This window comes from Allobosea sp. 117 (assembly GCF_000702305.1).
GTDB lineage: Bacteria > Pseudomonadota > Alphaproteobacteria > Rhizobiales > Xanthobacteraceae > Ancylobacter.
The window spans coordinates 169,138-226,808 of sequence record NZ_JNLC01000001.1; the positions used below are offsets into that span (position 1 = coordinate 169,138).

The 57,671-nt window shown below is 68.8% G+C and carries 46 protein-coding genes (2 of these 46 only partly in view); 31 read left to right on the forward strand and 15 right to left on the reverse strand.

Going from position 1 to position 57,671, the window contains the following annotated elements:
- Positions 1 to 948: the 3' portion of a DegT/DnrJ/EryC1/StrS family aminotransferase gene (locus U742_RS0100765; protein WP_029349055.1), read on the forward strand. The gene continues 177 nt to the left of window position 1, outside the view; 948 of the gene's 1,125 nt are visible here — the last part of the coding sequence; its start codon lies off the left edge, out of view; the stop codon is at positions 946 to 948.
- 102 nt (positions 949 to 1,050) lie between these two features.
- Here U742_RS0100765 and U742_RS0100770 read toward each other — a convergent pair whose 3' ends face one another.
- Entirely contained in the window at positions 1,051 to 2,046 is a 996-nt protein-coding gene (locus U742_RS0100770; protein ID WP_197028135.1) for a glycosyltransferase, read from the reverse strand.
- A 397-nt stretch (positions 2,047 to 2,443) separates the two neighbouring features.
- On the opposite strand from U742_RS0100770, the gene U742_RS0100775 reads away from it, so the two are divergent.
- From U742_RS0100775 to U742_RS0100805, 7 genes are all read left to right on the forward strand, one after another.
- A complete protein-coding gene (locus tag U742_RS0100775; protein ID WP_029349059.1) occupies positions 2,444 to 3,913 on the forward strand; it encodes a DUF6212 domain-containing protein in 1,470 nt (489 codons plus the stop codon).
- Positions 3,910 to 6,549, forward strand: a complete 2,640-nt coding sequence (locus U742_RS0100780) for a glycosyltransferase (protein WP_051660747.1) — start codon at positions 3,910 to 3,912, stop codon at positions 6,547 to 6,549. The genes U742_RS0100775 and U742_RS0100780 overlap by 4 nt, the downstream gene beginning before the upstream one ends.
- 249 nt (positions 6,550 to 6,798) lie before the next feature.
- The gene (locus tag U742_RS0100785) at positions 6,799 to 7,554 is read left to right on the forward strand and encodes a GntR family transcriptional regulator (RefSeq protein WP_029349063.1); all 756 of its coding nucleotides are present in this window, start codon (positions 6,799 to 6,801) and stop codon (positions 7,552 to 7,554) included.
- A 3-nt stretch (positions 7,555 to 7,557) separates the two neighbouring features.
- Complete coding sequence (locus U742_RS0100790; RefSeq protein ID WP_029349065.1) at positions 7,558 to 8,349, forward strand: transporter substrate-binding domain-containing protein; 792 nt, start codon at positions 7,558 to 7,560, stop codon at positions 8,347 to 8,349.
- Between the two features lie 81 nt (positions 8,350 to 8,430).
- The gene (locus U742_RS0100795) at positions 8,431 to 9,108 is read left to right on the forward strand and encodes an amino acid ABC transporter permease (RefSeq protein WP_029349067.1); all 678 of its coding nucleotides are present in this window, start codon (positions 8,431 to 8,433) and stop codon (positions 9,106 to 9,108) included.
- Positions 9,105 to 9,764: an amino acid ABC transporter permease gene (locus U742_RS0100800; protein WP_029349069.1), complete on the forward strand. Its 660-nt coding sequence runs from the start codon at positions 9,105 to 9,107 to the stop codon at positions 9,762 to 9,764. The genes U742_RS0100795 and U742_RS0100800 overlap by 4 nt, the downstream gene beginning before the upstream one ends.
- Positions 9,742 to 10,467, forward strand: a complete 726-nt coding sequence (locus U742_RS0100805) for an amino acid ABC transporter ATP-binding protein (RefSeq protein WP_029349071.1) — start codon at positions 9,742 to 9,744, stop codon at positions 10,465 to 10,467. Before U742_RS0100800 ends, U742_RS0100805 begins: the two co-directional genes overlap by 23 nt.
- 6 nt (positions 10,468 to 10,473) lie before the next feature.
- Here the strand turns inward: U742_RS0100805 and U742_RS0100810 are convergent, their stop codons facing one another.
- On the reverse strand, positions 10,474 to 11,463 hold the full coding sequence (locus U742_RS0100810) for a GlxA family transcriptional regulator (protein ID WP_029349073.1): 990 nt from the start codon (positions 11,461 to 11,463) through the stop codon (positions 10,474 to 10,476).
- A gap of 127 nt (positions 11,464 to 11,590) precedes the next feature.
- Here U742_RS0100810 and U742_RS0100815 point away from each other — a divergent pair, with 127 nt between their 5' ends.
- Complete coding sequence (locus U742_RS0100815; RefSeq protein WP_029349075.1) at positions 11,591 to 12,418, forward strand: alpha/beta fold hydrolase; 828 nt, start codon at positions 11,591 to 11,593, stop codon at positions 12,416 to 12,418.
- Positions 12,419 to 12,572: 154 nt separating this feature from the next.
- Entirely contained in the window at positions 12,573 to 13,385 is an 813-nt protein-coding gene (locus U742_RS0100820) for an NAD-dependent epimerase/dehydratase family protein (RefSeq protein WP_029349077.1), read from the forward strand.
- A 106-nt stretch (positions 13,386 to 13,491) separates the two neighbouring features.
- Here the strand turns inward: U742_RS0100820 and U742_RS0100825 are convergent, their stop codons facing one another.
- Entirely contained in the window at positions 13,492 to 14,667 is a 1,176-nt protein-coding gene (locus U742_RS0100825; protein ID WP_051660748.1) for an aminotransferase class V-fold PLP-dependent enzyme, read from the reverse strand.
- 137 nt (positions 14,668 to 14,804) lie between these two features.
- On the opposite strand from U742_RS0100825, the gene U742_RS0100830 reads away from it, so the two are divergent.
- From U742_RS0100830 to U742_RS0100840, 3 genes are read left to right on the forward strand one after another with little or no spacing between them, the layout of a single operon-like run.
- A complete protein-coding gene (locus U742_RS0100830; RefSeq protein ID WP_029349081.1) occupies positions 14,805 to 16,112 on the forward strand; it encodes a type III PLP-dependent enzyme domain-containing protein in 1,308 nt (435 codons plus the stop codon).
- Between the two features lie 12 nt (positions 16,113 to 16,124).
- Positions 16,125 to 16,598: a RidA family protein gene (locus tag U742_RS0100835; protein WP_029349084.1), complete on the forward strand. Its 474-nt coding sequence runs from the start codon at positions 16,125 to 16,127 to the stop codon at positions 16,596 to 16,598.
- 34 nt (positions 16,599 to 16,632) lie between these two features.
- Complete coding sequence (locus U742_RS0100840; RefSeq protein WP_081852746.1) at positions 16,633 to 18,888, forward strand: oxidoreductase; 2,256 nt, start codon at positions 16,633 to 16,635, stop codon at positions 18,886 to 18,888.
- 7 nt (positions 18,889 to 18,895) lie between these two features.
- On the opposite strand, the gene U742_RS0100845 is transcribed toward U742_RS0100840, so the two are convergent.
- Positions 18,896 to 19,615 (reverse strand): ribonuclease activity regulator RraA, encoded by a 720-nt coding sequence (locus U742_RS0100845; protein WP_248310223.1) that lies wholly within the window; start codon positions 19,613 to 19,615, stop codon positions 18,896 to 18,898.
- 565 nt (positions 19,616 to 20,180) lie between these two features.
- On the opposite strand from U742_RS0100845, the gene U742_RS0100850 reads away from it, so the two are divergent.
- The 6 genes from U742_RS0100850 to U742_RS0100875 all read left to right on the forward strand — a co-directional run bounded on the left by U742_RS0100850 (position 20,181) and on the right by U742_RS0100875 (position 27,785).
- A complete protein-coding gene (locus tag U742_RS0100850; protein ID WP_051660749.1) occupies positions 20,181 to 22,043 on the forward strand; it encodes an ABC transporter substrate-binding protein in 1,863 nt (620 codons plus the stop codon).
- Positions 22,044 to 22,174: 131 nt separating this feature from the next.
- The gene (locus tag U742_RS0100855; RefSeq protein ID WP_029349091.1) at positions 22,175 to 23,161 is read left to right on the forward strand and encodes an ABC transporter permease; all 987 of its coding nucleotides are present in this window, start codon (positions 22,175 to 22,177) and stop codon (positions 23,159 to 23,161) included.
- Entirely contained in the window at positions 23,151 to 24,302 is a 1,152-nt protein-coding gene (locus tag U742_RS0100860; protein WP_081852748.1) for an ABC transporter permease, read from the forward strand. Before U742_RS0100855 ends, U742_RS0100860 begins: the two co-directional genes overlap by 11 nt.
- Positions 24,302 to 26,029 carry an ABC transporter ATP-binding protein gene (locus U742_RS0100865; protein WP_029349096.1) on the forward strand — a complete coding sequence of 576 codons (1,728 nt, stop codon included), beginning with the start codon at positions 24,302 to 24,304 and terminating at the stop codon, positions 26,027 to 26,029. Before U742_RS0100860 ends, U742_RS0100865 begins: the two co-directional genes overlap by 1 nt.
- 15 nt (positions 26,030 to 26,044) lie before the next feature.
- Entirely contained in the window at positions 26,045 to 26,920 is an 876-nt protein-coding gene (locus U742_RS0100870) for an SMP-30/gluconolactonase/LRE family protein (RefSeq protein ID WP_029349098.1), read from the forward strand.
- Positions 26,921 to 27,029: 109 nt separating this feature from the next.
- Positions 27,030 to 27,785 (forward strand): FadR/GntR family transcriptional regulator, encoded by a 756-nt coding sequence (locus U742_RS0100875; protein ID WP_197028136.1) that lies wholly within the window; start codon positions 27,030 to 27,032, stop codon positions 27,783 to 27,785.
- Positions 27,786 to 27,977: 192 nt separating this feature from the next.
- Here the strand turns inward: U742_RS0100875 and U742_RS0100880 are convergent, their stop codons facing one another.
- A complete protein-coding gene (locus U742_RS0100880; protein WP_029349102.1) occupies positions 27,978 to 28,895 on the reverse strand; it encodes a dihydrodipicolinate synthase family protein in 918 nt (305 codons plus the stop codon).
- A gap of 150 nt (positions 28,896 to 29,045) precedes the next feature.
- The gene (locus tag U742_RS0100885; RefSeq protein WP_029349104.1) at positions 29,046 to 29,864 is read right to left on the reverse strand and encodes an amidohydrolase family protein; all 819 of its coding nucleotides are present in this window, start codon (positions 29,862 to 29,864) and stop codon (positions 29,046 to 29,048) included.
- Between the two features lie 435 nt (positions 29,865 to 30,299).
- Here U742_RS0100885 and glpD point away from each other — a divergent pair, with 435 nt between their 5' ends.
- From glpD to glpK, 8 genes are all read left to right on the forward strand, one after another.
- The gene (glpD, locus tag U742_RS0100890; protein WP_029349106.1) at positions 30,300 to 31,877 is read left to right on the forward strand and encodes a glycerol-3-phosphate dehydrogenase; all 1,578 of its coding nucleotides are present in this window, start codon (positions 30,300 to 30,302) and stop codon (positions 31,875 to 31,877) included.
- Positions 31,874 to 32,980: an ABC transporter ATP-binding protein gene (locus U742_RS0100895; RefSeq protein ID WP_029349109.1), complete on the forward strand. Its 1,107-nt coding sequence runs from the start codon at positions 31,874 to 31,876 to the stop codon at positions 32,978 to 32,980. The genes glpD and U742_RS0100895 overlap by 4 nt, the downstream gene beginning before the upstream one ends.
- Positions 32,981 to 32,991: 11 nt before the next feature.
- Entirely contained in the window at positions 32,992 to 34,080 is a 1,089-nt protein-coding gene (locus tag U742_RS0100900) for an ABC transporter ATP-binding protein (RefSeq protein ID WP_029349111.1), read from the forward strand.
- 191 nt (positions 34,081 to 34,271) lie between these two features.
- On the forward strand, positions 34,272 to 35,174 hold the full coding sequence (locus tag U742_RS0100905; protein ID WP_029349113.1) for a carbohydrate ABC transporter permease: 903 nt from the start codon (positions 34,272 to 34,274) through the stop codon (positions 35,172 to 35,174).
- On the forward strand, positions 35,171 to 35,980 hold the full coding sequence (locus U742_RS0100910; protein WP_029349115.1) for a carbohydrate ABC transporter permease: 810 nt from the start codon (positions 35,171 to 35,173) through the stop codon (positions 35,978 to 35,980). The genes U742_RS0100905 and U742_RS0100910 overlap by 4 nt, the downstream gene beginning before the upstream one ends.
- Positions 35,981 to 35,994: 14 nt before the next feature.
- Complete coding sequence (locus U742_RS0100915; RefSeq protein ID WP_029349117.1) at positions 35,995 to 36,300, forward strand: DUF2160 domain-containing protein; 306 nt, start codon at positions 35,995 to 35,997, stop codon at positions 36,298 to 36,300.
- A 57-nt stretch (positions 36,301 to 36,357) separates the two neighbouring features.
- The gene (locus U742_RS0100920; RefSeq protein WP_029349119.1) at positions 36,358 to 38,121 is read left to right on the forward strand and encodes an ABC transporter substrate-binding protein; all 1,764 of its coding nucleotides are present in this window, start codon (positions 36,358 to 36,360) and stop codon (positions 38,119 to 38,121) included.
- Between the two features lie 105 nt (positions 38,122 to 38,226).
- Positions 38,227 to 39,753: a glycerol kinase GlpK gene (glpK, locus tag U742_RS0100925; RefSeq protein WP_029349121.1), complete on the forward strand. Its 1,527-nt coding sequence runs from the start codon at positions 38,227 to 38,229 to the stop codon at positions 39,751 to 39,753.
- Between the two features lie 68 nt (positions 39,754 to 39,821).
- Here glpK and U742_RS22345 read toward each other — a convergent pair whose 3' ends face one another.
- From U742_RS22345 to U742_RS0100940, 3 genes are all read right to left on the reverse strand, one after another.
- The gene (locus tag U742_RS22345) at positions 39,822 to 42,047 is read right to left on the reverse strand and encodes a putative bifunctional diguanylate cyclase/phosphodiesterase (RefSeq protein WP_051660750.1); all 2,226 of its coding nucleotides are present in this window, start codon (positions 42,045 to 42,047) and stop codon (positions 39,822 to 39,824) included.
- 129 nt (positions 42,048 to 42,176) lie between these two features.
- Positions 42,177 to 43,136 (reverse strand): agmatinase, encoded by a 960-nt coding sequence (speB, locus tag U742_RS0100935; RefSeq protein WP_029349124.1) that lies wholly within the window; start codon positions 43,134 to 43,136, stop codon positions 42,177 to 42,179.
- A gap of 173 nt (positions 43,137 to 43,309) precedes the next feature.
- A complete protein-coding gene (locus U742_RS0100940; protein ID WP_029349126.1) occupies positions 43,310 to 44,521 on the reverse strand; it encodes an MFS transporter in 1,212 nt (403 codons plus the stop codon).
- A 115-nt stretch (positions 44,522 to 44,636) separates the two neighbouring features.
- On the opposite strand from U742_RS0100940, the gene U742_RS0100945 reads away from it, so the two are divergent.
- Positions 44,637 to 45,230: a TetR/AcrR family transcriptional regulator gene (locus U742_RS0100945; protein ID WP_029349128.1), complete on the forward strand. Its 594-nt coding sequence runs from the start codon at positions 44,637 to 44,639 to the stop codon at positions 45,228 to 45,230.
- 13 nt (positions 45,231 to 45,243) lie between these two features.
- Here U742_RS0100945 and U742_RS0100950 read toward each other — a convergent pair whose 3' ends face one another.
- The 4 genes from U742_RS0100950 to U742_RS0100965 all read right to left on the reverse strand — a co-directional run bounded on the left by U742_RS0100950 (position 45,244) and on the right by U742_RS0100965 (position 49,512).
- Positions 45,244 to 46,035: a hypothetical protein gene (locus U742_RS0100950; RefSeq protein ID WP_051660751.1), complete on the reverse strand. Its 792-nt coding sequence runs from the start codon at positions 46,033 to 46,035 to the stop codon at positions 45,244 to 45,246.
- Positions 46,036 to 46,368: 333 nt separating this feature from the next.
- Positions 46,369 to 46,971 carry an OmpA family protein gene (locus U742_RS0100955; RefSeq protein ID WP_029349131.1) on the reverse strand — a complete coding sequence of 201 codons (603 nt, stop codon included), beginning with the start codon at positions 46,969 to 46,971 and terminating at the stop codon, positions 46,369 to 46,371.
- 11 nt (positions 46,972 to 46,982) lie between these two features.
- The gene (locus U742_RS0100960; protein WP_029349133.1) at positions 46,983 to 47,402 is read right to left on the reverse strand and encodes a cysteine rich repeat-containing protein; all 420 of its coding nucleotides are present in this window, start codon (positions 47,400 to 47,402) and stop codon (positions 46,983 to 46,985) included.
- Positions 47,403 to 47,514: 112 nt separating this feature from the next.
- A complete protein-coding gene (locus tag U742_RS0100965; RefSeq protein ID WP_081852750.1) occupies positions 47,515 to 49,512 on the reverse strand; it encodes an SLC13 family permease in 1,998 nt (665 codons plus the stop codon).
- On the opposite strand from U742_RS0100965, the gene U742_RS0100970 reads away from it, so the two are divergent.
- The 3 genes from U742_RS0100970 to U742_RS0100980 all read left to right on the forward strand — a co-directional run bounded on the left by U742_RS0100970 (position 49,502) and on the right by U742_RS0100980 (position 51,818).
- A complete protein-coding gene (locus tag U742_RS0100970) occupies positions 49,502 to 50,389 on the forward strand; it encodes a transglutaminase family protein (RefSeq protein ID WP_029349137.1) in 888 nt (295 codons plus the stop codon). The two genes, U742_RS0100965 and U742_RS0100970, sit on opposite strands and share 11 nt — an antisense overlap.
- Before the next feature lie 7 nt (positions 50,390 to 50,396).
- A complete protein-coding gene (glsA, locus tag U742_RS0100975; RefSeq protein ID WP_029349139.1) occupies positions 50,397 to 51,398 on the forward strand; it encodes a glutaminase A in 1,002 nt (333 codons plus the stop codon).
- Between the two features lie 156 nt (positions 51,399 to 51,554).
- Positions 51,555 to 51,818, forward strand: coding sequence for a hypothetical protein (locus U742_RS0100980; RefSeq protein ID WP_156034091.1), 264 nt, complete (start codon positions 51,555 to 51,557; stop codon positions 51,816 to 51,818).
- 9 nt (positions 51,819 to 51,827) lie between these two features.
- On the opposite strand, the gene U742_RS23675 is transcribed toward U742_RS0100980, so the two are convergent.
- A complete protein-coding gene (locus U742_RS23675) occupies positions 51,828 to 56,111 on the reverse strand; it encodes a translocation/assembly module TamB domain-containing protein (RefSeq protein ID WP_197028137.1) in 4,284 nt (1,427 codons plus the stop codon).
- On the reverse strand, positions 56,111 to 57,671 hold the 3' portion of the coding sequence (locus tag U742_RS0100990) for an autotransporter assembly complex protein TamA (protein WP_029349145.1). The gene runs 374 nt beyond the window's last position; only the last 1,561 of its 1,935 coding nucleotides appear in the window; its start codon lies off the right edge, out of view; its stop codon occupies positions 56,111 to 56,113. Before U742_RS0100990 ends, U742_RS23675 begins: the two co-directional genes overlap by 1 nt.

The window sequence follows — 57,671 nt, forward strand, 5'->3', positions numbered from 1 at the left end:
ACCGACACGGTCGCCGTGACCTGCGCCAACTGCACCGCGGGACTGTCGGGCGCCCTCATCGCGCTGAAGGTGGACGGGCCGGTGCTGATCCCCGCCTTCACCTTTCCGGCGACGCTCTCGGCCGTGCGCGGCGCGGGGCTGGAACCGGTGGTCGGCGACGTCGATCCCACGACCGGCGTGCTGGACGCGGCCGCCGCCGAGGCGGCGATCGCGGCGCGCGGCTGCCGGGCGGTGATCGCGGTCAGGCCCTACGGCATCTGGGGCGACATGAGCGCGCTCGCCGAGGTGTGCCGGCGCGCCGGCGTGCCGCTGATCATCGACAACGCCGCCGGGCTCGGCGTCTCCCGCGAGGTGGTGGCGCGCTATGCCGTGCCGGGGGCGATCGAGCTGTTCTCGCTGCACGCCACCAAGCCGTTCGGCGTGGGCGAGGGCGGGATCGCCATCGGGCCGGCGGCGATGGAGAACGAGCTGCGCTCGGCATTCAACTTCGGCCTGTGGACGCTCGGCAGCCTGAAGCCGGGGCAGGGCATCAACGGCAAGATGGACGAGCTCACCGCCGCGATGGCGCGGGTGGTGCTGCGCTATCTGCCGCGCCGGCTGGCGCAGCGCCAGGCGATGGCGGCGCGCTACAACCTCCACGCCGCGCAGGTCGGCATCGAGACCTTCTGCGCGGTCGGGCAGGAGGAGATTTCGCCCTGGCAGTGCTTCGCGCTCCGGCTGCCGGAAGGTGTGAAGGTCGAAGCGCTGATCGCCGCCAGCGCGGCGTCGGGGCTGCAGGTCCGACGCTACTACTTCCCGCCGCTCGCCTATGAGGGCGAGGCTCCGCCGGAGCAGGCGAGGCGGCTTTCCAGCCGGGCGGTGTGCCTGCCGATCTATGACGGCGCCGAGGCCGCTCAGGCCGACGAGATCTGGTCGGTCTTCACCGCCGCGCTGGCGACGGCCTCCTGAGGGCCTGACGGAAGTCGCCCCGGGCCGTCATGCCTAGCCATGACGGCCGAGAGGGTCCAGGCCGATCACCCGACCCAATTCCGGGGTAGGCTCTGAGGTTGCTCAGTCGAGATAGGTCTCGTCCGGGCGCGGCACGAAGGGCGTGCGCTCCGGCAGCCGGTAATAGGACGTCAGCGGCTGGTCGATGAAGTGCATGCGCGGGCGCAGGTGCTTGATCCGGCGGATGAAATTCCAGTCGCCCGGCTCGCCCACGCGATAGGCATAGACGTCCGCGTGCAGGCGCTTGAAGAAGCTGTGGTAGAGTGTCATGCCGAGCCCGACCTGCGCATATTCCATCAGGCCGTTGCCCCACATCTTCCAGCTTCCGTCCGGCTGCTGGAACCAGAACTTATGCCAGACGAGGTCGGCGCGGTTGCGCTGCGCGGTCTCGACCGCGAGGGCGATGCGCTCCGGCTCGTAGGTGTCGTCCTCGTCGAGATGGGTGATGAAGCGCCCGCAAATCTTGTCGCGCGCATGGTTGCCGGGAATCGTGCCGGCGACGCACCAGCGGTCGCGGCCGGGCGGCGGATAGATCGACGGGCGGTCCAGATTGTAGAACTCGATGCGGCTGTCGCCGACGGCGGCGACGCGCTCGGCGGTGTCGTCGGTGCAGTAGTCGCCGACGATGACGATCTGCAGGTTCTTGTAGGTCTGGGCCTGCAGCGAGGCGATGCAGCGCTCGACGAGCAGCTCCGAGCGGTTGTGCGTGATCACCACCACGGTGACCAGCGGCTCGGCTTCCGTGAAGGCGAGCTGGTATTCAGCGGTCTTGCGGGCGGCGTGGAACTCCTCGCGCAGCGGCGCCAGCCCCTCGATCTCGCCAAGCACATAGTCGACGCGCTGGGCCTCGTGGCGGATCAGCGCCCTGAGCTCGGTGTTCTCCTGCTTCAGCTCGGCGATCTGCGCACGCAAGGCCTCGATGCCGCCGGCTTCGCTGACCGTCTTCTCGAGAAGGGCGAGGCGCTCATAGAGCAGCGGCGATACCGGATCGTTCCGCCGGAGGACGCGCTGAAGCAGCGATTCACCCGTGCCATTGCCGGCATCGAGTGATTCCGGCACGACGGTTCCGCCCAAGGCGTGGCGCAGGCGCTGAAGCATCATCCCTCCCCAAGGGTGCTTCGTTCGCCGAAACCCCCGCCCCAGATGACTTCGCGGAACTTTATGGCATGCGCGCTGGAGGAGTTCAAATCGAGCTTAGCATCAGAGGTTGTCTATCGGGCGGAGCGTGGCGCCCGTGCATCAGCCGGATCATGATGCCACCCGACCGGCGGTGGCGGAGCGGTTCCGGCGCTTTCCGCCCGCCCGAGATTCTTGCCTCGCCACTGGGCGTGCGATAAAGCCGCTCCATGTTCGCGTCTATCCAGTCGAGCGCGGTGTCGCGCATTGCGTCGGCAAATGGCCGTGGTCCGGATTGCCGGATCGCCCTCGCGCGGTGCGGCTGGGGCGGGAGGCGGCGATGAAAGTCATACTACTGGCGACGCCGGAGCTCGAGGCCACGCTCGGCCAGCTCGGCCTCGGCGACCATCTCCGCATCCTTCCGATCGAGGCGCTGCTGTCGCTCTCCATGAGCGAGCTGTCCTCCGGCGATCCGGATCAGGTTACCGAGAACGCGGTGCGCGGCTTCCCGGCCGGGGTGATCGTCGGCGACATCGACGCGGCGACGCTGGAGCGGCTGAAGAGCGTCGCATCGGCGCTGCTGCCGGCATTCTCGACCATTCCTCCGGTCCATCAATATCGCCCCGGCGACGAGAGCGGGCTGATGTCCTGGGTCACCGGGCGGCTCACCGGCCTGTCGGCGGCCCATGCGGTGGAAGCCGGCCGGGCGGCGCTGCAGCTCGGGACGATGCGCATCGCGCTGGAGCATTCCGAGCGCGCCGTGCGGCGGCTGGAGAAGGTCCTGGAGGTCGTGCTGGTCACGACCGGGCCGGTGCTGAATTTCCAGATCCCGCCCAATGGCGATTACGTTCCGCTGGCCGGGGAGCTCCGCCAGCCGATCGACGGCGTGCATGACGCGATCCACGGCTTCGACCTCATGCTGCGCTGCCGGCCGGGCATCTCCAACGGCATCGTCCGGGTCGAGCTCGTGGGGCAGCAGTCCGGCGAGCGCGTCGCGAGCTGGCGCGTCGAGGAAGCGCAGATCCGGTCCGGCTGGAACCGCTTCGACTGCCCGTCCTTCGAGCGCGCCATGGTCGAGCCGGTGCTGATCAAGGTCCGGGGCGAGCAGGCCGAGCGCTGCGAGATCGGACTCGGCACGGCGACGCCTGAGGCGCCCGGCGTGCTGGCGCTGCGCGTGTGGGGCAGCCTGCCGGCGGTCGACCTGCCGCGCTCGGGCATCGGCCATCCGGCGGAAGGCGTGCTGTTCGCGCGCACCGGCAAGGTCGGCACCACCCTGCCGCTGACCGACCGCCTGCCGTTCGTCGAGCCCGCCGGTCCGCACGACGCGAGTCTGATCAAGTGGCGGACGGAGGCCGGCGCCCTCGAAGTGCATCCGCAAGGGGCCGTGCCGACTCTCGCGGTGATCGCGCGCCTGCCGGCGCGGCGGGTGCGCACGCTCCGGGCGAAGGTGCGGCTGGGGCATCCCGAGGCGCAGCCCGCCGACTTCGCGCTCTGGGCGGGCATCGCCGGCGAAGCCTATCCCTTCGCCCCGGCGAAGGAGGCGACCAGGCCGCGCGGCTTTGGTCTCATCCGCGGGCGCGAGGCGAGCGAGCCGGCCGGCAGCGCGGCCGATGCCAAGGTCGACTGGCTGTCCCTGCTCGCCGACGAGGAGGGAGAGGTCGTCTTCCGCTTCCCGGAGCCGGTGACCGGCGAGATCGACATCGTGCTCGCCACCCGCAACCCGACCCCGGACAGCCGCTATAGCTGGGCGCTGTTCCGCTCGCTCGTCGCCGAGATCGAGCCGGAACATGGTGCCGGAGCTCTCGCGTGACATCCGCCGACGCAGCGACCCCGAAGATCGCGGTGGTCATCCCGGTCTTCCGCCACAGCGCGCTGGTCTTCGACGCTCTCGCCTCGCTGCTCGCCCAGCCTTCGTTCGAGGAGCATGAGGTCGTCATCGTCGACGACGGCTGCCCGAACGTGCAGACGGCCGCGACCCTTGCCGGGCTCTCCGACCTTCATCCGAACATCCATTACCTCCGCCAGATCAATCGCGGGCTGAGCGGCGCGCGCAATCGCGGCATCACCTACGCGCTCGAACATTTTCCCGCCTGCGAGGCGATCTTCTTCCTCGATGCGGACAACCGTCTCGAACCCCACGCCTTCGCGCGCTTCGAATGGGCGCTGGCCGAGCGTCCGGCGGACTGGTTCTACCCGGACATCCGCATGTTCGGGTTCGAGTGGAACACCGATTATTCCGGGCCGTTCCGCCGGCTGGGGCTGATGTCCAGCAATATCTGCGAGGCGGGCAGCCTGGTGCGCACCCGCGTCTTCAGGAGCGGCGCGCGCTTCGACGAGGCGATGCGCGAGGGCTTCGAGGACTGGGAGTTCTGGCTGAATTGCCTCGAACGGGGCTTTCGCGGCGAGCACCTGCCCGATTCCGGCTTCCGCTACCGCAAGCGCGCCGAGAGCATGCTGTCGGAATCGCACCGGGTGGCGGAATCCATCCTCGCCTATATGGACCGCAAGCACCCGTGGCGCAGCGACCTTTCCGTGCTCAGCGCGCTGGAGCATGTCGAGGCGCCGCGCTACGCCATCATCGACACCGATAGCGGCCAAGTGAGGCTGACCAGCGATCCGAGGCTCGAAGGCGAGACGCTTTCGCTCGACGCCTATGCGCAGCGCCTGCGCGAGGCGAGCGCCCGGCCCAACTGGCATACGGCGGGCGGCTACGTCGTCATGGCGTCGGGCGCGGTGCTGGAGCGGCTGGCCTCCTACGGCCTGCTCAATTCCCTGCTCTGGGACATGGAGTTCCAGCTCGAGGAGCAGCACATCGTCGCCTGGTCGCTGGAGCCGGGAAAAGGCGGCCGCATCAGCCTGGAGAAGGCAGAGTACTCGCCCGATGTGCCGGTCCACGCCATCGGCATACGGATGAACGCGCTGCGGCGGGTGATCGTCGATCCGGGCCGGGCGCTGGCCAACGGCATATTGACGGCCAATCCCGACATCAAATTCTGCCGGCGCAGGCTCGCTCTGCCGGAGGGTGCCGACGCGTTCGAGGGGCGCGGCGATGCGGTGCGCCGGCTCGTCGACTTCTGCCTGCGACTGGGCGAGGCGGGCTTTCCCCTGCCGTGGGGCGGCCGGTACGACGTCGCGGTGGGGACCCACGATCTCGCCGATCTCGCGATCGCCTCCCGCCTGAAGTTCGACGGCAGCATTGCGAGCAATAAGGTCGGGTCGCGCCGCGGGCGCATCGCCTTCGCGCTGCCGATCGTCGAGTTCGGCGGGGTCGAGAAGGTCACCACCTTCGTGGCGAAGGAAATGCGCCGGGCCGGATACGAGGTCGATCTCTTCGTGCTCGGCCCCTCCAGCCTGGCGCTGCGCGGCGACCACGCCGAGGCGTTCGATTCAACCTTCATCGTCGACCAGTTCCCTTTCAACCGCTTCGACGGCTTTGCCTATCTCGGCACGCAATTGCCCAGCCTCAGCGCTCCGAAGGAATGCACGCACCTCACCAGCCTGCTCTCGGCCTATGAGGCGGTCTTCAGTTGCCATGCGGCCGACGCGCTCGGCTCGTTCGCGGCGTTGCGCAAGCTCGGCGTCGTGACGGTGAATTATCTGCATCTGCTGGAGTACACGCTCGGCGGGCGCATGGTCGGCCTGCCGATCATCGGCCTTGCCTATGAGCATGCGACCGACCTGATGCTGACCTGCTCCCGGCGCCTCGCCACCGAGCTCGGCATGATGGGCGTCCCTGGCCACAAGATCGCGGTGGTGCCGAACGCGCCGGGCATGAATCGCGACGAGGCGCGGATCGCCGCCGCGCGGGCCGAGCGCGCGCGCCGCCATGCCGCCGGCGAACCGCTGAACGTCGTCTATTTCGGGCGGTTCGACTTCCAGAAGGGCATGGACCGGCTGTTCGCCCTGTTCGCCGCGCTGCGGACGGAGCCGACGCGGTTCCGGCTTTCCGTCATAGGCGGTTCGGTCGTCGGCCGGTTTTCCGGCTCGCTCGGCCATCTCTCGGACGCCGTGCAGCCGGCGGTCTATGACGAGGCCGGCATCGCCGACATCTACGAATGGGCCGACGTGCTGGTGCTGCCGTCGCGCTTCGAGGGCGCGCCGCTCTCCATACTGGAGGCGAAGATGTACGGCGTCGTGCCGGTGGCGACCGATGTCGGCGCGGTCAGCGAGATCATCGCGGATGGCGAGGACGGCTTCCTGGTGAAGGAGGACGACCCTGTGGCGGACATGATCGGCCTGATGGACCGCCTCGCGGCCGATCGCACGCTCCTTGCCGCGATGTCGGAGCGTGCCGTTGCCTCGGCCGACGGGCTGACATGGTCGCGCAGCGTCGCGCCCCTGCTGGGCCGCCTCGAGGAGCTGATCGCCGCCCGGCGGCGCGACATTCCGGGCATCGAGAAGATCGTGCCCGAACTCGCGAGCCTCGGCGCCCAGAAGCGCCGCTGACAGCGGCGCAGCTTGTCGCGCGGGCAACGCTGCCTTTTCCTTAGCCATCATGCCTTGGAGCTGCGGGCCATGGCACGGGCCGTTTGACGCGCGCCCTGCGCCCGGCACGGTCCTTTTCGGGTCCTGCGGCCGGATAATCGCGGATTCCTGCCGTTCCGCGCGCTTATCGCTCCTCTTCTGCCAGCGGCAAGGAGAACTGGCACGGGGTTTGCTCTTCAAGCTTGCATACAAGTTTCGTGAGCAAGCGTGATGAACCCGTCCACCGCCAATATCGAGGAAGCCATCCTCTCCGCCATTCTGGCGGGGCGGATCGCGCCGGGCACCCGGCTCGGTGAGCAGAAGCTCGCCGACCTCTTCAGCGTGTCGCGCACCCGCGTGCGCGAGGCGATGATGCGGCTGGAGACGCGCGGGGTGGTGCAGGTCAGCGCTCGGCGCGGCTGGTACGTGGTCGAGCCTTCGGCCGAGGAGGCGCGCGAAGCCTTCCATACGCGGCGGGTGATCGAGACCGGCCTGCTCCACACCGTCCGCGACATCTCGCCCAAGGCGCTCGGCAGCCTGAAGGAGCATGTCGCCGCCGAGCGCGCGGCGATCGAGAGCGGCGACGTCGGCTCGCGCGCCTGCCTGCTTGGCGACTTCCACATCCATCTCGCCGATGTCCTCGGCAACCGCCTGCTGACCGAGATCATCCGCGACCTCACTGCCCGCACCACCCTGATCTCGATGCTCTACCAGCCGACCGAGAAAGCCGAGGAATCCAGCCACGACCACGAGGACATCGTGGCGGCGCTGGAGGCGCGCGACTTCGAGCGCGCCGCGAGCCTGATGGCCGAGCACATCGACAATGTCGAAGCCGGGCTCGACCTCGACACCAAGCCCGATCCGCTCGCCTCGCTGCGCGAGCTGCTGTCGCCTTCGACCTTCGCCGGCTCACCGCCTTCCATGCCTCATGCGCACACGCACGGGGCACCGCATGCACAGCCTTCCTCTCAACGGACCAAGGATTGACCGATGAACCGTCGCTTCTTCCTCGCCGCCCTCGCCGGAGGGTTCCTCGCCGCCGCCATCGGGCTGCCGGATATCGCCAAGGCCGATGCGCTCGCCGACATTCTGGCGCGCAAGACCATCCGCATCGCGGTGCCGCAGGACTTTCCGCCCTTCGGCAGCGTCGGCGCCGACATGGCGCCCAAGGGCTATGACGTCGACATGGCGAAGCTGATCGCCGGCAAGCTCGGCGTGAAGCTGGAGCTGGTGCCGGTGACCAGCGCCAACCGCATCCCGTATCTGCAGACCAACAAGGTCGATCTCGTCATCTCCTCGCTCGGCAAGAACCCCGAGCGCGAGAAGGTCATCGACTTCTCGACCGCCTATGCGCCGTTCTTCAACGGCGTGTTCGGCCCGGCCGGCGTCGCGGTGAAGGATGCGGCCGGTCTTTCCGGCAAGACCATCGGTGTGACGCGCGGCGCGGTCGAGGATCTGGAGCTCACCAAGATCGCCCCCGCCGACGCCACCATCAAGCGCTACGAGGACAATAACGGCACCATCTCGGCCTTCCTCTCGGGTCAGGTCGATGTCGTCGCCACCGGCAATGTCGTGGCGGCGGCGATCATTGCCCGCAACCCGCCGAAGAAGCCGGAGATCAAGTTCCTGATCAAGAACTCGCCCTGCTACATCGGCCTCAACAAGAACGAGCCGGCGCTGCTGGAGAAGGTCAACGCGATCATCGCCGGCGCCAAGGCCGACGGCGCGCTCAACAAGATCGCGCAGCAGTGGCTCGGCGCCGACCTGCCGGCCGACATCTGACCGACGCATCGGAGCGGCCCGGGGCGGCCGCTCCCCATCATCCTAGTGGGCGCTTCCCGAACAGAGGACGGGGGACGGGGCATGGCTTATGCGTTCGATTTCGGCTGGCTGGTCGAATACTGGCCGGTCCTGCTCAAGGGCATCGGCATCACCTTGGAGCTGACGGTGATAGGAGGTCTGCTCGGGGTGTCGCTCGGCATCGCCTGCGCCTGGGCGCGGGCGCTCGGTCCGGCATGGCTGCGGCCTTTCGTTTCCGCCTATGTGGAAATGATCCGCAACACGCCGTTCCTGATCCAGCTCTTCTTCATCTTCTTCGGCCTGCCGGCGCTCGGCTTCCGGCTCGGCGAGCTGGAGGCGGCCAACCTCGCCATGGTGATCAATCTCGGCGCCTATAGCTGCGAGATCATCCGCGCCGGCATCCAGGCGACGCCGCGTGGCCAGTTCGAGGCCGGCGCTAGCCTCGGCATGACGCGCTTCGAGACCTTCCGGCATGTGGTACTCGTGCCGGCGTTGCAGCGCATCTGGCCGGCGCTGTCCTCGCAGATCGTCATCGTGATGCTGGGCTCCTCGGTGGTCTCGCAGATCGCGGCGGAGGACCTCACCTTCGCGGCGAACTTCATCCAGTCGCGGACCTTCCGGGCGTTCGAGACCTATTTCGTCTCGACCCTCATCTATCTCGCCCTCGCGATCCTGCTCCGGCAGGTGCTGCGCGGGGTCGGCTGGAGCATCTTCCCCAAGCGTGGAGCGGCGGCGCGATGAGCGAGTTCACCCTCTGGGACATCCTGCGCAACCTCTTGCTGGCGACCCGCTGGACCATTGTGCTGTCGCTGGTCTCCTTCGTCGGCGGCAGCCTCGTCGGCGCGCTGCTGCTGCTCCTGCGCATCGGCTACAACAAGGCGGGCCGTGTCTTCGCGCGCGGCTATATCGAGCTCTTCCAGGGCACGCCGCTGCTGATGCAGCTCTTCCTCGCCTTCTTCGGGCTGGGGCTGTTCGGCATCGACGTGCCGGCCTGGCTCGCCGCCGGCCTCGCGCTGATCCTGTGGACCGCGGCCTTCCTCGCCGAGATCTGGCGCGGCTGCGTCGAGGCCATCGCCAAGGGCCAGTGGGAGGCCTCCTCCAGCCTCGGCATGGGGTACATCCAGCAGATGCGCTACGTGATCCTGCCGCAGGCGCTGAAGATCGCCGTGCCGCCGACCGTCGGCTTCTCGGTGCAGGTCGTCAAAGGCACGGCGCTGACCTCCATCATCGGCTTCGTCGAACTGTCCAAGGCCGGAACCGTGGTGACCAATGCCACCTTCGAGCCCTTCACCGTCTACGGCCTCGTCGCGCTGATCTATTTCTGCCTGTGCTGGCCGCTCTCCAAGTCTTCCCAGATCCTCGAGAGGAAGCTCAATGTCGCTCATCGAAATCACTGAAGTGAAGAAGCGCTTCGGCGACAACGAAGTGCTGAAGGGCATCAATATCGACGTCGAGCCCGGCGAGGTGATCGCCATCATCGGCAAGTCCGGCTCGGGCAAGTCGACGCTGCTGCGCTGCATCAACGGGCTGGAGACCATCGACGAGGGCTCCATCTCGGTGGCCGGCGCGCAGCTTCTGCCGGACGATCTGCACCTGAAGGCACTGCGGCTGAAGGTCGGGATGATCTTTCAGGGGTTCAACCTGTTTCCGCACCTGACCGCCGGCAAGAACGTGATGCTCTCGCAGATGGTGGTGAAGAAGACGCCCAAGGCCGAGGCCGAGGTGATGGCCAAGAAGATGCTCGACCGGGTAGGGCTCGGCCACAAGTTCGACGCCTATCCCGACCAGCTCTCCGGCGGCCAGCAGCAGCGCGTCGCCATCGCCCGCGCACTCGCCATGCAGCCGATCGCGCTGCTCTGCGACGAGATCACCTCGGCGCTCGATCCCGAGCTGGTCAACGAGGTGCTGGCGGTGGTGAAGGAGCTCGCCTCCGAGGGCATGACGCTGCTGATGGTCACCCACGAGATGCGTTTCGCCCGCGACGTGTGCTCGCGCGTCGTGTTCATGCATCAGGGCCGGGTGCACGAGATCGGGCCGCCGGGCGAGGTGTTCGCCAATCCGCAGACGCCGGAACTCAAGCAGTTCCTCGGCATGCAGTGAGGCGCCTCACGCGGCGACGTCGCGCTCGCCGGCGAAGAAGCGCTGCCGGTAGTCGCCCGGCGACAGGCCGACGATGCGATGGAAGACCCGGCGGAACGCCGCCGGGTCCTCATAGCCGACCGACCAGGCGATCTGGTCGACCGGCCGGCGGGTGAATTCCAGCAGCTCGCGCGCCTTGCCGATGCGCAGGTGCTGCGCATATTCGGTCGGCCGCATGCCGGTCGCCGCCTTGAAGCGGCGCAGGAAGGTGCGCTCCTCAAGGCCCGCCTGCTGCGCCATCTGCGTGACGTCGACATCGCGCGCGGTCTTGGCCTGCAGCCAGTGCTGGACCTTCAATATCGCCTCGTCGCCATGGGTGAGGCGGGGCGAGAAGCTGCTGTAATGCCGCTGCTCGCGGCCCGCGGGATCGATCAGCAGGAATTTGGCGGTCTCGACCATCACGGTCGGTCCGAGCAGCCGGTCGACGAGCCGCATGCCGAGATCGGTCCAGGCCATGATGCCGCCGGCGGTGACGATGTCGCCGTCCTCGATCAGCATCCGGTCGGGCTCCATCAGCACCTTCGGGAAACGGGCGCGGAAGACATCGGCGAAGTGCCAGTGCGTGGTGGCGGCGCGTCCATCGAGCAGGCCGGTGGCGGCCAGCACGAAGGAGCCGGCGCAGACCGAGGCGAGGGTCGAGCCGTGCGCGTGATGGTCGAGCAGCCAGCCGGCATAGGGCGCGGCCTCCTCGACGTTTGAAGGAGCGGTGAGGCGGCCCGGCACCACCAGCACGTCGGCGCGGCCGCCATATCCGGGATGGGTGTCGAACACCCGCGTGAAGCCACCGTCCTCCCCGCGCAGCCAATGGCTGACCCGCAGCGGCGCGCCGCCGCGCTCGACCGAGTAGCGGCTCGCCACAGCGAACAGGTCCGTCATGCCGTGGACCATGGCGATCTGGCAGTCCGGATAGATCAGCAGGCCGACTTCCGCCTTCGCTGCCGGGGTCGCTTTCATCATTTTCGCCTCGTGTCAGTTTCGGCTCGACATATGTCGGAACTGCCAATCCTGACCATGCCGGAGATCGCCTATCCCTACAAGCACCGGGCGCCAACGCCCACCACGCAAGCGAACAGGGGATACTGCGATGACCACGATCACCACCAAGGACGGCACCCGCATCTTCTTCAAGGAGCTGGGTCCCAAGGACGGGCAGCCGATCGTCTTCTCCCATGGCTGGCCGCTGACCGGCGATGCCTGGGACGCGCAACTGGTGTTCTTCGCCAACAAGGGCTACCGCACCATCGCCCATGACCGGCGCAGCCATGGCCGCTCCGACCAGGTCTGGCAGAACAACAACATGGACCAGTATGCCGACGACCTCGGCGAGCTGATCGAGCAGCTCGACCTGAAGAACGCGGTGCTGGTCGGCCACTCGACGGGCGGCGGCGAGGTCACCCGCTATGTCGGTCGCCACGGCACCGGCCGCGTCGCCAAGCTGGCGCTGATCGGCGCCGTGCCGCCGCTGATGCTGAAGACCGAAGCCAATCCCGGCGGCCTGCCGATCGAGGTGTTCGACGGCATCCGCAAGGGCACCTACGACAACCGTTCGCAGTTCTTCAAAGACCTCACCATCCCGTTCTACGGCTACAACCGCGAGGGCGCGGTGGTCTCGGAGGGTATCCGCGAGGGCTTCTGGCTGCAGGGCATGATGGGCGGGCTGAAGGGTCAGCTCGACAGCATCCGCGCCTTCTCGGAGAGCGACTTCCACGAGGACCTGAAGCGGTTTGACAAGCCGACGCTGGTGCTGCATGGCGACGACGACCAGATCGTGCCGATCGGCGCCTCGGCGCTGGAGACGGTGAAGATCGTCAAGCACGCGGTGCTGAAGGTCTATGAAGGCGCCGACCACGGCCTGACGCAGACCCACCAGGACCGCTTCAACGCCGACCTGCTCGCCTTCATCGAAGGCTGATCCTCCTCGCTCCACGTTGATGGCGGGCGCCGCGACCGGCGCCCGCCAATTTGCGTGGGAAGGGGGTTTTCGGCATTGCGCTTATAAAATTGTCTGACAAGCTGGCGCCCCTGTGCCGCGGTGCGATGGCGCCGCTTCGAGGAGAGACTTCGTCATGAGCGCCGCTACCACCGAGACCCGCCCGCTTCTGTTCACCGGCGCCGCCGGCATTCTGGGGCGCTGGCTGCGGCCGCGGCTGATCGAGGCCTATGGCGCGCTCATCTCCACCGACATCGCCGATCTCGGCCCCGCTTTGCCGGGGGAGGAGACAGTGGTCGCCGACCTCGCCGATGCGCAGGCGGTCGACGCGCTGGTGGCGCGCGCCGGGCGCATCCTGCATTTCGGCGGCATCTCCTACGAGACGACCTTCGACCGGCTGGTGCCCTCCAACATCGTCGGCACCTATAATGTGTTCGAGGCGGCGCGCCGGCACGGCGTCGGGCCGATCGTCTATGCGAGCTCGAACCACGCCATCGGCTTCTACGAGAGCGGCCGCCAGCTCGACACCGAGGTGCGCACGCGGCCGGATTCGCTCTACGGCGTGACTATGGCGTTCAAGGAGAACCTCGCCAGCCTCTATTACGACAAATACGGCGTCGAGAGCGCCGGGCTGCGCATCGGCACGGCGCGGCCGGACCCGATCGACCCGCGGCACCTCTCTACCTGGCAGAGCTACGAGGACCTGCTGCGGCAGATCGAGGCCTGCTTCGCCGCGCCAAAGCTCGGGCGCATCGTGATGTACGGCGTCTCCGCCAATGACCGCTCCTGGTGGAGCAACGCGCTGGTCGGCGAGGTCGACTATCGCCCGCAGGACAATGCCGAGGCCTTCGCCGGCGCGCTGATCCCGAACGGCGACACCCGCGACCCCGAGGCGCCGGAGGTGAAGTACCAGGGTGGCCCCTTCGTGTCGGACGGCTATGCGCGCTGAGGGGTGAGGCGAGGGCGTCTCTGCCGGCTGGGAAGAGGCGCTGGGGGGTGGGTGAGGTGTGCGGGCGGACAGGGGGCGGCATTCGGGGACGGACGGAGCGCCCCGCTCACCCCTCGCGCAGCCTGTCCGCCGCGGCGCGGATGCGGTCGGCGACGAAAGCGAGGGAAGGGGCGTCCAGCCGGCGCACATCGACCAGCAGCCGGCCGCGATCGGCGAGCAGGTCGCGCACTAGGATGCGCGGCACGCCGTCCGCGATCGCCCGCGCCAGCGCCTGCGCGTCGCCGCCCGCCTCGGCGGGCGTGACGTCGAGCGCGACGCGGCTGAACGGGTTGCCGGTCTCGTCCGGCAGCACCGAGGCGGCGATGCCCGGCAGGCCGGCGAGCCCGGCCGCCAGCGACTGCGCGCGGGCGAGCACGGCCTCAGCCTCCGCCGCGTGATCGCGCCTCTCCCAGCGTTCCAGCGCCGCGATGGCGCCCATCACGGCCTCCTTGGCCGCCTTCATCGGACGGCCGACGCCGTGCTGCTGGGCGGCGCAGGCGCGCACCAGCCCGGCGCGGCCGGCAATTATGCCGGCGGTCGGCCCGCCCAAAGCCTTCTGCGCGCTGAACAGCACCAGATCGGCGCCGGCGGCGATCAGCTCCGGCCAGCCATATTCGGCGGCGGCGTCGACGATGACCGGCACGCCGGCGGCATGCGCCTCCGAGACGATGTGCGCCAGCGGCAGCATGCCAGTCTGCGCGGTGTGGTGCGAGACGACGTGCAGCACCGCCGCCGTCTCCGGCCCCAGCGCGGCGCCGAGTTGATGCGCCCGCGTCTCGGTGGCGGCACCGATCTCCCGCACGCGGGCGCCGCTGAGACGGATGTCGCCAGTGATCAGCGCCCCGTAATCGACCACATGGCCTTTCTGGATGACGATCTCGCCGCGCATGCCCGTGCTGTCCGGCAGCCGCGCGACGCGGCCGGGGTCGTCGCCGGCCATCGCGGCGGCGCAGGCGATGACGATGGAGGCCGAGGAACAGTTGGTGACGAAGCCGGCCTCGGCGCCGGTGACGCGGGCGATGACCCCGCTCGCCACCCTCTGCAGCTCGGCCATGCTGACCGACAGCGGCAATATGGCGGCGACAGCCTCGACGATTTCCGGCGCCACCGGGCTGGCGCCATGGACGGTTTCGGTGCCCGAGACGTTGAGGAGCGGCGTAAGCTGGTAGCGCGCGAGCCGGGTGGGCAAAGTGCCCGTCGCGCGGGTGGCGGCTTTCGTGCGGTCGGCGTTGTGGGCGGGCACGGGCGATCCTCCGTTCCATCTCTCCGGCGGCGCGGCTGTCGGGGAGCGACTTTTGCGAAATGCTTCGCGCGCCGCCTTGACGAGAAGATGTCTGATAAGTTTACAATTAGATCCCCTACAAGAAAACGGAAATCCCTATGCCGTCGATCGATCTGAGCGCCATCGAAGCCGGGCTGGTCGACGGGAGCTTCAAGGGGCTGCCGCCGGATATGCCGCCGCTGCCGCTCGGCGAGATCGGCCGGCAGGGCTGGAGCGTGCTCGACGAGGACCTGCCGCTGCCGCTCGCGGTGCTGAAGCGCTCGGGCATCGAGCGCAACAGCGCCTATATGCGCGCCTTCCTCGAACTCACCGGCGCGCGCATCGCCCCGCACGGCAAGACCACCATGGCGCCGCAGCTCTTCGCGCGGCAGATCGCCGACGGGGCGGTGGCGATCACGCTCGCCACCGTGCAGCAGATCCGTGTGGCGCGCCGCTTCGGCTTCGACCGCATCCTGCTCGCCAACCAGGCGGTGGGCCGGCAGGGGACGGCCTATCTCGCCGCAGAAACCGAGCGGCATCCCGGGCTGAAGCTCTGGAGCTTCGTCGACTCCGCCGCCGGGGTACGGCGCCTCGCCGAGGCGAAGCGGGCGGCGGGAGGTGAGGTGCCGCTTCGGGTGATCCTCGAAGGCGGCTTCGCCGGCGGGCGCACCGGCTGCCGCACGCTCGCCGATGCCGAGGCGGTGGCCGATGCCATCCGCGCGGCGGCGCCCTATGTCGTGCTGTCCGGCGTCGGCGGCTATGAGGGGCTGCTGGCCGGCGCCAATCCGCAGGCGACGATGGAGCGGGTCGACGGCTTCCTCGACCATCTGGTCGCCATCGCCCGCATGTGCGAGGCGCGCGGCGCCTTCGCGCCGGGGCCGGTGATCCTCACCGCCGGCGGCTCGAGCTTCTACGATCTGGTGGCGCGGCGCTTCGCGGCCGCGGGGCTTAAGAGCGAGGTCGAGGTGATCATCCGCTCGGGCTGCTACCTCACCCATGATTCCGGCACCTATGAGGACCGCTTCGAGGATCTGCGCCGGCGCTTTCCGCAGGTCGACAGCCTGCGCGAGCGCCCCGCCCACGCGCTGGAGGTGTGGGCCTATGTGCAGTCGCGGCCCGAGCCTGAGAAGGCGATCCTCACCATGGGCAAGCGCGACGTCTCCTTCGATTCCCGGCTGCCGGAGCCGCTCATGTGGTACCGGCCGGGGAGCGCCGGCGGGCCGCAGCCGATCGGCGAGCGCCATGCGGTGGCGGGGCTGAACGACCAGCACTGCCACATGGTGCTGCCGGCCGACAGCCCGCTGCAGGTCGGCGACATGGTCGCCTTCGGCATCTCGCATCCCTGCACCACCTTCGACAAATGGCAGGTCATTCCGGTGGTCGACGACGACTACCGGGTGGTCGATGCCATCCGCACCTTCTTCTGACGGGACAGGACGATGAGCGAGATTGATTTCGACGCGCGGCTGGCGGCTCTGGGCGAGGAGGTGCCGGAGCCGACGGTGCCTGGCGCCAACTACGTGCCGGCGGTCGTCGTCGGCAATCTCGTCTTCCTCGCCGGGCAGGTGCCGCGGCGCGGCGAGAGCCTGACCTGCGTCGGGCGGCTCGGCGAGAACCTGACCATCGAAGAGGGGCAGGCGGCGGCGCGGCTCTGCGCGCTGAATCTGATCGTGCAACTCAAGGTCGCCGCCGGCGGCTCGCTGAAGCGCGTGAAGCGCATCGTGAAGCTGACCGGCTTCGTGAACTCGGCGCCGGACTTCACCGCCATGCCGCAGGTGGTCAACGCTGCCTCGGACCTGTTCATCGAGATCTTCGGCGAAGCCGGACGCCACGCCCGCAGCGCGGTCGGCGCGCCGAGCCTGCCGCGCGGGGTGGGCGTCGAGATCGAGGCGATCGCCGAAATCGAGATCTGAACGCCTGTCACGCACGCTTCCGGGAGAGCCTGCCATGAACGCCCCGTTCGCCTCGCCGCAGGATGCTGCCGCCAGCGAGTCCGCAGCCCGCGGCCACCGCCGGGACCCGCGCCACGACGTCCTGTTCGAGCCGGTGCGCATCGGCCCGAAGACGATGAAGAACCGCTTCTACCAAGTGCCCCAATGCACCGGGGCGGGACACATGCGCCCCGGTTCCAATGCCGGGCACCGCGCGGTGAAGGCGGAGGGCGGCTGGGGCGGGCTGTGCACGGAATCCTGCTCGATCCACCCGGAAGTGAACCAGACCACCGTCACCAACGCCACGATCTGGGACGAGGGCGACGTCATCAACCACCGTCACATGGTGGACGAGGTGCACAAATGGGGCGCGCTCGCCGCCGTCGAGCTCGGCGCCGGCGGGGTGAAGGACAATCTCTGGAGCCGCTATGTCGCCCCCGCCATAGACCGCTTCCCGTCCTCCGGCGTGAACAAGGTCTACACCTATCCGGCGACCGAGGAGGACATCGCCCGCGTCATGCAGATGTATGAGGACGCGGCGCGGCGGGCGCGGGATGCGGGCTTCGACATCCTCTATGTCCACGGCGCCGCCGGCGTGTTTCCGGCGCATGCGCTGTCGCGCCACTTCAACCGGCGCACCGACAAATATGGCGGCTCCTTCGAGAACCGCGCGCGCTTCTGGGTCGAGGCGCTGGAGCGGCTGAAGAAGGTGGCCGGCGACGACTGCGCGGTGGCCACCCGCATCACCATCGACGACCTCGCCGGGCCGTGGGGCGTCGAGCTGCACGACGAGGGGCTGGCCTTCGTCGAGTACATCACCAGGCTCGGCCTGGTTGACATGTGGGACGTGATCATCGGCGGCTCGGGCGACGACAATTGGGGCGAGGATTCCGGCCCGTCGCGCTTCTACAAGTCGAACCACCAGGCGCCGTGGAATGCCGAGGTGAAGCGCATCGCCAAGGTGCCGGTGGTCGGCGTCGGCCGCTTCACCGATCCTGACGAGATGGCGCGGGTGGTGCGCACCGGGCAGATCGACATCATCGGCTGCGCGCGGCCCTCGATCGCCGATCCGTACCTGCCGAAGAAGATCGAGGAAGGGCGGCCGGAGGATATCTGCGAGTGCATCGGCTGCAATGCCTGCATCTCCCGCTACAACCTCGGCAACATGCTGCTCTGCACGCAGAATCCGACCGCGATGGAGGAATATCGCCGCGGCTGGCACCCCGAGAAGTTCGAGCCGGCGCCTGCGCCGCGCACCGTGCTGGTGGTCGGGGCCGGGCCGTCGGGGCTCGAATGCGCGCGCGTGCTCGGCCGGCGCGGCTATGACGTGCAGCTCTGCGAGGCGAGCGAGACGCTCGGCGGGCACATGCGCAACACGGTGAAGCTGCCCGGTCTCGCCGAGTGGGGGCGGGTGTTCCAGTATCGCGAGAACCAGCTCCTGCGCATGCCGAACGTCACCATCATGCGCGGCACCGGGCTCGTCACCGCCGACGACATCCTCGAATTCGGCGCCTCGCGCGTGGTGCTGGCGACCGGCGCGCACTGGGTCGGCAACGGGCTCGGCGCCTCCGGGCCGGACGGCATTCCCGGCGTCGACGACGGGCTCGACGTGTTCGTGACGCCGGAGCAGTTCTTCGCCGGCAAGGCGATCGGCGACCGGGTCGTGGTGCTCGATTCCGACGGCTACTACATGGCGATCAGCATCGCCGAGGCACTGGCCGACCAGGGCAAGCAGGTGACGATCGTCACCCATCACGAGAAGATCGCGCCGGTCACCGAGCTCACGCTGGAGAGCCACAATCTGCGGCGCATGATGCGCGAGAAGGGCATTGCGGAGCGCATCGGCCACTGGGTGGAGCGTGTCGAGGTCGGCGCCGGTGGCGCCGAGGTCGTGATCTATGACCGCTATCGCGACGGTTCGCGCCGCACCAGCGAGCCGAAGACCGGCGTCTATCCGCGCCGGCTCGGCGATGCCGTGGAGGTGCTCGCCTGCGACAGCGTCGTGTTGTGCACGGCGCGCGAGTCCAATCGCGGGCTCTACGACGATCTCGTCGCCCGCCGCGAGAAATGGGCGGAGGTCGGGATCGAGGCGGTGGTGCGTTCCGGCGACTGCCTCGCCCCGCGCCTGCTGGCCGCCGACGCGATCTTCGACGGCCACCGTATCGGCCGCGAGATCGAGAGCGACAACCCCGAACGCCCGCGCGCCATCATCCGCGAGCGGCAGATCTGGGGGCAGGAGACTTTCCCGAAGCTGGGGGACGCGGTGCTGTGAGCCGACGTCAGCCCTTCTGCTTCCACGCCTCGAACTCGGCGAGGGCTTCGGGGGCGGGCGGGTAGAGGCCGAAGATCGAGCGGCCTTCCTTCACCTTCTCGGTGACGAAGTCCTCGTAGCGCGACTGCTCGAAGCCCTGCCGCGCCACCTCGTCGGCGAGATGGCGGGGGATGACCACGACGCCCTCGCGGTCGCCGACGATGACGTCGCCGGGATAGACCGGCACGTCGCCGCAACCGACCGGGACGTTGATGTCGACGGCATGGTGACGGGTGAGGTTGGTCGGCGCGGCGCGGCTTGCGCAATAGACCGGGAAGTCCAGCGCCTCGATGGTGGGGGAATCCCGGAGCCCCCCGTCGGTGACGACGCCGGCGGCGCCGCGCACCATCATGCGGGTGACCAATATGCTGCCGGCGCCCGCCGCGCGGGTGTCGCGCCGGCAGTCGATGACCATCACATGGCCGGGCGGGATGGTCTCGACCGCCTTGCGCTGGGGATGCTCGCGATCCTCGAACACGGCGGAGACGTCGATGTCCTCGCGCGAGGGGATGTAGCGCAGGGTGAAGGCCTCGCCGACCATGGTGCCGCCACCGGTGGACAGGCGCTGGACGCCCTGCATGAAGGTGTTGCGCAGGCCGCGGGCCATGAGCTGCGAGGTGATGGTCGCGGTGCTGATGCGCGCGAGCAAGGCGCGGGTCTCGTCGGACAGGGGAGCGGGCGTGGTCACGATAGGCATTCCCTGACATCGGCGTATGATGGCCGCCGCAGCGCGTCGCCGAACCGGCCGAGCGGCGTTGGGGAAGGCGGCGCTGGCGCGGGCGACGTGTCCGGTCCACCGGACGCGAGCGTGACTTCTTGTCGGACATGTTTACCGGATTTCCGGCGGAATGGCGAGGCCTGTCGGGCTTCAAGCGGGGCAGATTTGCCACCTTGGCGCGGGCATGGGGGCAATGTCGGAGCGGCCGCCATACCCCGAAAGCTGGCGATTTCCAGCGTTTCGCCGCCCGTCGCGGCGCCTGCAACATGCGTCATCCGCGGGTGGTGGACGAACCTGACTGACAAGTTAATGAATTAATTGACAGGTTCTCGGGGCCATGCAAGCCTGCCCGTCAAGCTGTGAGAACAACAGCTCTTCCTCATCAGGTGGAACAGCGGAGCTTGCCGTCATGGTCGTGCGCGATCCTCTTCCCCGAATGCCGGACGTAAAACGTGCCCTTCCCGCAGGCCGTGGAGCCGCGATCGCGAGAATTGCCGTCCCCAGCGTCGCCGCCCTGTGCGCCGTCTGGCTCGGGGTGTCCGCCGCCGGCGCCGCCGACTACAAGCAGGCCCCGGCGCTCGATGCCCTCGTGAAGGAGGGCAAGCTGCCCGCGGTCACCGAGCGCCTGCCGAAGAACCCTCGCGTGGTGACGCCCTATGAAAAGGTCGGCACCTATGGCGGCACCTGGCGCTCCGGCATGGTCGGCGGCTCCGACCGCAACTGGCTGTTCCGCATCGCCGGCTACGAGCCGCTGCTGGCCTGGGACCGCGAATGGAGCGGCAAGGTCATCCCGAACCTTGCGGAATCGGTGACCGGCAACGCCGACGCCACGGTTTTCACCATCAAGCTGCGCGAGGGCCTGAAGTGGTCGGACGGCAAGCCGTTCGGCGCCGACGACCTCGGATTCTTCATCAACGACATCGCCGGCAACAAGGAATTGCTGCCGAACGGCATCGACTGGGTGATGAGCGGCGGCGAATTGCCGAAATTCGCCAAGGTGGACGACACCACCTTCACCCTCACCTTCAAGGAGCCCTACGGCCTGTTCCCGCAGCGCCTCGCCAGCGTCTATGGCGTGCAGGCGGTGATGATGGCGAAGCACTACTGCTCGCAGTTCATGCCGGCCTACAACAAGGACGGTGTCGCCGAGCTGCAGAAGAAGGCCGGCGTCGCGAGCTGGACCGAGCTGTTCATCAAGAAATGCGCGGTCGACACCGAGGTGAACGAGCGCTGGCAGAACCCCGAGCGCCCGACCATGGAGCCCTGGGTGATCAAGGACCCCTACATCAGCGGCGCGACGCTGGTGACGCTGGTGCGCAACCCCTACTACTTCAAGGTCGACACCGCTGGCCAGCAGCTCCCATATATCGACGATCTGCGCATTTCGGTGAATGCCGACAAGCAGACGCTGGTGCTGAAGGTGGTGAATGGCGAGATCGACTATCAGGACCGCCACATCAACACCAATTCCAACCGCGCGGTGTTCGCCGACGCGCTGGAGAAGGCGAAGCTGAAGATCGTCGACGGCGCCAATGCCGACATGAACACGACGATCATCTCGCTGAACCTCACCCACAAGGATCCGGTGAAGCGCGAGATCTTCAACAACAAGGATTTCCGTATCGGCCTCAGCTACGCGATCGACCGGCAGGCGATCATCGACGCCGCCTTCGTCGGGCAGGGCGAGCCCTGGCAGGGCGCGCCGCGCAAGGAGTCGCCCTTCTACAATGAGCGCCTCGCCAAGCAGTACACCGAGTACAGCGTCGCCAAGGCCAATGAATCGCTCGACAAGGCCTATCCGAAGAAGGACAGCGCCGGCTTCCGGCTCGGCCCGGACGGCAAGCGCATCACCTTCAACGTGCTGGTGATCCCGGCGCTGGGCGACTTCCTCGACTCCACCCAGCTCGTGGTCCAGTACTGGCAGAAGGTGGGCGTCGACGCGAAGATGCAGACGGTCGACCGCGGCCTGTTCTACGACCGCAAGGACAATAACGATCAGGACGCCACCGTCTTCCTCGGGTCGGGCGGCATGGTCGACGCGCTGTTCGAGCCGACCTTCTACTTCCCGTTCTGGAACGAGTCGCTGTTCGCCGTGCCGTGGGGCACCTGGTTCGCCTCCGGCGGCAAGGCGGGCGAGGAGCCGCCGGCCCCGGCGAAGAAGCAGATGGATCTCTACCGCCAGATCACCCGCTACGCCGACACCGCCAAGCAGGCCGAGCTGATGAAGCAGATCCTCGATATCGCGGCGGACGAGTTCTACGTCATCGGCGTCTCGACGCCGGGCGGGCTCTACTCGGTGTCGAAGAAGAACCTCGGCAACGTCTATCCGCGCCCCTTCGCCTGGACCTATCCGACGCCGGTGGCGAGCAACACCGAGACCTACTTCTTCGCGAAGTGAGGGCGTTCCGACGCGACAAAATACCGGCGCCGTCCGTCGAGGCGGGTGGCGCCGGCGTGCCGCCCCGGCGCCACGCGGTTGTGCGGGCGTCCGCCTCCATGGTTGTCTTGCGTTCTCGGAGGGAGGGATAGATGCTGCGTTTCATCCTTCGCCGCGTCCTGTGGATGATCCCGTCCTTCATCGCGGTGTCGGTCGTCGCCTTCATCATCATCCAGCTTCCGCCGGGCGACTTCGTCACCAGCTATGCCGCTGACCTCGCCACCTCCGGCTCGCCGGCGGACCCGGCGACGCTTGAGGCGATGCGCATCCGCTACGGCCTCGACCAGCCTCTGGTGATTCAATACTTCCACTGGATCTGGAACGCGCTGAACGGCGATCTCGGCGTCTCCTTCGAATATCGCACGCCGGTCGCCGACATCATCTGGGGCCGGCTCGGCATGACCGCGCTGGTCGCCTTCTGCACGCTGATCTTCGTGTGGATCGTCGCCTTCCCGGTCGGCGTCTATTCGGCGGTCCGGCAGTACAGCGTCGGCGACTACATCGTCACCTTCCTCTGCTTCCTCGGCATGGCGACGCCGAACTTCCTGCTCGCCCTCTTCGTCATGTACCTGTCGGTGACCTATCTCGGCTATTCGGTCGGCGGCCTGTTCTCGCCGGACTTCGAGAACGCGGCCTGGAGCCTTCCCCGCGTCGTCGATCTTTTGAAGCATCTGTGGATCCCGGTGCTGGTGCTCGGCGTCGCCGGCATCGCCGCGCTGGTGCGCATTATGCGGGCGAACCTGCTCGACGAGCTCGGCAAGCCCTATGTCGAGACCGCCCGTGCCAAGGGCCTGCCGGAGCTGACGCTGATCCTGCGCTATCCGACGCGGGTGGCGCTCAACCCCTTCATCTCGACGGTCGGCTGGGTGCTGCCGGTGCTGGTGTCGGGCGACGTCATCGTCTCCTCGGTGCTCAGCCTGCCGACCGCCGGGCCGATTCTCATCCAGGCGCTGAAGACGCAGGACATGTATCTCGGCGGCGCGCTCATCATGTTCCAGTGCATCCTCGTGCTGATCGGCACGCTGCTCTCCGACCTGCTGCTCGTCTGGCTCGACCCGCGGATCCGCTATGACCGCTAGCTCCGCGCCCGCCGATCTCCCGGCCCCGGTCGACCTGCGCGCCGCGCGGCGCGCCTCGGCCTCGCAATGGCGGCTGATGTGGTGGCAGTTCCGCCGCCACCGCCTCGCGATGATCAGCAGCGTCGTGCTCGCCTTGATCTCCTTCGTCGCGATCTTCTGCGAGTTCCTCGCGCCCTTCGATCCCAACGCCTTCACGCCGCGCTACACCTATGCGCCGCCGCAGGCGCTGCATTTCTTCGACCGGAACGCCGAGGGCGGCCTCGTCTGGAGCCCGCACGTCAACGGCTACAAGGTGACGATCGAGCCGACGGCGTTGCGCCGCGTCTTCGTGGTGGACGAGGCGCAGAAAGTGCCGGTCGGCTTCTTCGTCGCCTCCGAGCCCTACAGCATGTGGGGGCTGTTCACGCTGGAGACCAAGCTGTTCGGCCCACTGAACAAGGGCGATCCGCTGTTCCTGCTCGGCGCCGACCGACTCGGGCGCGACATGCTGAGCCGCATCATCTACGGAACGCGCATCTCCATGTCGATCGGGCTGATCGGGGTGATGCTGAGCCTCGTGCTCGGCCTCGTGCTCGGCGGCATCTCCGGCTATTACGGCGGCTGGATCGACAACATCATCCAGCGCGTCATCGAGTTCATCCTGTCGCTGCCAACGACGCCGCTCTGGCTCGGCCTCGCCGCCGCCATGCCGAACAACTGGCCGCCGCTGCAGATCTATCTCTGCATCACCATCATCCTGTCGCTGATCGGCTGGACCAGCCTGGCGCGCGTCATTCGCGGACGCTTCCTGTCGCTGCGCACCGAGGATTTCGTCACCGCCGCCAAGCTCGACGGGGCAAGCGAGCGGCGCATCATCTTCCGCCACATGGCGCCGTCCTTCGTCAGTCACATCATCGCCGAGGTGAGCCTCGCCATCCCGGCGATGATCCTCGCCGAGACGGCGCTGAGCTTCCTCGGCCTCGGCCTGCAGCCGCCGATCGTGAGCTGGGGCGTGCTGCTGCAGGAGGCGCAGAACATCCGCTCCATCACCACCGCGCCGTGGCTGTTCGCGCCGGGCATCGCCGTGGTGGTGGCGGTGCTGAGCCTCAATTTCGTCGGCGACGGGCTGCGCGACGCCGCCGACCCCTACAGGCAATCGTGATGGCGGAAAGCGCGGGCGATATCGTCGTCGAGGTGAAGAACCTCTCGACCTGGTTCGGCAGCGGCGGCGACACCTTCAAGGCGGTCGACGGCATCGACCTCATGCTCCGGCGCGGGCGCACGCTGTGCGTGGTCGGCGAGAGCGGCTCGGGCAAGAGCGTCACCGCGCGCTCCATCCTCAACATCGTGCCGAAGCCGGGGCGCATCGCCGAAGGGCAGGTGCTGCTGCACGGTGCCGGGCCGGGCGGCGCGCCGCTGGACCTTGCCGCACTGAACCCGCATGGCCGGCAGATCCGCGCCATACGCGGGCGCGACATCTCGATGATCTTCCAGGAGCCGATGTCGAGCCTCAGCCCGGTGCACACCATCGGCCAGCAGATCGTCGAGGTGATCCGGCTGCACCAGAAGGTGAGCAACGCGGAAGCACGCGAGCGGGCGATCGCCATGCTGGAGCAGGTGCGCATCCCGCGGCCCGAGCAGAGCATCGACGCCTATCCCTTCGAGTTCTCCGGCGGCATGCGCCAGCGCGCCATGACCGCCATGGCGCTCGCCTGCGAGCCGAAGCTGCTGATCGCCGACGAGCCGACCACCGCGCTCGACGTGACGACGCAGGCCGAGATCCTCGATCTGATGCGCGGCCTGCAGCAGCGCCTCGGCATGGCGATGATGTTCATCACCCACGACATGGGGGTGGTGGCGGAGATCGCCGACGACGTGGCGGTGATGTATCGCGGCAAGATCGTGGAAACCGGGCCGGTCGACGAAATCTTCCACGCGCCGCAGCACCCCTATACGCGCCGGCTGCTCGATTCCGTGCTCGCGCTGGAGAGCCGCTCGCATCTCGCGTCGAAGATCGCCAGGCCGAACCCGGCCGACGTCATCCTCGAGGTGCGCGACCTCTCGCTGTCCTTCGGCGGGCGCGATGCCTTCGGCGGCGTGAAGGCGGGCGGGGTGAAGGCGCTCGACGCGGTGAGCTTCTCGCTGGCACGCGGCGAGACACTCGGCATCGTCGGCGAGAGCGGTTCCGGCAAGACGACGCTCGGGCGCTCGATCATGCGCATCCTCGCGCCCGACGCCGGCAACATCGTCTTTTCCGGCCGCGACGCGGCGCCGGTCGACCTCGCGGCGCTGCCGCAGGGGGCGGTGCGCCCGCTGTGGCGCGACATCCGCATGATCTTCCAGGACCCTTTCGCCTCGCTGAACCCGCGCATGACGGTGCTGCAGGTGATCGCCGAGCCGCTGCGAAATTACGGGGTCGCCGCCGGCGCAGAGCTGGAGGAACGGGTCGGCGAGCTGCTCGACCGGGTGGGGCTGCCGCGCGACGCCATGCGGCGCTATCCGCACGCCTTCTCCGGCGGCCAGCGCCAGCGCATCGGCATCGCCCGGGCCATCGCGATGCGCCCGCAGCTCATCGTCGCGGACGAGGCGACCTCGGCGCTCGACGTCTCGCTGCGCGCGCAGGTGCTGGACCTCATGCTGGAGCTCGGGCGCGAACTGTCGATGAGCTACGTGTTCATCAGCCACGACATGAGCGTGATCCGCTACATGTGCGACCGCGTCGCCGTCATGCATCGCGGCCGGATCGTCGAGATCGGCGAGACCGAGGCAGTGTGCGAGAACCCGCAGCACCCCTATACGCGGGCGCTGATTTCCGCCATTCCCAAGCCCGATCCGCGCCAGCGCGGGCGCCTCGCCCGCATCCGCTACGGCGCCGAGGCGGTGGCCTGAAGAGAGGGGAAGCCGTTGTCCGAGGTTGAATGCGTGCTCGACATCCGCGCCGATCTGGGCGAGTGCCCGGTCTGGTGCCCACGCGAGCAGTCGCTCTACTGGATCGACATCTATGCCGGTCGGCTGAACCGCTTCGATCCATCAACGGGCACCAACAGCTTCTGGCAGCTCCCCGAGCCGATCGGTTCGTTTGCGCTGTGCGAGACCGGCGGCGCGCTGGTGGCGCTGAAATCGGGCCTCCACCGGCTCGATTTCGGCAGCGGCGGGCTCACGCCCTTCGCCGCACCCGAGGCGGACCTGCCGGGCAACCGGCTGAATGACGGGCGCTGCGACCGGCAGGGCCGGTTCTGGGTCGGCAGCATGGCCGATCCGGTCGATTTCGAGCGGCCGCACGGTTCGCTCTACCGGGCCGATCCGGGCGGGGGCTGCACGCGGATGGTGGAGGGGCTCTATGTCGCGAACGGGCTCGCCTTCAGCCCGGATGGGCGCACGCTCTACCATTCGGATTCCTTCCGCGAGGTGCGCACCGTGTGGGCGTGGGACCTCGATCCCGATGACGGCGTGATCTCCAACCGCCGCGTCTTCGTCGATACGCACGGCATGCCCGGCCGGCCGGACGGCGCGGCGGTGGATGCTGACGGCTGCTACTGGATGTCGGCGATCGACGGCTGGGAGCTGGTGCGCTTCACTCCGGCGGGCGTCGTCGACCGGCGCATCGCGCTGCCCATCGCCAAGCCGACCATGATGGCCTTTGGCGGGCCGCGGCTGGAGACGCTCTACATCACCTCGATCCGTCCGCCCGGCCCGTGCCTCGACCAGCCGCAGGCCGGCAGCCTGTTCGCCGTCGAGGCCGGCGTGCCGGGTTTGCCGGAGCCGCTGTTTCGCGCCTAGGCGGCGCCATCTCGTCTGACGACTTTACAAAGCTGGAATGGATTGCCAAATCTCGATCGCATCACGACCATAAGATGACATCTCCGTCTGAGACGGGAGGGAGGAAGGCTTGGCCCGCAAGACAGCCGAACTGAAGCTGCGGCAGAAGACCGAGTGGACGGCGCAGGCGCCCCAGCGCCCCTCGCGTCTCGCCGACCAGCTCTATGAGCAGATCCTCGACCGGATCGTCTCCGGCGCCATGCCGGAGGGCGAGAAGCTGCCGTCCGAAAGCCAGCTCTGCGAGCTCTACGGGGTCTCGCGCCCGGTGGTGCGGGAGGCGCTCTCCCGCCTGCAGGCCGACGGCGTGGTGATCTCGCGCCACGGCTCCGGCTCGTTCGTGCAGCGCCGGCCCGCCCAGGCCTTCTCGCTGCTCGCGCCGATCGGCGACGTGGCGGACCTGATGCGCTGCATGGAGTTCCGCGTCGCGCTGGAGGGCGAGGCCGCCTATCTCGCCGCCATGCGGCGCAGCGAGGCCGATCTCGACCGCATCAAGCGGGCCTTCGGCGAGCTGGAGCGGGTGATCCACAATGGCGAGGTCGGCGGCGAGGCCGACCAGGCGTTCCATGTCGCGATCGCGGCGGCGGCGCAGAACCGGCTGTTCGTCCATGCCATGGAGATCTTCGCCGAGCACACGCTGAAGGGCATGGACCTTGCCCGCAAGCTGTCGCTGCGCCAGAGCGCGCGGCGGCTGCAGCTCGTGCAGCAGGAGCATCTGCGGATCCTGCAGGCGATCGAGGCGGAGGAGCCGCACGAGGCGCGCGAGGCGATGCGCACCCACATCGACAATGCGCGCATCCGGGTGCTGACCGACAGCGCCGAGCCGTGAGGGCGGTGCGGGTTTCCATCGGTCGGGAGCGACGTCATCCCGAGGTGCTCGGGCCATGCCCGAGCCTCGAAGGATGGTCGTCCGGCGCGCGCTGTGAGCATCCTTCGAGGCCGGCCCTCGGGCTTGCCATTGGCAAGACCTGCGGGCCGGCACCTCAGGATGACGGTGTTCGGAGCCGGGATCGATCGCCCTTCACGCCGCAACCGGCGCCAGGCTCTCGTCGAAGGCGCGCAGGGCGCGGGCGACGGGGGCGACCCGCGCGCGGTCGTCCGGCGTGAGGTTGGAGAGCAGCGGCAGGGCCGGCCCCATCTCGGCGATGCCGGCGAGGCCGACGCCGTCATGCAGCACGCGGATGGGGTTGATGGTGTCGCGCAGAGTCTCGAAGGGCAGGAAGTGGCCGCGCAGCCCCTCGGCCTCCTCATAGTCGCCGGCCTGCAGGGCGTGCAGTATGGCGGTCGAGGCGCGGGGCGCCACCGAGACCGAGCCGGAGGTGAAGGCGCGCAGGCCGAAATGGCGCCAATGCGCGATGGCCGGCCGCTCGCCGATGCCGCTGATCACGCGGGTGACGTCGATGCGCTGCAGCAGCTCCGAGAGATAGGCGTCGGTGGTCGGGTCCTGCCGCACGATGGCGTATTTGACCGCGCTGATCTGCCCACGATCATAGAGCCGGCCAATGGCGGCGGGGGTGATGTAGCCCTCCGAGCGCACATAGGCGATGACCGGGCGGCCGAGCCGTTCGGCGAAGCGGGCGATGCCCTCCTCGACGCCGTCCGAGGTCGAGGCGCTGCTCGCCGGCAGCACCATGGCGGTGGGGAAGGGGCGGGTGCGCAGCGCGTCGGCCTGATCGATCATCTTGCCGAAGTCGGGCCCGACCGAGGGGATGATCCAGCTTGTCGGGGCGGCGAGCTCCAGCAGCATGTCGAGCAGCGCCGGGTACTCGCTCACCGGGACATTGTAGAGATTGGCGTTGCCGCCATACATCAGCGTCGAGACGCCGCCCTGTTCGAGATGACGGATCAGGGCCGCATTGGCTGCGCGATCGAGCGCAAGATCACTGTTTCGGGCGAGCGGGGGAACCGCCACGACCGACTTCGTCAGATCGCCGTGCATGGTCACTCTTTCTCGGCTGGCCGACAGGCCGACATACCCCCTGCGCCGACAGGCTCCCGCCCGGCGCAACCGGACGATGCGCATCCTAGAGGCTTCGCCGGAGGCCGTCAATGCAAGGCGTAAACTTGTCTTACATCTATGCCGCCGCCCTCACAGGCGGAGCAGCCGCGCCGCCGTGCCGCCCATGACCTGCCGGCGCTCCTCTTCGGCGAGATCGGGGAAGAGCCGCCCCCAGTCGACCGCCTGCTCATAGGAGCAGACCTTGCGCACGCCCGGATAGTCCGAGCCGTACATCACCCGCGCCGCGCCGAACCGGTCGAGCACGCGGCGGTAGAACGGCACAATGTCGGGGAAGGGGTAGGGCGTGCGGGCATCCTCCGCCACGCAGAGCAGCTTGAAGGCAACGTTGGGCACGCCCGCCAGCGCGTCCAGATGGACGTCCGCTTCCGGGGCGCGGTGCACCGCGCCGCCGAGATAGTCGACGATGAAGGGCGTTGCCGGATGGCGCGCCGCCAGCGCCGCGATCACCGGCGCCTGGCCGATGTCCATGTGGAAGGAGAGGTTGAGGCCGAGCGCCTCGACCGCGGCGAAGAGCGGGCGGCGCGCCGCGTCGAGCAGCCAGCCGGCATCGCCCTGCCGGATGATGTTGAAGCGCAGGCCCGTGCATCCGCCGGGGCCGCACCAGCGGGCGAGATCGGCGGCCGGATCCGGTGCGCGCGGATCGACGAGGCAGATGCCGGCGAATCGCTGCGGCCAGCGCTCGAGGCAGTCCATGAGATAGCGGTTGTCCCAGCCATAGACGCTCGGCTGCACCAGCACGACCCGGTCCACCCCGGCGCGGTCCATGTCGTCGATCAGCATCTCCACCGGCGCCGGCTGCGTCGGCGGCGGGACATGGGCGAGTATGGGCTGAAAGGGATAGGCCGAGGGATCGCTCGACCAGACATGCGCATGGGTATCGACGATCACGACGGCTCGAGGCTCCGGCAGGATGGGTGTGCCGCGCTGGCGGCGGTGAGGAGAGGCGCGCAGGGGAGCGCGTCGCGGGGTTTCGCGTCAATGGCGAAGATGCGGGTCGGTTTGGCGGGGCGCGAACGTCGCTGCGATCGTCATTTTGCGGCGGTGTTCCGGTGCCGGAATGTGGCGCTGCACCAATCGCCCCGTACCGGCGGGGAATGGCGCAGTTGCTGGCGTCGCGGCCGGTCCGCTCCCCCGCCTGCCGTCATCGGCGGGCGGGAAGCCGTCACTGTGACGTCGATCTGCTGCGGCGCATCTAATGCGAAAGTGCAATGCTTTCGTTTCGCGCGCAGTTGCGCGCGAATTTGGTTTCGTCTAGCGTCGATGTGAATATAAAAACGAAAGTGATCCTGACCTAAACAGGAGCACGCTCCGGGAGACGCCTTCGTGACTGATCGCCTGCTCGATCCGATCTATGACGTCGCCATCATCGGCGGCGGGGTGAATGGCTGCGGCATCGCGCGTGACGCGGCGGGGCGTGGCGCGTCCGTCGTGCTGTTCGAGCAGGGCGACTTCGCCGGCGCCACCTCCTCGGCCTCGACCAAGCTGATCCATGGCGGGCTGCGCTATCTTGAATATTACGAGTTCCGGCTGGTGCGCGAGGCGCTGATGGAGCGCGAGGTGCTGTGGGCCATCGCCCCGCACATCATCCGCCCGCTGCGCTTCGTGCTGCCCCACCATGACGGGCTGCGCCCCGCCTGGCTGCTGCGGCTCGGCCTGTTCCTCTACGACCATCTCGGCGGGCGCAAGCTGCTGCCGGCCACCCGCACGCTCGACCTCACCACCGATCCGGCCGGGGCGCCGCTGCGCGAGGGATTCGCGCGCGGCTTCGAATATTCCGACTGCTGGGTCGAGGACAGCCGCCTCGTGGTGCTGAACGCGCTCGATGCGGCCGAGCGCGGCGCCGACATCCGCCCGCGCTGCCGGGTGGTGTCCGCCGAGCGCGCGGCGGACCACTGGCGCATCGAGACCGAGCAGGACGGCGTGCGCGGCACGGCGCGCGCCCGCGTGCTGGTGAACGCCGCCGGGCCGTGGGTGCATGAGGTGCTGGCGAAAGTGGTGCGGGCGAACTCGCCGGCCAATGTGCGGCTGGTGCAGGGCAGCCACATCGTGGTGCGCAAGCTCTATGACCACGACCGCGCCTATATCTTCCAGAATGCCGACGGCCGGATCATCTTCGCCATTCCCTATGAGCGCGATTTCACGCTGATCGGCACCACCGATCGCGACTATCAGGGCGGCCCCGGCAGCAAGCCGAGCGCCAGTCCTGAGGAGATCGCCTATCTCTGCGCGGCGGCGAGCGAATATTTCAAGGCGCCGGTGACGCCCGATCAGGTGGTGTGGACCTATTCCGGCGTGCGACCGCTCTATGACGACGGCGCCTCCCGTGCGCAGGAAGCCACCCGCGACTATGTGCTGGAGCTCGACGACGGGGAGGGACGCCCGCCGCTGCTTTCGGTGTTCGGCGGCAAGATCACCACCTATCGGCGCCTCGCGGAGCATGCGGTCGAGAAGCTGAAAGCGTATCTGCCGGGCGCCGACAAGCCGTCCTGGACCGGGCGCGCGCCGCTGCCGGGCGGGGATTTCGGTGTCGCCGACCAGCCGCGCGTGGTCGCCCAGCTCAAGCGCGCGCATCCCTGGCTCGACGAGGCGCTCGCCCGCCGGCTGGTGGTCGCCTATGGCACGCGCGCCCTGCGCCTGCTTGACGGCGCCCGCAGCGCCGGCGATCTCGGCCGCGTCTTCGGCGCCGATCTCACCGAGGCGGAGGTGCTCTATCTGATGCGCGAGGAATGGGCGCGCAGCGCCGAGGACGTGCTGTGGCGGCGCTCCAAGCTCGGGCTGCGCTTCACGCCCGACGAGGTCGCCGCGCTCGACGCCTTCATGCGCGAGGCGGCGCAGAACGGGCGCACGCAGCTCATGGGCGCGCCGGCCGCGCCGCGCATGGCGGCGGGAGGCCACGCATGAGCCTCACGCTGGAGAAGGTCCGCCGCGAGGTGGCGGGGCAGGTGCATATCAGGGACGTGTCGCTGGAGCTGCCGCGCGGCAGCCTCAACGTGCTGCTCGGCCAGACGCTCGCCGGCAAGACCAGCCTGATGCGGCTGATGGCCGGCCTCGATGCGCCGACCTCCGGCCGCGTGCTGGTGGAGGGCCGCGACGTCACCGGCGTGCCGGTGAAGAAGCGCTCGGTGGCGATGGTCTACCAGCAGTTCATCAACTACCCGGCGATGACGGCCTACGAGAACATCGCCTCGCCGCTGCGCGTCGCCGGCCTGCCGAGGAACGAGATCGAGAAGCGGGTGAACGAGGCGGCAAAGCTGCTGCGCCTCGAGCCCTATCTGCAGCGCCTGCCGCTGGCGCTGTCCGGTGGCCAGCAGCAGCGCATCGCCATCGCCCGCGCGCTGGTGAAGCGGGCCGAACTGGTGCTGCTCGACGAGCCGCTGGCCAATCTCGACTACAAGCTGCGTGAGGAACTGCGCGAGGAACTGCCGCGCATCTTCGCCTCGACCGGCGCGGTCTTCGTCTATGCCACCACCGAGCCGGCCGAGGCGCTGCTGCTCGGCGGCAACACGGCGACCCTGCTCGAAGGCGCGGTGACGCAATACGGCCCGACCGTCGATGTCTATCGCCGCCCGCACGACCTTGCGACCGCGCGGGTGTTCTCTGATCCGCCGCTGAACACGCTGCGCATCACCAAGGCGGCTGGCACGGTGCGGCTGGAGACCGGCGCGGCGTGCCCGGCCATCGGCGTGTTCGCCACCGTGCCGGACGGTACCTATGTGATGGGCGTGCGCGCGCATCACGTCGAGGTCGAGGACCGGCCGGAGGCCGAGCGGCGCCACGAGCATGCGGTGATCCGCCTCGGCGCGGTGATGTCGGTCGCCGAGATCACCGGCTCGGAAAGCTTCCTGCACATGGAGGTCGGCGCCGAGCGGCTGATCGCGCTGGTGCCCGGCGTGCGCCGGCTGGAGCCGGGCGCCGAGGTCGAGGCGGTGATCGACCCCGAGCATATCCTTCTGTTCGGCACGGACGGGCGCAGCGTCGGCCGCGTGCTCGACGCGGCGGCCTGAGGGAGGGCGCGATGGCCAGCATCACACTCGACGGTCTCGCCCACGCCTACCGGCCCGATCCGCGCGGCCCGCAGGACTATGCGCTCAAAGAGATCAACCATGTCTGGCGGCAGGGCGGGGCCTATGCGCTGCTCGGCCCCTCCGGCTGCGGCAAGACCACGCTGCTGAACATCATCTCCGGTCTGGTGACGCCGACCAAGGGCCGCATCCTGTTCGACGGGCGCGATGTCACGCATCTGCCGACGGAAGCGCGCAACATCGCGCAGGTGTTCCAGTTCCCGGTGGTCTACGACACCATGACGGTGCGCGAGAACCTCGCCTTCCCGCTGAAGAACCGCCACATGCCGCGCGAACAGATCGCAAAGCGCGTGGAGGAGATCGCGGCGCGGCTCGACATGACTTCGGTGCTCGACCGCAAGGCCGCGAACCTCACCGCCGACGCCAAGCAGAAGATCTCGCTCGGGCGCGGGCTGGTGCGGGCGGACGTGGCGGCGATCCTGTTCGACGAGCCGCTGACCGTCATCGACCCGCATCTGAAATGGCAGCTCCGCTCGACGCTGAAGGAGCTGCACCGCGCGCTCGACCTCACCATGATCTATGTGACGCACGACCAGACCGAGGCGCTCACCTTCGCCGACACGGTGGTGGTGATGCATGACGGCGCGGTGGTGCAGACCGGCACGCCCGAGGAGCTGTTCGAGCGGCCGGCGCACACCTTCGTCGGCTATTTCATCGGCTCGCCGGGCATGAACGTGCTGCCCGCCCATGTCGAGGGGCGCACGGCGCGGATCGGCGACGTGTCGATCGAGCTGCCGCGCGCCTATCCGAACCTGCCGGCGGACAAGCCGGTCGAGCTCGGCATCCGCCCCGAATTCGCCGTTCTGGAGCGGGCCGGTCGCGGCGTGCCGGTGACCGTGCGCCGCATCGACGATCTCGGCCGGGCGCGCATCGCGCGCATCGAGATCGGCGGCCATGCGGCGGCGGCGATGGTGCCCGTCGGGCTCTCGATCGACGGCGACCATGCCGGGCTGAGGATGGAGCCGCGCCAGATCCACATCTATTCCGGCGGCGCGCTCGTCGCGGGCGAGGGAGGGGCGTGATGGACCTCGCAAACATCGCCGCCCCGTGTCCCGGACGCCTGCAGCGCAGCGGAAGGCGAGCCGGGACCCAGCGCAGAATCTTCTGCCGCACATCTTTCGAGGGATTCGGCGCTGCGCGGCGTCTTTCCTGGATCCCGGATCGGCACTGCGCTCCGCGCAGTTTGTCCGGGAAACGGCAGGAGGCCTGAACAATGGACAAGCCGCTCAACAACCGCGCCTGGTGGCTGGTCGCGCCGGTGTTCGCCATCGTCGCCTTCTCGGCGATCCTGCCGATCATGACGGTCGTGAACTATTCGGTGCAGGACACCTTCGGCAACAACCAGTTCTTCTGGAACGGGCTCGGCTGGTTCCAGGAACTGCTGGACCCCGCCACCGAGCTCGGCGGGCGATTCTTCGACGCGCTGTGGCGCAACCTGCTGTTCTCCGCGATCATCCTCGCCATCGAGGTGCCGCTCGGTATCCTCGTCGCGCTCTCCATGCCGCGCGAGGGCTGGAAGGTCGCCGCCACGCTGGTGCTTATGGCGCTGCCGCTGCTCATTCCGTGGAACGTGGTCGGCACCATCTGGCAGGTGTTCGCGCGCGCCGATATCGGCCTGCTCGGCTACGGGCTGAATTGGCTCGGCATCGACTACAACTACACGGGCGATCCGCTGGCCGCCTGGATCACCATCGTGGTGATGGACGTCTGGCACTGGACCAGCCTCGTCGCGCTGCTCTGCTATGCCGGCCTGAAGTCGATCCCGGATGCCTATTACCAGGCAGCGCGGATCGACGGCGCTTCGCGCTGGGCGGTGTTCCGCACCATCCAACTGCCAAAGATGAAGCGCGTGCTGCTGATCGCCGTGCTGCTGCGCTTCATGGACAGCTTCATGATCTACACCGAGCCCTTTGTGCTCACCGGCGGTGGGCCGGGCAACGCCACGACCTTCCTGTCCATCGACCTCGTCAAGCTCGCGCTCGGTCAGTTCGACCTCGGTAAGGCGGCGGCGATGAGCCTCGTCTACAACCTGATCGTGCTCGCCGTGTGCTGGGTCTTCTACACCGTGATGACCCATGCCGGCACCGAGCGGCCCAAGGAGGAGACACCGGCATGAACGCCTCCTCGCGCGGCGGCACCTTCGTGATGGTGCTGTATCTGATCTTCCTGCTGCTGCCGATCTACTGGCTCGTGAACATGAGCCTGAAGACCAATTTCGAGATCAACACCACGGTCTCGCTGTGGCCGCGGGCCATCACCTTCGAGCACTATCTCAAGATCTTCACGGATTCGAGCTGGTACTCGGGCTACATCAACTCGCTGACCTATGTGGTGCTGAACACCATCATCTCGATCACGCTGGCCTTGCCGGCGGCCTACGCCTTCTCGCGCTATCACTTCGTCGGCGACAAACACCTGTTCTTCTGGCTGCTGTCGAACCGCATGGCGCCGCCGGCGGTGTTCGCGCTGCCCTTCTTCAATCTCTACTCCGCCATTGGGCTGTTCGACACGCCCTGGGCGGTCGCTCTGGCGCACTGCCTGTTCAACGTGCCGCTGGCGGTGTGGATCCTCGAAGGCTTCATGTCCGGCGTGCCGCGCGAGATCGACGAGACGGCGGCGATCGACGGCTATTCCTTCCCGCGCTTCTTCGTGAAGATCTTCATGCCGCTGATCGCTTCCGGCATCGGGGTGGCGGCCTTCTTCTGCTTCATGTTCTCGTGGGTGGAGCTGCTGCTCGCCCGCACCCTGACCGCCACCAACGCCAAGCCGATCGCGGTGACGATGACCCGCACCGTCTCGGCGGCCGGCATGGACTGGGGCCTGCTCGCCGCCGCGGGCGTGCTGACCATCATTCCCGGCGCCTTGGTCATCTGGTTCGTGCGCAACTACATCGCCAAGGGCTTCGCCCTCGGGCGGGTGTGATCGGGGAGGGCGCCATGGACGATTTCACCACCCGCCTTGCCGAGAATACCGCCTGGATGGCGTGGACCTGGCAGACCGGCCTGTTCTTCGCCGCCATCGCCTCTCTGCTCGTCGTCTTCACGCTGATCGCCGTGTGGAAGCCGGAGCGCCCGCGCGTCGGGGTGCTCACCATCCCGACTACGCGCGGCGACCGGCTGTTCATCACGCTGCTCGGCAGTGCCTTCATCAACCTCGCCTGGCTCGGCCTGGTGGGACCCGAACTCGGCTGGGCGCTCGCGCTCTGCCTTGTCTACGCACTGGCGGTATTCCGCTTCGTGTGAATTCCCCTCAAGCGGCGGCAGGCCGCGGGGCATCTGGAAGACCGGAGGAAAAGACCCATGTTGCAGTCACCACGCCGAAAGCGGCTCATGCTGGCCGCAAGCGCCCTGGCGCTGATCGCCTTCGCCGCCCCCGCGCGGGCCGACGAGGCCGCCGCGAAGAAATGGATCGACAGCGAATTCCAGCCTTCGACGCTGTCGAAGGAAGACCAGATGAAGGAGATGCAGTGGTTCATCAATGCCGCGAAGCCCTTCGCCGGCATGGAGATCAACGTCGTCTCCGAGACCATCACCACGCATGAGTACGAGGCGAAGACCCTCGCCAAGGCCTTCTCCGAGATCACCGGGATCAAGCTCACCCACGACCTCATCCAGGAGGGCGACGTGGTGGAGAAGATCCAGACGCAGATGCAGTCGGGCAAGAACATCTACGATGCGTGGGTGAACGATTCCGACCTGATCGGCACGCATTTCCGCTACAAGCAGGCGGTGCCGCTCACCGACTGGATGGCGGGCGAGGGCAAGGACGTCACCTCGCCGACGCTGGACCTCGCCGATTTCATCGGCACCAGCTTCACCACCGCGCCGGACGGCAAGCTCTACCAGCTCCCCGACCAGCAGTTCGCCAACCTCTACTGGTTCCGCTACGACTGGTTCACGGATCCGGCAATCAAGGCCAAGTTCAAGGCCAAGTACGGCTATGAGCTCGGCGTGCCGCTGAACTGGTCGGCCTATGAAGACATCGCCGACTTCTTCACCAACGACGTGAAGGAGGTCAACGGCGTCAAGGTCTATGGCAACATGGACTACGGCAAGAAGGACCCCTCGCTCGGCTGGCGCTTCACCGATGCGTGGCTCTCCATGGCCGGCAACGGCGACCGCGGCCTGCCCAACGGCAAGCCCGTCGACGAATGGGGCATCCGCATGGAAGGCTGCCGCCCGACCGGCTCCTCGGTCGAGCGCGGCGGCGACACCAACGGACCGGCGGCGGTCTACTCGATCACCAAGTATATCGAGTGGCTGAAGAAGTACACGCCGCCGCAGGCGCTCGGCATGACCTTCTCGGAGGCCGGCCCGGTGCCCGCGCAGGGCAACATCGCCCAGCAGATGTTCTGGTACACCGCCTTCACCGCCGACATGGTGAAGCCCGGCCTGCCGGTGATGAACGCCGACGGTACGCCGAAGTGGCGCATGGCTCCCTCGCCGAAGGGCGCCTACTGGAAGGACGGCATGAAGCTCGGCTACCAGGACGTCGGTTCCTGGACCCTGCTCAAGTCGACCCCGGTCGAGCGCCGCAAGGCCGCCTGGCTCTACGCCCAGTTCGTCACCTCCAAGACCGTCTCGCTGAAGAAGGCCCATGTCGGCCTCACCTTCATCCGCGAGAGCGACATCTGGGACAAGTCGATGACCGAGCGGGCGCCCAAGCTCGGCGGCCTCGTCGAGTTCTACCGCTCGCCGGCCCGCGTGCAGTGGTCGCCGACCGGCGTGAACGTGCCGGACTACCCCAAGCTGGCGCAGCTCTGGTGGCAGAACATCGGCGACGCCTCCTCCGGTGCCAAGACCCCGCAGGCGGCAATGGACGCGCTGGCGAATGCCCAGGAATCGGTGATGGAGCGTCTGGAGCGTTCCGGCGTGCAGGGCGACTGCGGGCCGAAGCTCAACGCCAAGAAGCCGATGGAGTACTGGGTCGAGCTCGCCAAGAAGGAAGGCAACCTCGCGCCGCAGCCCAAGCTCGCCAACGAGAAGCCGCAGGGCGAGACCATCGACTACGACACGCTCATCAAGAGCTGGCCGGCGACCCCGCCGAAGAAGAGCACGAACTGAGCGTTCGTCTCCTCCGGAAACGTCATCTCGGGCGCGCGTGAGCGCGTCCGAGATGATCTGCCGATGCTTCGAGGCTCCCGCGGAGCGTCGTTTCGGAAAGCCCCCATGCCGTCCTTCATCCTCGCCATCGACCAGGGCACCACCTCCTCGCGCGCCATCCTGTTCCGCCCCGACACCAGCGTCGCGGCGCAGGCGCAGCAGGAGTTCCCGCAATATTTCCCGGCCTCAGGCTGGGTCGAGCACGAGGCCGAGGACCTCTGGCGCACGACGCTCGACACCTGCCGCGCGGCGATGGGACAGGCCGGGGTGAAGAGCGCCGACATCGCGGCGATCGGCATCACCAACCAGCGCGAGACCACGGTGGTGTGGGACCGCAAGAGCGGCGCCGCGATCTACCGCGCTATCGTCTGGCAGGACCGGCGCACCGCCGAGCTCTGCGCCCGCCTCAAGGCCGAGGGGCACGAGCCGATGGTGAGCGAGCGCACCGGGCTCATCCTCGATCCCTATTTCTCCGGCACCAAGATCGGCTGGATCCTCGACAACGTGCCCGGCGCGCGGGCGCGGGCAGAGCGCGGCGAGCTCGCCTTCGGCACCGTCGATTCCTGGCTGCTGTGGCGCCTCACCGGCGGCGCGGTGCACGCGACCGACGCCACCAACGCGGCGCGCACGCTGCTGTTCAACATCCATACCGGCCAGTGGGACGACGACATGCTGGCGCTGCTGCGGGTGCCGCGCTCGCTGCTGCCGGAGGTGAAGGATTCCTCGGCCGATTTCGGCACCGCCCTGCCGGAGTTCCTCGGCGGCGCCATCCGCATCGCCGGCATCGCCGGCGACCAACAGGCGGCGACCGTCGGGCAGGCCTGCTTCCAGCCGGGCATGATCAAGTCGACCTATGGCACCGGCTGCTTCGCGTTGCTCAACACCGGCGACACCGTCGTCGCCTCGAAGCACAAGCTGCTCACCACCATCGCCTATCAGCTCGACGGCAAGCGCACCTATGCGCTGGAAGGCTCGATCTTCGTCGCCGGCGCGGCGGTGCAGTGGCTGCGCGACGGGCTCGGCATCATCGCGACCTCGGCCGAGAGCGAGGCGTTGGCGGAGGCGGCCGATCCGGCGCAGCAGGTCTATCTGGTGCCGGCCTTCGTCGGGCTCGGCGCGCCGCACTGGAACCCGGACGTGCGCGGTGCGCTGTTCGGTCTGACGCGCGGCACGGGACGGGCGGAGATCGCGCTCGCGGCGCTGGAGAGCGTCTGCTACCAGACCGTCGACCTGATCGACGCCATGCGCGCCGACTGGGCCGGGGCAGGGGGCAAGGGCAGTAACGGGGCCGGCAAGGCCTCCTCGCGCGCGACCGTGCTGCGCGTCGACGGCGGCATGGTCGCCTCGAACTTCGCCATGCAACGGCTCGCCGACCTGCTTGCCGCGCCGGTCGACCGGCCGGTAGTGAAGGAGACCACGGCGCTGGGCGCGGCCTATCTGGCGGGTCTCAATGCCGGGCTGTTCCCGGCGCCGAAGCGCTTCGCCGATTCATGGCGGCTGGAGCGGCGCTTCAGCCCGGGAATGGAGGCGGCGACGCGCGAGCACAAGCTCGCCGGCTGGCATGACGCGGTGCGGCGCCTCACCGCGCCCTGACGGGTTCTCTTTCGATAAGTTGGAGAATGTTCTCATCGCGAAAGTCTCTCAACTTTCGCGGAACATGCTCACCCCTCGATGCGGCTGCGCAGCGCGGCGTCCGGGTGGTCGCGGCGTTCGACGGTATCGCGGGCGTCGCGGATCAGCGCCGGGATGCGGTCGGCGGGAACCGGTCGGCCGAGCAGGAAGCCCTGCGCCTCGTCGCACTGGTCGGCCTGCAGCAGCATGAGCTGCTCGGCGGTCTCGACGCCCTCGGCGGTCACCGAGAGCTTCAGCGCGCGGGCGAGACCGATGATGGCCTGGACGATGGCCCGGCCCTTGCCGGCGGCGCCGAGGTCGGCGACGAAGTGCTGGTCGATCTTCAGCCGGTCGAAGGGGAAGCGCCGGAGATAGCCGAGTGCCGAATAGCCGGTGCCGAAATCGTCGAGCGCGAGCCGCACGCCGAGCGCCTTGAGCTGGTCCAGCAGCGTCGCGGCGACCGAGCTGTCCTCGATCAGCATGGTCTCGGTGAGCTCCAGCTCCAGCCGGCACGGCTCGAGCCCCGACGCGGCGAGGGCGCCCGACACGATCTCGATCAGCCGGCCGCTGCGGAGCTGGGACGGCGAGATGTTCACCGAGACGGAGAGGTCCTCATAGGGCGCCATGGTCCGACAGGCCGAGGTGACGGCGAAGGCGCCGAGGTTGCGGATGACGCCGGTCTCCTCCGCCAGCTCGAGGAAGTCGCCCGGCTGCATCAGGCCGCGCACCGGGTGGTTCCAGCGCAGGAGGGCCTCGAACCCGACCAGCCGGAGCGAGCGGCACTCGAAGCGCGGCTGGTAGTGGAGCTCGAATTCGCCGGCCTCGATGCCGCGCCAGAGGTCGCGTTCGAGCTCGGGGCGCTCGCGGATGCGCTCGTTCATCGCCGGCGTGAAGCGCACATAGGTGCTGCGTCCGGCGCGCTTGGCCTGGAACATGGCAAGGTCGCTGCGGCGGATCAGCTCCAGCGCCTCGTCGGCATCCTCCGGTCCGCAGGCGATGCCGATCGAGAGGCCGATATGCAGCTCGCACGCCTCCAGCTCGATCGGCTCGCGAATGCCGCCGATCAGCCGCTCGCAGAGCTCCTCGACGGGCGGCGCGGCCTCCTTCTGCAGCAGGACCAGGAACTCGTCGCCGCCGATCCGCGCGACCAGGGCGCTTTCCGGCACTATCCCGCGCACGCGCTGGCCGACCTCCGCGAGGACGAGGTCGCCGACGGTGTGGCCGAACGCGTCGTTGACCGGCTTGAAGCGGTCGAGGTCGAGGAACAGGGCGGCGACGTGCTCACCGTCCTTCAGCAGCCGGGTGAGGTGTTCGATGGCCTGGGCCCGGTTGGGCAGCCCCGTCACCGCGTCGTGATAGGACATGTGGCGGGCCGCGTCGCGTGCGGCGCCGACCTCGTTGATCTTGTCCTCGATCACCTTCGCGCTGCTCAGCGCGTGGCGGAGGACCAGCGCGGTCAGCACGCCCAGCGCGGCGGCGGCGAGGATGATCCAGGGCAGCATCAGCCAGATCAGCCGGGTGCCGGGATGCGGCGGCTCCCACACCAGGAAGGCCGGGGGCGACGCCGGCATCGTCGCGATCGGCAGGCGCTCGCCAGTGGCTCCGGCCTCGGCGCCGCGCTCGACGCGGAGCCCGCTGATATCGGTTTCGTGCGTGGCGCCCAGCGCCTCTGCGGTGAGCGGCCGGCCGAAGATCACGACCGTCATGGGTGTGTCGGCAGGCTGCTCTTCGGCATTGTCGCCGGTCGACAGCACGCTGGCGACCGCCAGTATCGGGGTGTCGCCGTCGAACAGGGTCGCGGTGACTGGGATGGTCTGGCCCTTGCCGGCGCGGCGCGCTTCGTTCGCCAGATCGCGAACGACGGGGCCGAGCGCTTCGTCGGCCGTCTCCGTGGAGAGCGCGCCGTCGATGATCGCGTAGGTCGTCTTGTCCTCAGGGCTCAGGACGAAGACATATTTGATGCCGAGGTCGCTGGCGAGGGTGGAGCCGAAATTCCCCTCCTCGAACGCCCACTGCGTGTTCACGGCGTCGTTCAGATTGGCGTAGGCGGCCTCCCAGCCGGCGTAATCCTTTGAGATCTCGCGCATGCGCGTGTTGAGTGCGTCATAGCGCTCGCGCACGAAGGAGGTGGTGAGGTGGGCGCTGAAGGCGTTCTGATCGCGGGCGGCAAGGATCAGCACGCCCACCATGAACAGGTTGGCCACGATGATCAGGCCGGTGATCGCGGGCACCGCGCGCCGCGCGAGCCACCGGCTGAGCTCCAGGCTCCTGTCCACAAGCAAACGCCTCAACTGTGAAAAAGCAGCCGCAATTTACGCCATGCAGGTAAAGTGCCCGTATATGGCAGCCCCTCCATTTCAATGAATCGGGGTAAGGCTGCTTCCATAATCAGGGCTCGGGACGATTCACGCGGCCGGCTTCCGCGCCTCCACGACGCCGGCCAGCACGCACAGCTCCTCGAACAGGATGGTCGCCCCGGTGAGTGCGGTAAGGCCGGAGGGGTCGAGCGGCGGGGAGACCTCGACGAGGTCGGCGCCGATGATGTTCAATCCCTCCAGCTTGCGCACCAGCGCCTGCGCCTCGCGGGTGAGGAAGCCACCGATCTCCGGCGTGCCGGTGCCGGGCGCCTGCGAGGGATCGATGCAGTCGATGTCGAAGGTCACGTAGGTCGGCCGATCGCCGACGATGGCGCGCGCCTCATCCATCACGTCGTCGACACCGCGCGCCATGAACTCCTCGATGAAGATGATGCGCACGCCGCAGGCCTTGGCGAAATCGTAGTTCGCCGCGTCCGAGATGGCGCCGCGCAGGCCGATCTGTACGAAGCGCTTGGGATCGACCAGTCCTTCCTCGATGGCGCGGCGGAATGGCGTGCCGTGATTGTAGCGGCTGGAGCCGAAGAAGATGTCGTAGGTGTCGGAATGCGCGTCGAACTGGATGAGGCCGACCGGACCGTCGCTCGCCAGCCCGCGCAGGATCGGCAACGTGATCAGATGATCGCCGCCGGCGGTGAGCGGCAGGGCGCCGGCCTTTTTCACATCGGCGTAGAAGCCGGAGATCAGGTCCAGCGTGCGCATCAGGTCCATCGGGTCGACCGGCACGTCGCCGCAATCGGCGATGCGGGCGCGGTCATAGGGCGACAGGCCGGAGACGTGGTGCACGCGGCGGGTCAGGCTCGACTGGTTGCGGATCTCGCGGGGGCCGTGGCGGGTGCCGACGCGGTTGGTGGCGCCGCCGTCATAGGGAATGCCGAGCAGCGCGATGTCGACCTCGGCCGGGGTGGCGAGCGGCAGGCGCATGAAGGTGGGGATGCCCGCATAGCGGGGAACGGCACCGGAATCGACCGGCTCGAAGGAGGACATCATCATGTACCTGCTCGGGCGAAGGGACGCGGCGGGGCGCCGAGATTCGAGGCCGGATACCCCGTAAATGGCAGCGCTGACGGCGACGCACGGTCCCCGTCAGCGCTCCCTTTGGCGGGCGCAATCGCCCGGATGTCAAGCGTCTTCGGCGCCCGCTCCCGCGCCGTGCCGCGGGTTCAGGCGGTCGCGCAGGCCGCGCTCGGTCGGTCGCAGCCCGTGAGGGCCCGGTAGCCGAGGCCCGCCGTCGCGAAGGCGAACAGGCCGGCGCCGATCGAGACGTAGAAACCGCTGCGCGCGCCATAGGCATCGATCACATAGCCGGACAGGAAGGAGCCGAAGGCCATGCCGATGCCGATCCCGGTCATCGCCCAGGTGATGCCCTCGGTGAGCTTCTCGGGCGGCACGAGCCGCTCGATCAGGCCGAAGGCGGTGATGAAGGTCGGCGAGATACTCACTCCCGCCAGGAACAGCAGGCCGGCGAGCAGCGGGACGTTCCCCGCGAGCAGCAGCGGCAGGGTGGTGAGCGCGGCGACGGCGTTGGCGACGACGAACTGGCCGGCCAGCGGCATGCCGGGCCGCAGCGCGCCATAGACCAGCCCGGCGACCAGCGAGCCGCCGGCATAGATGGCGAGGATGAAGCTCGCAGCCCCCGGCTGGCCGAGCGCCTTGGTGAGCGCGATCACCGTCACTTCGGCGGTGCCGAAGATGGTGCCGACGGCGATCAGCGTCAGGGTGATGATCTGCACCACGCCGAGGCGGATCGCCGAGCCGCCGGAGCGCTTGCGCGATACCTCTATGACCGGCGGCTCGGTCGACTTCTGCGCGACGAACAGGGCGGTGCCGAGCGCGAGGAACAGCGTCGAGACCAGCGGCCCGGCTTCCGGGAACCAGGCGACACTGAGGCCCACCGAGAGCACTGAGCCCATCATGTAGATCACCTCGTCGGCCACCGATTCGAAGGCGAAGGCGGTGCCGAGCTCCTGCCGGTCGCGATAGAGCGCGGTCCAGCGGGCACGCACCATCGCCGGCATGCTCGGCATGACACTTGCTGCGAAGGCCGCGACGAACAGGATCCAGGAGGGCAGGCGCAGATGCGTGGCGACCAGGAGGACGGCGAAGGCGACGACCGCGACGAAGGTCGCCGGCACCAGCACGCGCGCCTGACCGTGACGGTCCACGAGGCGCGAGACCTGCGGAGAGACGAGCGCATTGGACAGCGCGAAGGTCGCCGCCACGGCGCCGGCGAGCCAGTATTCGCCATGGGTCTGCGACAGCATGGCGACGATGCCCATCGACACCATGGCGACGGGGAGGCGGGCGACGAAGCCGGCGGCGGCGAAGCCTTTCGCGCCGGGCGCGCGGAAGATTGCGGCATAGGGATTCGGCATCTGGAGCTCCTTGATCGGTAGCGGAGCGCCACTTACATACGTGACGTATGTGAATTATTAATGCATACGCTTCGTATGTCAATTAGCATACGTCATGTATGCGAAGCGAGGATGCATGATTGTTCGCAGAGCCCGCAGCGACATGGTCGCCGAGACGCGAGCGAAGCTGATCGCCGCGGCGCGGCATGCCTTCGGCGCGGTCGGCTATGCGGAGGCGTCGATGGACGACTTCACCGCTGCCGCCGGGCTGACGCGCGGGGCGCTCTACCACCATTTCGGCGACAAGAAGGGCCTGCTCGAAGCGGTGATCGCCGAGATCGACGCCGAGATGAGCGACCAGCTCTGCGCGGTGTCGCGCGCCGCTCCCGATCCCTGGCAGGGCTTCGTCGACGAGTGCGTCGGCTATATCGAGATGGCGCTGGAGCCGGAGATCCAGCGCATCATGCTGCGCGACGGGCCGGCGGTGCTCGGCGATCCCTCGACCTGGCCGGGGCAGAGTGCCTGCATCCGCTCGCTGACCGCGACGCTGGAGAATCTGCAGGCGGCGCAACTGATCGTGCCGGTCGACGCGGAGGCGACCGCGCGCGTGCTCAACGGCGCGATGCTCGCCGCCGCGCTCTGGATCGCCAATGCGGAGGACGCGGAAGCGGCGGCGCGGCGGGCGGTCGGCGCCTACAAGCTGCTGCTCGGCAGCCTGAGGCGCGCCTGAGGCACCGGCCGAATCAGAAGTGATAGGCGACGCTGAGGAAGGCGCCGTGCTGCGTCAGGTCGTAGACGAAGCCGTCCTTCTCGTAGTCGGTGTAGATGGCGCGGTAGCCGATCGCGCTGGAGATCGAGGGCGTCCACATATAGCCGACGGCGAGGAAGCCCTGGGCGGTGATCTTCGACGACACGCCGAAGCCGCCGACGTCGCCGATGGCGTTGATGAACCACTTGTCGTCGATACGGTACTGCAGCATCAGGCCGACGGTCGGGTCGACCCAGTCCTGCGAGCCGCCGGTGCTGGCGCCGATCGGCAGGAAGGCGTTGGAAAGGTCGAAATCGGCGTCGAGGTGCTGGTAGCGGAAGCCCACCGTGCCGCTCAGCGCGACATTCTCGGGCAGGCCGAGCGGCAGTTTGTAGCCGGCCATTCCCTGGAAGATGGTCTGCTGCAGCGACAGGTCGGCGGTGGTACCGCCGAGCGGGCCGAAGCTGGCACTGTCCGAGATGTCGGCATAGATCAGGTCGACGAGGAAGGTCCAGTCGCCCTTCTGGGCAAGGAAGGAGCCCATGACGGCGCCGTCGAGATTGTCCAGCACATCGGAGAAGGTGACGTCGACGCTGGCCGGCGGCAGGCCGCGCACGCCGGTGTCGCCGTTCATGGCGGTCGCCCACAGGTAGAACGTCGCCTGGAACGTCCATTCCGGCTCGACGACGAGGGGTGCCGGCGGTGCCTTGGCAGGAAGATCGGCGGCATGGGCCGCCGATGCGCCGGAGATGGCGAGGAAAACGACGGCAAGATCGGCGAGACGCATGGGACACCCCCTGAACGGATCGGGCACCGCAACCCGATATGGCGCGCGTGCGGGCGCCTGCCGCCACCATCGCAGCAATCGCCACCTGCGACTTGACATTTTGCGCCATGGGCGACGCCGGCTTGTCGTCAGGCGCCATCGCCGGGCGATTTGCGGCGGCTGTTGCGTCGCTGCATCACGCTACCATGGGCAGGGGCCGCGCCAGCGCGGGGGGCGGGAGCGAGGCCGGCTCCCCGGCGGCGGGGTTGAATCCCGCTCGGCCATCGCCCGCGGAAGCGGGGGCGATGGCTGGCCGCGCGGTAGCGAGGCGGCCGCGGCCGCCTCCTCCGCGTCTCAGGGCAGGATGTGCCCGATATTGTAGACCTGCACGCGGCGATTGACCGGATCGTCGGGCTTCGCCGGGTTCTGCAGCGCCTCCTGGCCGAGGCCGACCGCTTCCAGCCGTGCGGGCAGCACGCCGAAGGTGGTGGTCAGCGCCGTCACGATGGCGTCGGCGCGCTCCTGGCTGAGCTTCAGATTGTAGGCGCGCGTCCCGGTGGCGTCGGTGTTGCCGACGACGAGGAAGCGGTAGCCGCGCAGGATCGGGTGGTGGATCGCGTCGGCGATCGATCCGAGCGCCTGATAGGAGGACGGCTCGATGATCGCCGAGTTCAGCTTGAACTGAATCTGCACAGTGATTTGCGCGAGATTGTTCAACCGAGCTGCGAGCGCCGACTGGCCTGACGGCGGGTTGGGATTCGAATCGATGCTCTTCTGGGCGAGATCGCGCAGCAGGGCGGCGGTGATGCCCGGCTCGTCCTTGGTGACGGCGGACAGGCCCTGGATGATCTGGGTGTCGCTGATCGCGGTCTGCGCCTTCGCCGACGGGGCGAGGGCGGCGAACGCAGTGCCGGCGACGAGGGCGGCGGCGAGAGTGGTGCGAATGATGCGGGACATGGACGGACCTCTCAGCGCCAGCCGGCGTCGGTCAGGACGGCGGTGCAGGCCGGGCTGACGACCTTGCTCGCCTCGGTGAGGCAGTTGAGGATGTTCGCATCCCCCGGCACCACGCCCTTGCAGAATTCGCGCACGTCGGCGTCGCACACCTTCCAGGCGTCGCGCTGGGCGGCGATGCGCTTGGCGAGCGAGGCCTGCACCACGCCGACATCGGTGAAGCACTGCTGCTTGACCTGGGCCTGGTTCTTGACCAGGCAGGCGAAGATCACGCCGTTGCCCAGATTGTCGTTTCGGCAGAAACGCTCGATGTCCGGTCCGCAGCTCTTGGCCAGCAATTGGCCCGCCTGGGCATAGCTCATGGTCTGTGCCATGGCGCTGCCGGCCATCATCGTGCCGAGCAGCGCGAGCGCCGCCGTCACCGTCGCCTTCATGGTCCGTCTCCGGGGTCAGATTCGATGGAATGCTGTTAGGGCAATGATGTTGCTTCCGCTTGACATTAGCGGCCAAGCGGGAATCTCCCGTAGGGTAAACGGGTAGGCTCCGTCAATAGAAAGGCAGGATGACGGGCACCAGCAGCACGGAAATGATCGCCGTGAGAATGGCGAGCGGCACGCCGACCTTGATGAAGTCGCCGAAGCTGTACTGGCCGGGGCCGACTACCAGCGTGTTCACCGGCGAGGAGATCGGCGTCATGAAGGCGGTCGAGGCGCCGAGCGCGATGATCATCGCGAAGGGGTAGGGCGATGCGCCGAGATCCTTGGCGATGGCGAGTGCGACCGGCGCCATCAGCACCGCCGTCGCGGTGTTGGAGATGAACAGGCCGAGCGCCGCGGTGATGACGAACAGCGTTGCCAGCACGATACGCGGCTCGGCCTCGCCGACCAGATGGATCACGCCTTCCGCCGCGAGGTCGACGCCGCCGGTGCGCTGCAAGGCGAGCGAGAAGGGCAGCATGCCGACGATCAGGATCAGCGTCTTCCAGCTTATCGAGCCATAGGCGCTGTTGAAGTCGACGCAGCCGAACAGGCCCATCAGGAGGCAGCCGATCAGCGCCGCCTGCACGTTGGGCACGACACCCGAGACCATCAGCAGCACCACCAGGCCGAGCACGCCGAGCGCATAGGGCGCGCGGCTCGCGGCGGGCAGGATCTCGTCGAACTCGGCCGGCATGTTGAGCACGACCATGTCTGCGCCTTCCTCGCGCAGCTTGCGGATGTCGGACCAGAAGCCGATCAGCAGCAGCGTGTCGCCGAGCTTCAGCGTCTCGGTGGGCAGGTTCTCCGTCACCACGCGGCCGCCGTGCCGCAGGCCGATGACGGTGAGCCCGTGCTCGCTGCGCAGGCGCGCATCGGCGATGGTGTGGCCGATCAGGCGCGACTCGGCGGGGAGCATGACCTCGACCATGCCGATATCCTGCGAGCGGTCGCTGAAATAGTCGTGGCTCTCGCTGAGCGGCAGCGGCTGCAGCCCGTACTGAGCGCGCAACTCCTCGACGTTCTCCGGCGTCGCGCTGACGTCGACCAGCAGGACGTCGCCCGCCTCGATGCGGGTCTGGCCGGTGGGGCGGATGACGGTCGCGGAGAAGCGCCCGATGCGCTCGATGGCGAGCAGGTTCACGCCGTCGTCGTGCAGGTCGATCTCCTCGATCGTCCGGCCGACCAGCGGCGAGCCCGGTTTGACGAGGGTGCGGCGCTCTCGCTCGGCCAGATGGTAGCGGGCGATCCAGTCGCGCAGCGTCGGCCGCCCCTTCGTGGCGCCACCTTCCGCGGGCGTGCCGGTGAGCAGGCCGCGCGCGACGAGCATGTAGACGATGCCGACCGCCAGGACCGGCAGGCCGAAGGGGGTGAAGGCGAAGAAGCTGAAGCCCTCGGCGCCCTGCCGGATCAGCTCGGCGTTCACCACGAGGTTCGGCGCGGTGGCGACGAGGGTCAGCATGCCGCTGATCAGCGCGGCGACGCTGAGCGGCATCATCAGCCGGCGCGGCGACATGCTCCGGTTCTGGGCGATGCGCAGCACCACGGGGATGAAGATCGCCACCACGGCGGTGGAGCTCATCAGCGAGCCGAGGCCGGCGACCGAGGCCATCAGCAGCACCAGCAGCCGGGTCTCGCTGTTGCCGGCGGTCCTGTCGAGCCAGTCGCCGAGCCGGCGCGCGACACCGGTGCGCACCAGCCCCTCGCCGATCACGAACAGGGCGGCGATGAGTATGATGGAGCCATCCGCGAACCCCGCCAGCGCCTCGTTCATGGTGACGACGCCGGTCAGCGGCATGGTCACCAGCACCAGCAGCGCCACCACGTCCATGCGCGGGCGGTTCAGCACGAACATCGCCACTGCAGCCGCGAGCATGAAGAGGATCAAGGCGAGCTGGGGGGTCATCGGCGTTCCTTGCGGGACGTGGAAGCGGCCCGCTTGATCCCGCAATTTCGTACCGCCGTCCAACGAAAAAGCCCGCAGGTGTCGCGATGCCGGGCGGCAACGTCCTGCGCTTTGGTGTAGAGGACGGGCGCAGCACCGGGGAGGGACGCCAATGGCACGCATCAGAATCGTGCACAGCACCGAATACAGCTACCGCAATCCGGTCGGCCTGCTACGCCACCGGCTGATGGTGCGCCCGGACGACAGCCACGACCTGCGGCTGCACCGGGCGAAGCTCGACATCGTTCCCGAGCCGTCGGCCGTGTACTGGAAGCACGACATGTTCGACAATTCGATCTGCTTCCTCGAATGGCCGGAGGAGCTGCGCGCCGACAAGCTCTCCATCGTCTCGACGCTCGATCTCACGCACCACCCCGAAGGCCAGGCGCTGCCGGTGTTCCGGCTCGACCACACCGCCGAGACCTTCCCCTTCACCTATGCGCCGGACGAGATACCGGACCTCGCGCGGCTCACCGAGCGGCAGATGCCCGACCCCGAACGCAAGGTGGACGCCTGGGCGCGCCGCGTGGTCGCTGAGGCGGGGACGGCGAAGACGATGGAAGTGCTGGAGGCGATGACGCACGCCATCAAGGCCGAGTTCACCTATGGCGCCCGCTTCGAGGAGGGCACGCAGACCGCCGCGCAGACGATCGCGCTCGGCACCGGCACCTGCCGCGACTTCGCGGTGCTGATGATGGAGGCGCTGCGCAGCTTCGGCATCGCGACCCGCTTCGTCACCGGCTATCTCTATGACGACACCTCGGGCACGACGCGCGGCGGTGGCAGCACCCATGCCTGGTGCGGCGTCTATGTGCCGGGCGCGGGCTGGGTCGAGTACGATCCGACCAACGGCCTCGTCGCCGGCGCCAACCTGATCCGCGTCGGCGTGACCCGCGAGGCGTCGCAGGCGATCCCGATCTCGGGCAGCTTCGTCGGCAATGCGGACGATCCGCTCGGCATGCATGTCGACGTCGCGGTCAGCGCTGTTCCGATCCGGTGAGGCGGCCATGAGCTTTGCCGACGACAGCCGCGACGCCCTGCCATCCTACGTCTCGACCGGCCATCTGCCGCCGTCCGAGGTGGTGGCGGCGCTGGTCAGCTCCGCGCATGAGCGGTTCAGGGGGCATGCGGAAGGGCGCAACTCCGAGGTCTATCCCTCGCTCGCCGCCATGCCCTCCGAGCTGTTCGGCCTCTGCGTCGTCGGCACCAACGGCGCCTGCCACACGGCGGGCGACTGGGAGCACGACTTCACCATCATGAGCGTGTCGAAGCCCTTCGTCTTCGCGCTGGTCTGTCAGGAGATCGGCGCCCGGGAGGCGCGCGCCCGGCTCGGGGTCAACGCCACCGGCCTGCCGTTCAACGCGCTGGAGGCGATGGAGCGGGCCGGCGACGGGCGCACCAACCCGATGGTCAATTCCGGCGCCATCGCCGCCAGTAGCCTCGCGCCGGGTGCGAACCACGGGGCGAAATGGGCGTGGATCCGCGACGGGCTCTCGCGCTTCGCGGGGCGCGAGCTGGTGGTCGACGAGGACATCCACGCCTGCGCCATCGCCAGCAATTTCCGCAACCGCGCCATCGCCGACCTGCTGGAGAGCTATGGGCGGCTCTATTGCGATGCGGCCGAGGCGATCGACCTCTACACGCTGCAGTGTTCGTTGCGGGTGAACGCGAAGGACCTCGCGGTGATGGGCGCGACGCTGGCCGACGGCGGGGTGAACCCGGTGACCGGCGCGCGGGTGATCGACGCCGAGACCTGCCGCTACGCGCTCGCGGTGATGGCGACCGCCGGGCTCTACGAGACGTCGGGCGACTGGCTCTATGAGGTCGGCCTGCCGGGCAAGAGCGGCATCGGCGGGGGCATCGTGACGGTGGCGCCGGGCAAGGGTGGGCTCGGCACCTTCTCGCCGCGCCTCGACGCGGCCGGCAACAGCGTGCGCGGGCAGCTTGCGGCGCGCTACCTGTCGGAACGGCTCGGCCTCAGCCTGTTCGCCTCCAGCCCGGAAGCGTGAGGCGGGCCGCGCTGCGGCGTCCTGCCGCCGGAACCTCCATCGGCCCATGTCGTTCTTGTGAGCCGCCGCTCGTGCATCCGGCATCGAACCGGCGGCGCGATGGTGCTTAGATTGCCGGAACCGGCCCCATCGGGGACGGAGGGTGAGGAGGACGTCATGAGGATGGAGAGCGGGCGCTACGACCCGGAAACCATCACTGTCCTGGAGGAATGTCTCGATTTCGCGTGGCAGACCGCGGTGCGCGTGAATCCGACGCTGAAGGCCTCCGAGGCCGAGCGTCTGCACACCCGGCGTGTGCTCGCCAGCGCGCTTCTGGAGCTCGCGGCGACCGGCGAGCGCAACCGCACCGAGCTCATCGAATTCGCGCTCAGGGCGCTGCCGTCCTACCGCAACGCGCGGCCGGACCGTCTGGCGGGCTGATCGGCCGCCTCAGTAATCCCACTGCGCGCCGATGCCGACCTCGGCCGAGCCATCGGCGCCGGTGGCGCCCTGCAGGCGGATGTTCTTGGTGATGTCGACGTCGACCGTCACCTGGCTGGAGCCGGGTGTCGTGCCGCCTCTCACGCCCAGATACATGCGGTCGTTCAGGCGCCGGCCGATGCCGACCTGTCCGCCGGTGCCGGCGGAATTTGTGCCGACATCGAGGCTGTCGACGCCGAGCGAGCGGCGCATCCTGTCGAGCACGCCGGCGCCGCCGCCGGAGAACTGCGCGATGGTCTGCGCCACCTGGATCGCCTGACCGGGGGTGAGCGAGCCGGCGGCGCGTCCGAACATCAGCCGCGAGAGCACCTCGTCCTGCGGCAGCGTCGGGTTGGAGGTGAAGGTGACATCCGGCCGCGAGGCCGGGCCGGTGACGAGGATCTGCGCGGTGATGTCGTTCGCCGTCGTCTCGGCGACGAAGTCGAGGTCCGGGTCCGTGGTGCCGGTGAAGGTGATGCGCCCGCGCGTGAAGTTGAGGCGCTTGCCGAGGATGTCGAAGGTGCCGCGCCGCATCTCGAAGCCGCCGTCGGTGATCGGGCTCGCCGTGGTGCCGCCGACGCGGATGTCGCCGCCCAGCTCGGCGGTGAGCCCCATACCGCGCACGAAGACGTTGTTCGGCGCCGAGACGGTAAGGTCGAGCGGCATGCCGGCATTGGCCGGGCGCGCCGCGGCGGGGCGGGGGGCGGGCGTCGCACGGCGACCGTTGGCCGCGCGCGCGCCGGTATTGACGTGGCGCACGTTCAGCGTCTCGCCGCCGCCGGGCAGCCGATCGGCGATGTTGACGTCGAGGCTCCTCACCACCAGCCGGCCGGCGATGCGCGGATTGTTGGCGAAGGCGCCTTCCGCCGCCACGCGCCCCTCGGCGACGAGGCGCATCAGGTCGCTGTTGACGAGGCCGGCACTGTTGAGATCGATGTCGATCTTGCCGGGGAAGCCCGCGGCCGGATCGAGCGCCACCGAACCGCGGCCGGAGAGGCCGCCGCCATTGGGCGTGCGGGCGGAAAGCGAGGACAGTGTCACCGAGCGCTCCGTACCGGTGACCAGCGCCTCGATATTAGCGAGGTTGACGCCGTTCACGCTGTCGAGGAAGCGCCCGCCGGTGACGCGCACCGTGCCGCCGGCGCGCGGGGCGGCGGGCGTGCCGCGCAGCGTGGCGTCGATGGCGGCGCGGCCGGTGACGCTCATGCCGGAGGCGGCGAGCAGCGGATTGGCGATGCCGAGATCGAGCGCGCCGCGCATGGCGAGGTCGAGTTCGCCGGCACCGAGCGGCGCCGATCCGGTGATGGTGACGCCGGACATGTAGGGCGCGGTGATGCTGGCCTGCGTGGTGGCGCGCCCGCCCGCGAGGCGCCCCTCCGCGCGGATGTCGAGCGGGCCGACGCCGTTCCGCGCGAGGTCGGGATTGCTCAGCCGGGCGATGGTGAGCGCGTAGTTGCCGGTCAGCGTCGCGGCCGGGCCCTGCAGCCGCGCATTGCCGCTCAGCGTGCCGGAGAGGCCGAGACCGGGCGAGGCGAGTTCGGCGAGCGACAGCGGCAGGGCGCGCAGATCGACGGTGAGATCGAGCTCGGAGCCGGCGCGCCCGCTGATCGTGCTGGTGCCGCCGCCGGTGACGAGGACCAGCCGGTCGATGGTCAACTGGTTAGCAGACCACATGAAATTGGCCGGCGCCGAGGTGGTGACGGTGACGGTGCCGCGCGCGAGGTTCAGCCGGTCGAGGCGGAAGGCGGGATTGCCGCCCTGCTGGCTCAGCACGCCATTGGCGGCGAGATTGGCGCCGTTCACCGCGGCGTCGAGGGTGAGCGCGGTGCCGGCGGTGCCGCCCTTCGCGGTGAGGGCGGCGCGCGGAATGTCCATGCCGCCGGCGCGGACGGCGGAGAGCTGCGCGGAGCCGTCGAGGGTCGGGACGCCGGCGGGATCGACCACGGTGGCATCGATGCGCGCGCCGCCGACGCTCTGGCCGGCGGCGGTGATCTTGTCCGCATCCGCCTTCACCGCGACGCGCTGCTTGCCGTCCGTGACATCGAGGCGGATATCGGCGTTGAGGCTGCCGGAAAGCTCGGCGAGCGCCAGGGCGGAAAGGTCGGCGAGGTTGCCGGCGCGAACGGTCAGCGCCCCGGTTGCGCGGCTCTGCGCATCGACGGTGACATCGCCCTTCGCCGTGACGGACCCGATGGCGACGTCCAGTCCCCTGATCTGATGGGCGTTCTGGTCGAGCGCGGCATAGGCCGCCGAGATGGTGGCGGGCTTGCGGGCGACGGTGCCGGCGAGCTTCAGATCGGCGGAGGGGCGGCCGGTGAGGTCGCGGGCGGTGACGGCGAGGTTGAGGTTCTCGACCGGCTGCTTCATCGCCGTGCCGTTCGGCACGCTCAGGTTCGCGGTCAGGCCGAGAGCGTCGAGATTGCCGGAGAAGGCGGCTTCGCCCCTGACCGCGCCGCTCACCCGCGGGTCGAGCCGGGCGAGGTCGTTGAGGGCGAGCTTGGCCGCCAGATCGGCATTGGCCTTCGAGACCGAGCCGTCGGCGGTGATCGACAGGCCCTCGGCGGCGATGTTCAGGCCGTTGATGCGTATGGCGTTCTCGCCATCGCGCGCGAGCGCGCCCGCGATCGTCGTGGTGCCGCCGAACAGGCCGTCCACCTGCGCGATGCCGGTGATGACGCCGCGCGTCTCGCCCTTCAGGCTGACATCGGCGCGGGCGAGGTCGCCGCTGGCGTCGATGCCGGCTTCCAGCGTCATGGTGCCGGCGAGCGTCCGTCCGGCCAGCGGCGAGAGGGCGGCGAGGTCGAGCCGTTCGACATTGAGCGTGCCGGCAACGGCCTCGCTCGAGGCGCGCCCGGCGAAGCGGGCGGTCAGCGCGGTGAGCTGCGCGGTCAGGCCGGTAAGTGCGACGGGACCCACCCGCGGCTTCACGCCGTTGACGGTGAAGCGGGCGGTCGGTCCGAGCGCGCTCGCGACCTTCGGATCGGCGGCGGTCAGCCCGTCCGCGGTGCCGTCGAGATCGAGTGCGAGGCCGCCCGATGTGTCGGGCAGGGTGCGCGCGTTCACCACCAGCGCGGTTGCGCCGTAGCCGGCACCGGTCAGCCCGCCGGCATTCACCCGCGCCACCACGGCCGGGGTCGCCAACGCGCCCTTCACCGTTCCCTCGGCGGCAAGCGATTGCCAGCCGACGCCGGGCGCCAGCGCGGCGAAGCGGGTGGCCTCGCCGGCGGTGAAGGTGAAGGCGAGGTCCGCGCTCATAGCATTGGCGTCGAGCGCGCCCTTGACGCCGGCGCCGAAGCCGGCGGCGCGGATCGTCGCCGTCTCGATGGTGACCTTCAGCGCTTCGTCGACGGTGGCGGTGCCGGCGAGTTCGGTGCGGCCCTCGATGAGCGGGGCGATGTTCGCCGGGGCGAGGCGGGAGGCATCGGCGTCGATGGCGAAGGTGACGCGGCGCCCGCCGGCGACCGCGCGGATGCCCGCCGCGCCGGTGATGTGCGCGGCATCGCCGGCGGAGACGTCGAGATGCCCGTCCCAGGCGTCGAGCGGGCCGGAGCCCGTCAATGTCGCGGCCAGCGCAGGAAGACCCTCCAGCCCCGCCGCGCGGGCGATGAGGCCGCCGGCCGGTTCCTGCGCGGCGACGTCGAGATCGAGCACCTGCGTATCCGGCACGTAGTTCAGCCGCCCGGTGACGCTGCCTGGCTCGTCGGTGCGCTTGAGGTCGAAGGTCGCCGACAGGCCGCGCTCCAGCGCCAGCAACTCGGCCGAGGCGGCGAGCGAGAGCACCGCCGCATGGCCGAAGACCGGCTCGGCGATGTCGATCTCGTCCACCGTGAATCGCCCGATACGGACCGGCAGGGCAAAGCCGCCGCCTTCGCTTGCCGGCGCCTCTTCCGCGGCCGGCGGCAGGTTCGGCTTGCGCAGCAGCGCGACGCGCCGGGCGCCGGCATCGGCGATGTCGAGCCGGCCGCCGATCAGCTCCAGCGGCCGCCAGGCGAGTCGGACATTCTCGACCTCGGCGAACAGGCCGTCGGCATCAGCGACGCGGATGCTGGCGACCCGCATGTCGGAGGGAATGAAGCCTTCGAGCCGGTCGATCTCGACCTTCAACCCGTCCGATGAGGCGAGGGAGGAGGCGAGCGAGGCAAGCCACGCCTTGCCCGGCGGCGTCTGGATGGCGAGGAAGGCGCCGACGACGAGCAGGACTACGCCCAGCAGGATCACGCCGAGCCAGATCATTATGGTGCGAAGCGCCCGCATCAGAAGGCCTGCCCCAGGCTGACATAGATGCCGTAGTCGCCATCGTCCGGCCCGGGGTTCAGCGGCACGGCGAAGTCGATGCGCAGCGGGCCGATGGCGGTGTAGTAGCGCAGCCCGATGCCGGCCGAATATTTCATGTCGCCGAAGTCCGGCACCTCGTCGGCGAAGGCCGAGCCCATGTCGAAGAAGGGTACCACGCCGATGGTGTCGGTGATCTTGATGCGCAGCTCGGCCGAGGCCTCGAAATAGGAGAGGCCGCCGATGATGTCGCCGTCGGCGTTGCGCGGGCTGGCGGACTGGTAGTCATAGCCGCGCAGCGAGCCGCCGCCGCCGACATAGAAGCGCCGCTGCGGCGGCACGTCGTAGAGCGTCGCGCCCATGATGCTGCCGCCGGCGACCCGGCCGGCGAGGATGTAGCGTCTGTCCTCGTCCAGCGCGTAATAGGTGGCGAAGGTGCCCTTCACCATCACCGGGCCGGCGCCGCTGTCGCCGAGATAGGCGAAGGGCTCGACGGTGGCGCTGGCGCGGATGCCGCGCGAGGGATCGAGCGGGCTGTCGGTGGTGTCGTAGGAGAGGTCGACCGGGATGCCGGCGACGAAATAGTCGCCCTTGCGGTCGGCGTCCTCGACCTCCGACTGCTCCAGATCGAGGCTGACCTGCATGGAGAGCGTGTCGTCGAAGCGGTGGCGCACGCCGATCAGCCCGATGACGCCCTCGCGCACATAGGCGTTGGTCACCTCGCGCAGCACCGCGGCGTTGGCGATGAGGTCGTCCTGCGCGGTGTAGATGCCGGGTTTCACGAAGCTGGCGGCGAGCTTGTAGCCGAACGGATCGGCGTCCGGCACCGCCTCAGATTTCTCGCCGAACCAGGAGACGGTGGCGTCGAGGCGCAGCGTCTCGCCGCCGCCGAACAGGTTGCGGTGGCCCCAATAGCCGTTGATCGAGGAGCCGTCGGTGCTCGAATATTTCGCCGAGAAGCCGACATAGCGCGGCTCGCGCAGCGTCACCTCGATGGCGACTGGGAGCCGGCCCTGCGGGTCGAGGCGCTCGCCCTCGCGGATGCGCACGCTGGCGATGGCCTGGTAGGTGAGCAGGCGCTTGCGCAGGCGGTTCAGGACATCGGGCGAATAGGGGGTGCCCGGCGGGATAGCGATGCGTTCCTCGATGAAGCCGGGGGTGAGAAAGTCGGCGCCGGAGACGGTAAAGGTGCCGAAGGTGGCGTAGGGGCCGGAATCGACGGCGAGCGTCACGTTCAGCCGCTTGGTCGCGTGGTCGGCCACCACGTCCTTCGAGGCGATGTGCGCGAAGGGATGGCCGCGCTCGCGCCAGAAATCGACCAGTATCGATTCGGCGCGCACCACGTCGTCGGCGAGCGCCGGCTCGCCCGGCTCGAGGCGCAGCGCGCGCAGGCTCGGCGCCTCAGTGAAGGGGCGGCGGGTGCGCGCGTCGATCAGGCGGACCTCGCCGAAGACGAAGGGCGGGCCGGGATCGACGTCGACCCGCACCGGCACCGGGCCGCGCTTGCGCGACGCTTCTACGATATCGAAGATGTTCGGCGCG

Bases quoted from the DNA above. Each gene is read 5' to 3' on its own strand.
- U742_RS0100980 (WP_156034091.1), top strand. From the start codon at position 51,555: ATGAGGATGGAGAGCGGGCGCTACGACCCGGAAACCATCACTGTCCTG.
- speB (WP_029349124.1), bottom strand. From the start codon at position 43,136: ATGATGTCCTCCTTCGAGCCGGTCGATTCCGGTGCCGTTCCCCGCTAT.
- U742_RS0100945 (WP_029349128.1), top strand. From the start codon at position 44,637: ATGATTGTTCGCAGAGCCCGCAGCGACATGGTCGCCGAGACGCGAGCG.
- U742_RS0100830 (WP_029349081.1), top strand. From the start codon at position 14,805: ATGCCGTCGATCGATCTGAGCGCCATCGAAGCCGGGCTGGTCGACGGG.
- U742_RS0100915 (WP_029349117.1), top strand. From the start codon at position 35,995: ATGGACGATTTCACCACCCGCCTTGCCGAGAATACCGCCTGGATGGCG.
- U742_RS0100910 (WP_029349115.1), top strand. From the start codon at position 35,171: ATGAACGCCTCCTCGCGCGGCGGCACCTTCGTGATGGTGCTGTATCTG.
- U742_RS0100790 (WP_029349065.1), top strand. From the start codon at position 7,558: ATGAACCGTCGCTTCTTCCTCGCCGCCCTCGCCGGAGGGTTCCTCGCC.
- U742_RS0100920 (WP_029349119.1), top strand. From the start codon at position 36,358: ATGTTGCAGTCACCACGCCGAAAGCGGCTCATGCTGGCCGCAAGCGCC.
- glsA (WP_029349139.1), top strand. From the start codon at position 50,397: ATGAGCTTTGCCGACGACAGCCGCGACGCCCTGCCATCCTACGTCTCG.
- U742_RS0100800 (WP_029349069.1), top strand. From the start codon at position 9,105: ATGAGCGAGTTCACCCTCTGGGACATCCTGCGCAACCTCTTGCTGGCG.
- U742_RS0100950 (WP_051660751.1), bottom strand. From the start codon at position 46,035: ATGCGTCTCGCCGATCTTGCCGTCGTTTTCCTCGCCATCTCCGGCGCA.
- glpK (WP_029349121.1), top strand. From the start codon at position 38,227: ATGCCGTCCTTCATCCTCGCCATCGACCAGGGCACCACCTCCTCGCGC.
- U742_RS0100960 (WP_029349133.1), bottom strand. From the start codon at position 47,402: ATGAAGGCGACGGTGACGGCGGCGCTCGCGCTGCTCGGCACGATGATG.
- U742_RS0100785 (WP_029349063.1), top strand. From the start codon at position 6,799: ATGAACCCGTCCACCGCCAATATCGAGGAAGCCATCCTCTCCGCCATT.
- U742_RS0100820 (WP_029349077.1), top strand. From the start codon at position 12,573: ATGAGCGCCGCTACCACCGAGACCCGCCCGCTTCTGTTCACCGGCGCC.
- U742_RS0100795 (WP_029349067.1), top strand. From the start codon at position 8,431: ATGGCTTATGCGTTCGATTTCGGCTGGCTGGTCGAATACTGGCCGGTC.
- U742_RS0100900 (WP_029349111.1), top strand. From the start codon at position 32,992: ATGGCCAGCATCACACTCGACGGTCTCGCCCACGCCTACCGGCCCGAT.
- U742_RS0100810 (WP_029349073.1), bottom strand. From the start codon at position 11,463: ATGATGAAAGCGACCCCGGCAGCGAAGGCGGAAGTCGGCCTGCTGATC.
- U742_RS0100805 (WP_029349071.1), top strand. From the start codon at position 9,742: ATGTCGCTCATCGAAATCACTGAAGTGAAGAAGCGCTTCGGCGACAAC.
- U742_RS0100865 (WP_029349096.1), top strand. From the start codon at position 24,302: ATGGCGGAAAGCGCGGGCGATATCGTCGTCGAGGTGAAGAACCTCTCG.
- U742_RS0100840 (WP_081852746.1), top strand. From the start codon at position 16,633: ATGAACGCCCCGTTCGCCTCGCCGCAGGATGCTGCCGCCAGCGAGTCC.
- U742_RS0100905 (WP_029349113.1), top strand. From the start codon at position 34,272: ATGGACAAGCCGCTCAACAACCGCGCCTGGTGGCTGGTCGCGCCGGTG.
- U742_RS0100775 (WP_029349059.1), top strand. From the start codon at position 2,444: ATGAAAGTCATACTACTGGCGACGCCGGAGCTCGAGGCCACGCTCGGC.
- U742_RS0100880 (WP_029349102.1), bottom strand. From the start codon at position 28,895: ATGCACGGCGATCTGACGAAGTCGGTCGTGGCGGTTCCCCCGCTCGCC.
- U742_RS0100860 (WP_081852748.1), top strand. From the start codon at position 23,151: ATGACCGCTAGCTCCGCGCCCGCCGATCTCCCGGCCCCGGTCGACCTG.
- U742_RS0100965 (WP_081852750.1), bottom strand. From the start codon at position 49,512: ATGCGTGCCATTGGCGTCCCTCCCCGGTGCTGCGCCCGTCCTCTACAC.
- U742_RS0100855 (WP_029349091.1), top strand. From the start codon at position 22,175: ATGCTGCGTTTCATCCTTCGCCGCGTCCTGTGGATGATCCCGTCCTTC.
- U742_RS0100815 (WP_029349075.1), top strand. From the start codon at position 11,591: ATGACCACGATCACCACCAAGGACGGCACCCGCATCTTCTTCAAGGAG.
- U742_RS0100970 (WP_029349137.1), top strand. From the start codon at position 49,502: ATGGCACGCATCAGAATCGTGCACAGCACCGAATACAGCTACCGCAAT.
- U742_RS0100835 (WP_029349084.1), top strand. From the start codon at position 16,125: ATGAGCGAGATTGATTTCGACGCGCGGCTGGCGGCTCTGGGCGAGGAG.
- U742_RS0100940 (WP_029349126.1), bottom strand. From the start codon at position 44,521: ATGCCGAATCCCTATGCCGCAATCTTCCGCGCGCCCGGCGCGAAAGGC.
- U742_RS0100895 (WP_029349109.1), top strand. From the start codon at position 31,874: ATGAGCCTCACGCTGGAGAAGGTCCGCCGCGAGGTGGCGGGGCAGGTG.
- U742_RS0100955 (WP_029349131.1), bottom strand. From the start codon at position 46,971: ATGTCCCGCATCATTCGCACCACTCTCGCCGCCGCCCTCGTCGCCGGC.
- U742_RS23675 (WP_197028137.1), bottom strand. From the start codon at position 56,111: ATGCGGGCGCTTCGCACCATAATGATCTGGCTCGGCGTGATCCTGCTG.